This window comes from Halalkalibacter lacteus (assembly GCF_036663595.1).
Taxonomy (GTDB): Bacteria; Bacillota; Bacilli; order Bacillales; family Bacillaceae_D; genus Halalkalibacter; species Halalkalibacter lacteus.
Map to the genome: position 1 here is coordinate 1 of NZ_JAWRVL010000019.1, position 57,671 is coordinate 57,671.

Consider the following 57,671-nt stretch of genomic DNA (forward strand, 5'->3'; position numbering starts at 1 on the left):
GCACCTCCTTTAGTTGATACATGTATCGTACCAGGAGGCGCTGCGTATTTATATGCGTTGTTTGAATGGGGGCTTACAGGAGACCGGACTCGAATTTGAACGCTCATTCGTGAGCAGGTCAAGAACAACCTGTGAAGCTTTAGAGTAATAGGTTTGTTGATACCTTTTCTACAAGTTAGAATGTTGGCAAATTATCAAGGTTATTTGCTTTTATGCCGTCGGGTTCACTTCTTAAAATGTCTCGTCCGTATTTGTGGAAAACATCTACATGTGCTAATTTCCCTTGCTTGGCCTCATCTAAAGCTGTCATATAGTCTAATTCTCGCCCATTATCCGTTTTAAAAGCAATCAAATCACCATCTTCATTTTTCCGAACAGCAACAATAGATTCTTGATTCAAATTAGAAACGGGTGTGTTTTCACCTTGGTTGCGGTATTGTTCGAATACTTGCTCAAAATGATCTGATGTCATAATTTAAACCTCCTCATGAAAAGTTATAAGCTTAGTTTGTCTCTTTCTTTATATTGAATACGAAAAGAGACAGAGATTTAACAAACAGGTGGAGGATGAAGAGGCTACTGAAAAGGTGAAATTCAACCTCTTTCAGTAGCCTCGATATGAATGGCTTTTTTTTGTTTTTGCAAGACAGTCTAGAAATTCATCCTCCAGTACTGGTATAATAATTATATGGAACGAATGTTCTAGTGGCGAGCATAGAATAAACTCCCTTATTGTATAAAGATGCATAAAACTAGTTTAATACCGTATTCTAAAAGTAATCGATTAAATGTGGAGAGAGTTAACTGTTTTAAGCAATTATAGATCATTGTTACTGAACTTCTCTAATTCGAACGTGACGACAACGTATAGACCGAGCCGTTTAACCCACTTTTTAAAGCGGATGCGCACTTATACGACGAAGTAATAGCTTTATTATTGATCGAATTGATCTATAAAGCTTAAAATGAGAAGTGCAATGCTTACACTTCTCTATTTGTATTGGTGATTAAGTATACAATGTCAGATCTTTGAAGGAGCACGTTATGAATAAATTAGCTACTGTTAACCCTAAGGCGGTTGAACATACAAAAAAGAAAGTTATGGAAGATATTGATCGTTACCTTGAGGAGAAAGAAGCGTTACCTAAATATGAGCAGTACATATCCGAAAGACAAAATTATGTTGAACAAATTTGGGCCAATGTTTGGTTGAACAAAGTGACAAATGATGTTCCAAAGAGAGAGAAGAAATCCTATTTAATAGAGAAAGGGTATGAAGTTGATGGAGTTGACCGAAAAGTAATTAACCGATTATTTCGGAATGAAATACGAGGATATCAACCTTTTCATGTTGTGAGTTGGTTAGATGGGGTCTTTCTTAATAATGAAATCAAATGGCAGGAGCGGTATAGGCAAGCTAAAGTTAATTTCCAGAGACAAAAAGAGGAAAAAGAACTCTCTAAAAAAAGAGGAGAAGTACAAGAAAAAATCGAGAAAATCATTGAAATAGTAGTAGATGAAAACGAAGATCTGTTTTACTTATATATACGACACCGCGTCAGTCAGCAACTAGCATTGGATGTAGATACGAAGCCTAAGTATGAAATGATTGAAACGTACAAAATTGAAGAAACACTAAAGGAAAATGGTTCGTTTACTCCCTCAGAATATTTTACAGTGTCAAAATTTTTTGACGAACTGACAGGAGCAGTGCATAAATCACATTTTTGGGAATATGAGAAATATCTTCACTTTTATCAGCGGTTTATTAAAGAAAAGCTTACTGTATATGTCAGTAAGAAAGTACTTCAGTATTTAACCTCTGAAATTTACGATCATTATGCAGAAGTGTACGAGGGAAAGTTGACTGAAAGAAAGGTAAAAGAGTTTGTTAGCCCATTTTTATCTTATTGGGAAAAGAAATTTTTCTCTCAAATACAAGCAGAGTTACTTGCAGATCTTTTAAGACTTGCAGATGTGCCGTTTGATCCTCAATTGCATAGTGAAATCTACCGTGAGGATGTAGCAGAGCGTGAAAGAAAGAAAGCGGAAGAACAAACGGCAATTGAAAGAAAAAAAGAAGAAGATGCAAGAATTCTTGATGATATTTTTGCTCGAGAATACAGACCTTCGAGTGGTAGAAATATTCGTTACGTGTTACACATAGGTGAAACAAATACGGGAAAAACTCATCATGCTCTTGAACGGATGAAAGAAGCTAAGAGTGGTTTATATCTTGCGCCACTACGTCTTTTGGCTCTTGAGGTATACGACAAATTAAATGCTGAGGGAGTTCCTTGCACGTTAAAAACAGGTGAAGAAGAAAAGACAATTGAAGGCGCTAGCCATAATTCTTGTACAGTAGAAATGTTTCATGAGAAAGAATCTTATGATGTAATTGTCATTGATGAAGCACAAATGATTGCAGATAAGGACCGTGGGTTCTCATGGTATAAAGCAATCACGAAAGCAAATGCAAATGAAGTTCATATTATTGGGAGTCGAAATGCTGAATCAATGGTACTTCAGTTATTAGGTGATTCCGAGGATATTAAGATTCTCGATTACAGCCGTGACATTCCTCTTAAAGTGGAAAGAAAAGAATTTATGATGAGACAAACAAAAAAAGGCGATGCACTTGTTTGTTTTTCAAGACGAAGAGTTCTTGAAACAGCTTCTCAACTTCAAAAGAATGGTCACTCTGTTAGCATGATTTACGGAAGTATGCCTCCAGAAACTCGAAAAAAACAAATGCAACGGTTTATTGATGGTGAGACAACCGTTATTGTTTCTACGGATGCGATTGGTATGGGGTTGAATTTACCAATTAGGCGTATTGTTTTTTTAGAAAATGAGAAATTTGATGGAGTTAGAAGAAGGCGGTTAACTTCACAAGAAGTAAAACAAATTGCTGGGCGCGCTGGTCGAAAAGGAATTTATGATGTAGGAAAAGTAGCCTTTACTAAGGACATAAAGCTTATGAAGCATCTTTTACAACAAGATGATGAGTCGATACAAACATTTGCTATTGCGCCTACAAATGCCGTCTTTGAACGTTTTCAAAAATATTATAGAGACCTTGGTACGTTTTTTGAGCTTTGGGAGAAATTTGAAAGTCCTAAAGGAACGAAAAAAGCGACACTCTCTGAAGAGAGAGAACTATACGAAACCATTCGAGATACAGAAATTGAAGCACGTCTTTCACTAAAAGTCTTATATGGATTTTTGCATCTACCTTTTTCTTCAAAAGAACCGGGATTAACTCAACAATGGCAAGAGAAAATGATAGCAGTTATAAGAGGGGAGGAACTTCCTGAACCACAAATCATCAAAGGAACACTTGAAGAGCTCGAACTTTCTTATAAAGCGATAGGTTTGCATTTGTTATTCTTATACCGTTTAGAAAGAAGAACAGAAGCGATTTACTGGGAGAGGGTTCGTCAAGAAATTAGTGAGGGTGTACATGACTTCTTGAAAAATGGTGTTAGAAATCTTTCAAAACAGTGCAAGTACTGTGGGAAAAAATTGTCTTGGGAGCATGAATTTTCGATGTGTGATGATTGTCATGCTTTACGGTATCGTCAAAGGGATAAAGGTCACTATCGAAATCGGAAAGCGTATAGGTAATTTAATGATAAAGAAAATGAGGAAAATAGTATGTCTTTACATGAGTAAAGTATTTATTAGAACAAACAAAGGATCCCTTTTAAAAAGGATCCTTCTTTCCTGCTACCTAATTTACTTATATTAAAAAAGATAGGGCAATGATAAAAATTGATAAATGATATAAGAGGTCTAATGTGTTTCTGCTTAATGATTTATTCATCATAGTAATCACAACATAACCAGAACGAATGACAATGATAATAAGAGCAACTTTTATCAATAATGATGGGATCAAATTATCCACCTCCACTGAAAATGCCATCTCTTATTCATATGTTCGTTCGATCATGATTAGGACTGTTTCATATAATGTTTCCCCTATGATAATCGTTAGTTTCTTTCGCGATTTCCGATGGCTTCAGTTATAACTAAGGCTAGATCCTCATTTCCAAAAAGAGATAAGACCCCAAGCACTGTTTCGTCAGCAATATGTCCAGATTCGTTTTTGGATACTGTTAAATCAAACGCCTGTTGAAGACTAGGGTTTTTAGCTTGCTTAGGATAAGCCTGATTGTACAAAGTACTAGGGTCTAAATCGTTATTGACGCACCATTGTGCAAACACAAGAATCATCATCTGTTCATCACGTTGAAAATTACCAACTACTTTTTCTTCCATTTCTTTATTGTCCATTGTTTATTCGTTCTCCTTCACTTCATTAATGACTGCAACGCCTGAAAAAATGTTTCGTTGTAGGATGTGATAATATGCACCCTTGCTTTCGTAAGGGGGATATCTTCTTTACAACTACGTACCTGACATGTTACTTCTGATTGATTCATTTTCACTAAATATTTATTGCGTTTTTTGCAAGTTGGACATGTTGCGCTTATTAATTGGACAGAAGCCCCTTTAGAAAAAGCCCCTTCTGTTTTATCTTTTCTTTCCTTTGATAGTTCTTGAAATAAAACAGCATTTGTCGCAGCTCGGCCTGTTCGCTTAATAAGGGTATCTAGGGAAAGAAGGGGTTTAGGATTTCTGACAGGTTTTTTTCTAACTGTAATCGTATCATATTCATCGATTTCTAATAATCCGTAGCTCTTAGGTATTTCTTCTTTTTCTAGTAATCCAACAGGTGTCATTAAATAAGCATAGTCAGCAATATGATGATATCCATATTCTGAGTGCAGCACTTCATCTCTTAGGAAATCAGCGCGAGTTGCTTTCACTTCGATAATTCGTGCTTCCCTACGTTTGAGGTTAATACCAAGAGCATCGGCCTTAAATCTTTTTCTTTTTATAAAAAGCTTCACTTCGTTTGCGCACAAGTCAGTCATTTTATCTTTTAACCAGTAAAGTGATTGTGTCTTAAGGTGTTTGTGAATAGTACTTTCCATATCTAAAATCCTTCCAATAAATGATTTATAAGAGATTTTTCAAAAAGGGAAAAACGTCCTTTTTGAATGGAGATGCAATGGCTTCTCTCTCTGCGCGCCTTATTAGAGAATCTCTATAACCAACCGATGAGATAAAAGCTATATAGTGTTGTAGTTAAAACAATTCCTACTATATAAAACGAAAAGGAGGTTTTGTTTGACGATAACACTTGTTGATTGAACATGATCTTTTAAACTACTAATACAATTTACTATTTTATTTTAAAGTAAGTGTCAAGTTGAAGTAAAGTGTGGTCATTTATACATCATACCAAAAGTGGATGAGCCGTACATAATTTTGATGATAAAAAAGAAGTCATTATGTGAAAAGGCTGGTGATTCGTAATTCTCTATAGCAAAAAGCGAAAAATACAATATGTACTGAAAAGGGATTGAGAAAAAAAGAGACCCCCCCAGAAAAAAGCAGGTATGTATGTTAGCCTTTGTAACAGCAGTGCATCTCCAGCCTTTTGTATGTTTTTGACACTTGAAAGTAAGATTATGAAAGAAGCTATAACAGACTGTACTAAAATAATACTAGATAATAGGTAAACCATTACTTCTTTTAAAAAATAAAGTTGATAATAGATAAGCAAGGTACACCCACCAAGGTATAGGAAAAGCCAAAGAACACCAAATGCATTTCGAACCCACAGCAATAAATTAATGAGAGCTATACTGAAAAAGGCGTAAAATAAGATAATAATCTGTTCAGTTGAAATAAGGTAAAATGATATAAATGAAACCATTGATGCAAACGTATAACCAGCATAGCTAATCAGAATCGAGCTAATCAATGATCTAGAACCAGTGTATGCAACGCCCTCTGTATTTGCAAATAATGATATGGAATATACCTTTCCGCTTGTTACAAGCGCTGCAATAGCATGCCCACTTTCATGAATTAATGTGTGAATGGTTCCAGCTAACGATCGAATATAGGGAAGAAAAGAAATAATTATCGAACTTACTATATAAACATACATCTGATTCACTTGAATCCCTCCCTCTATAAAGTTAAATTATCTTCTTATTGTAATAATAGCCAAAACACCTTCCTTTTTATAACTTGATAATCGTTGTTTGCGAATACGTATGGGCTTTGAATTACCCAACTTTCTTCTTTTGGTAAATTAGACAAAAGTGGGAAACATGGTATCCTTATGGTATAACATAGGAAAATTGTATATGGAGGATTTGTAATGAGCTTTACTACTGTCATTGTATCAATGATCTTTTTATTAAATACAGCTTTGGCCATCATGATTATTTTTTTAGAGAGGCGCAATGTTAATTCGATTTGGATGTGGGTTCTGGTATTAACATTGATCCCGTTAGCTGGTTTTTTTCTGTATATTATATTCGGGCGAAACTTGAGTAAATCGAAGTTATTTAGGTGGGACAAAGAGAGCTACCATTTAGTGAAGGAATTAGTGTCCACCCAATTAACTTCACTCAGGCATAATCGAATAGACATTCGTGATCCAGCAATTCAAAAGTATAAAGATTTTATCATTATGAACTTAAGCAATAATGCCGCGCTTCTTACGCAGAATAACAAAGTGAAAGTGTATACAGATGGTAGTGAGAAATTTACTGCTTTGCTTGATGATATTAAAAATGCTACGAAACATATACATATATTATATTACATCATTCGTGATGATGAACTAGGTAACAAGTTAGCAGATGCACTAGCTGAACAGGCACGAAATGGAATTGAAGTTCGAGTGTTGTATGATGACTTAGGGTCACGAAGCTTAAGCAAAGCATTTATTCATAAAATTAAATCAGCAGGAGGGGAGATTGAAGCCTTCTTCCCACCAAAAATCCCTCTGATTAACTTAACGATAAACTTTAGAAATCATCGAAAACTTGTTGTGATTGATGGGGAAGTTGGCTATATTGGCGGCTTTAATGTGGGGGATGAGTACCTAGGATTACATGAGAAATTTGGATACTGGCGCGACACGCATTTACGAATTATGGGAGAAGCAGTCAATAATATTCAAACTCGTTTTATCCAAGATTGGAATCAAGCAGCTAGAAAGGAATTAACGGTAAAAGATTATCGTGTGCCTTTTACTAAACACTATGGTCAATACGGTATTCAGATTGTGTCAAGCGGACCAGATTCACAACTAGAACAAATAAAAAAAGCTTACATAAAAATAATCCTGTCAGCTAAAGAGTATGTGTATATACAATCTCCTTATTTTATACCAGATGAAAGTTTACTGGATGCCTTAAAAATAGCTTGTTTTTCCGGATTAGATGTCAGAATTATGATTCCAAACAAACCCGATCATCCGTTTGTCTATTGGGCTACGTACTCAAATATAGGTGAGTTATTAAAAATCGGTGCAAAAGTTTACATTTATGAAAATGGTTTTCTTCATTGTAAAACGATCGTGTCAGACAATAAGATCGCTTCAGTTGGTACAGCCAATATAGATGTACGTAGTTTTCGTTTGAATTTTGAAGTGAATGCGTTTTTATATTCAGCTGAAGGAGTAACCGAGCTAAAAGACTTGTTTCATGAAGACATGACGCACTCAACTCAATTAACGTTAGAACAATATGAAAAGCGCTCTAACAAGATACGTTTTAAAGAATCAGTATCAAGATTGTTATCGCCTATTTTATAGATTGAGAACAATCTCTATTAGTGAATGGATATGAGGTGATTTCTCTGTTTTTAAAACCTTTTGAAACAAAACAAATGCTTGAGGCCATTTTAGAAAGCATAGATGAAGCAATTCATGTTGTGAATTCTGAAGGAATTACCATTTATTATAATCAAGTAGCCGCATCAAATGATGGAACTACGATTAAGGATGTCCTTGGCAAACATGTATTAGATGTATTCCCTTCTTTAAACCGCCAATCAAGCACATTATTAAAAGTAATGGAAAACGGAAAACCGATATACCAACAATCTCAAACGTATAAAAATATAAAAGGTCAACTTATTGATACAGTTAATACAACATTACCAATAATTGTCGGAAAAACAATTGTTGGGGCCGTGGAAATTGCGAAAGATTTATCAACTGTCAAGAAACTATCTCACTCTCTTCTCGAGCTTCAAGGAAAAGTACATTATCAAAAGTCCAAGCCTGTTTCTATTACAGGGGCAAAATATCATTTTGATGATATTATCACGGAATGTCCTGAAATGAAAAAAGTAAAGGAATTAGCAAGAAAAGCGGCTCAAACGTCTTCGCCAGTAATGATCTACGGGGAAACTGGAACAGGGAAAGAATTGCTTATTCAATCAATTCATAATGCCTCATCTAGAAATAAAAATCAGTTTATTGCTCAAAACTGTGCGTCACTGCCTACTTCTTTATTAGAAAGTACATTATTTGGGACAAAAAAAGGAAGTTTTACTGGTTCTGTTGATCGATCAGGCTTATTTGAACTTGCCCATAGAGGAACGCTCTTTTTGGATGAAATTAATACGATGTCTTTGGATTTTCAAACAAAAATGTTACGAGTCCTTGAAGATGGAGTCATTCGCAGAGTAGGTGGAACAGATACTTATTTAGTTAATGTTAGAATAATTGTTGCCATGAATGAACATCCAATAACGTGTATTGAAAAGGGATTACTCCGTTCGGATCTATTTTATCGCTTAAATGTTATCTTTTTAGAAGTTCCTCCACTTAGAAAACGGAAAGATGATATTGCATTATTAGTTCATCATTTTATAAAAAAATATAATTATACATTTAATAAATTAGTTCTAGATATTGAAGAAAATGTTATGAGAAAGCTTAAAGGTCATCAATGGCCTGGCAATATTCGGGAGCTTGAACATACAATTGAATATGCTATGAATATAATTGAAGGAGATACACTGATGATGGACCATCTCCCTGTTTACTTGCAAGAATTAGAAGTTGAAACAGTACAAGAAGAAATCAAATCGTATTCACTAAGGTCAACACTAGAGAAAACAGAAAGGACACTTATTAAACAAGCTTTGGAACATTCAAATTATAATATTCTTCATGCAGCAAAGTTGTTAGAGATTCCAAGACAAACACTGCAGTATAAAATGAAAAAATATAATATAACTCTTTGAAACATTGAAATAAGGTTGAAAGGAGATTACACATGAAAGAGACCGAAATCAAAATAGTGAAAGCACGACAGTACACGGCTCAATTGATCTATGATTTTTTTAATGAACGTCTTCGTATCGATTATTATAGAGGGAATGTTGCCAGCTTAGTAGAGGATATTGAAGAGATAAACAAGAAACAGCAATTTACGAAAGTGATCATCCATGCGAAGCCTGAGCATTTTGAACAATTAATTTCATATGGATATCAACTCGAGGCAATTTTTAAGGGCTTTAGTAATGGTTCAGATTGTTATGCAATGGCATTATACAAAAACAATGATCGTCGTATAAGTACTGAGTGGGTGAAAGAAGATGAGATACTTACATCCGTTTATAAGAAAGGGCGCAATAGCAAACAAAAGACGATTCCCGAAACGTATGAATTTAGAAGAGCAACAGGAAAAGATGTTACTAAACTAGCAGCTCTTTATGATAGCGTTTTTGAAGTATATCCTACGCCAATGAATGAACCTGATTATATAAAAAAAGTGATGAAGAATGGCTCAATTTTTCATATAGTTGAATACAACAAAGAAATTGTTAGCGCAGCATCAGCAGATATAAACAAAACGTTTCATCATGCTGAACTTACGGATTGTGCCACTTTACCTGAACATAGAAAATATGGATTCATGAAAAAATTGCTTTCTGAACTTGAGAATGAATTAAAAAACGAACAAATCTTTTGTGCGTTTTCAATCGCCCGATCCTTATCATTTGCAATGAATGCAGCGTTTTATCAACTTGGTTATGAGTATAGAGGGAGAATGACGAACAATTGTTATATATTTGATAAATTAGAGGATATGAATGTTTGGGCTAAAGACCTATCACAATAAGCTGCCAGTTATTAGGCATTGGGCTAAAAGTAAAATACAGAAAACCTTGAAGGAAAGAATTATCCTTTTGAATTAAAAATAGAATCCTCTTTAATAATGAGGAATTTTATATGTTATTTTATATGCCGAATTTTTTTGAAAAGTGAAAAAATAATAAAGGTTTACCACTTCGGCTTATCGAATTTAATAGAAAAATGAGGAGGGATGTCGATGGATTTTGAGCCGTATAACGAATGGTTTGAATCATTGAGTTATGAAGAACAATTAGAAGTGATGCAAGAAAATTTTAATGATGCTGTAGAAGGTTCAATTGAAGAGTTTGAACGTGAGAATGCGGTTAGGATGCTTCCAGCTCACTTAAGGCAAGTTTATGAAGAGAATATAAGAGTAGAGATTATCCAATTAGAAAATGGGTATTCCGATTCAAGGCAGACGTTTGACATAGTTTCAGAGAATTTGAATATACCTAGGAAGCTAGTTATTGTGCTTCTACAGAAAACAAATGCTTTAATTGATGATATGCTAGCAGATTATGATAAGAAGGAGTAGGCTCTTTCAATAAACAAAGAAATGTATTGAAAAAGTGTGACTTTTGAATAGGTTATTCACGGGAAAGGCCATCTAGCATCACACACAATCTATATTTACTCATTGCATTTCCCCGAACACAATTAAAAAGAAATCCAATTACATGTCAGAATCTCTTGTTACTTTGTTATAAAGTTTGCAGGATGGAGATATTCTTGTATTAGCTGGAAGTATTCCAGGTTCATTGCCAGGCAATTTATATAAAACACTTTCGAAAAGTTATTTAGTAATTAGTAAGAAAAGGTATTCAACCTAATTGAATCTCAGAAAATTAGATTTGAAAACTTTTTGTAATATAAACAGGAAATGGAATTTTAGGTATTGCCGCTTCAAAGCGGCATTGCCATTGCTAAAGCTTTTCACTTGGAAAATCCGAAGTTGTTGCATAATTTATCAAATAATACAACTTATTATGCTGTTTCAAAAAACGAGGGTGACTAAAAGGTCGTTAAATAACGACCTTTTAAGCACCCTTTTTATTTTGCTTTGCACGAAGCCCCAAAAGTGGGATTTGCAATTTAGAAAAAGGTCTATCCAAATGTACAGTGTAAAGATGACTTTTTTGACATTGCATCCTTTATTCCATAAATGTTACATATTAAGACTAAAAAAGGAAAACAATATCATAAATCAACTTCTTCTAAAGCTTCAAGATGTAAAGAGGAGGAAGGAACAATATGACGAATAAACGAGGAATATAATGAAGCGTCTTTTAAATAAAAGAAAAACTCACATGCGCGATAGGAATAGGACACAACTAGAACAAGGGGAAGCAATCAAAGATGTTGATCCCATAGAAAGTTCCTTAGAGAACAATCTTAAACGAATTAAAGCAGATATGGAGAACAGTGCAGATTTAGTCGTGAGGGAAGTTGTCTTAAAAAAAGACACTGAGTTACAACTTGGGATTATTTATTTGGATGGTTTAGTAGATGATCAAAAGATTAATGATTGTATCAGTCTTATAATGGAGCATTCATATTTAGAAAATGTAATTGAAGGCGACGGTTTTCAGTCTGTTTTTCAAAAAGCCTCCATGCTAGGAAAACAGCAAATTCTTAAAAAATATTCTGAGGTTACAAAAGAAATTTTGTCAGGTAGTTCAATTATCATTGTTAATGGCTTTCCTAAAGCAATAAGTGGGTCTTCAAAAGGAGAAAAGCAACGAGGAATAGAGGAACCTTCTTCTCAAGTTGTCATACGTGGACCAAAAGATGGATTTACAGAGTCTTTAAGTACGAATATTGCCCTTATTCGAAAGCGGTTAAAAAATCCAAAATTATGCGTGGGCATGTATACAATAGGGGATGTTACAAACACAGATGTTGCCCTTCTTTATATGGAAGGGAGAGTAAATGAAGAAGTACTTGAAAAAGTAAAACACCGAATTTCTCACATTCAAACAGAAGGCATTTTTGAATCAGGGAATATTGAAGAATTCATAGAAGACCGATCGTTTACACTCTTTCCAACAATTAATAACACGGAACGTCCAGATAGTGCGGCTGCAAATTTATTAGAGGGGAGGATTGTGATTCTTGTAGATGGAACACCATTTTGCTTAATTGCTCCTTTTACTTTTTTTCAATCATTCCAATCTCCGGAAGACTATTATCATCGTTATGACATTGCGACGATTTTCCGTTTTCTACGCTTTTTTAGCTTTCTTGCATCCTTATTAGGAACGTCTGTCTATGTTGCTGCGACGACCTACCACCCGGAAATGATTCCAACACCATTACTACTAAGTTTAGCCGCTCAGCGAGAAGGGATGCCTTTTCCAATCGTCATAGAAGCATTATTGATGGAGTTAAGTATTGAAATATTAAGGGAAGCAGGGATCCGCATGCCAAGAGCCGTTGGACAAGCCGTCTCTATTGTCGGTGCTCTTATTCTCGGAGAAGCGGCCGTACAAGCGGGAATTGTTTCACCTGGGATGGTTATTATCGTTGCGTTTACGGCTATTACAAGCTTTATAACACCAGCCTATAATATGGCTATTTCTATTCGAATGCTTCGCTTTGTTTTGGTCTTTTTTTCAGCAGCAATTGGCTTATATGGAATTGCGATTATTCTTATTTTCGTGATTGCTCATCTCTGTAGCATGCAGTCTTTAGGTGTTCCATATATGACACCTATAGCCCCTTTTTGTGTTGCTGCTCAGAAAGATACATTATTCAGATTTCCGATTTGGTCATTTCAATCGCAAGTTAATAAGAATAGGATGAAGGTTGATGAAGAAAATCAAGGTCATTCTTAAAAAAAGGTTTTTCAAAAAAGGAAAAAACAATCTTTTTGAAAAACCTCGTAAGGAGCGTGTTCGAAATGGGTGCTACAATGGCTTCACTCGTTGCGCGTTCGCTATGAGGAACCCACTCATAACGAGCTTAAATACAGGCAACGGTTACGTACATTGCTTCAAGGGATGTTCAAAAAGGTCAAAACCAGACTTTTTTGAACGCCATCTTAAAAGATTAATTGCGCTTTTATTCCTCTCTCTTTTTTTATTAAGTGGCTGTTGGAATATTGTTGAATTAGAGAATTTAGCAATTGTTTCAGCAATCGGTATCGATGCTGTTCCAGAAAGTGAGGAATATCAGGTCACTTTACAAGTGCTGAACCCAGCGACAATTGCCAAAGGACCGATGGGAGCCGGTGGGGAACGCTTACCAACAACCAATTTTCAAAGTGTAGGAAATAGTGTGGTAGAGGCAATAAGAAGTGCAGCTAAAAAGGTACCAAGGGAAATTTTCTTAGGGCATGTTCAACATGTGATTATAAGTGAAGAGGTTGCACGTGAGGATTTGCAGAAAGTAATTAATTTTATCCGAAGAGATCCAGACATACGGTTAACAACGAGAATATTTATCGCAAAAGGTCATTCAGCTCAAACGGTTGTCAATACAGTTCAGTCACTTGTATTAATTCCAGCAAATGCTGTAATGGGTAAATTAACAACGAATCAGTCTCTTTGGTCAAGTAATATTGAAGTAAACATAATGGATGTTTATTCTGCTCTTGATAGTAAAGGGAGAGAACCGCTTATCAACGGAATCTTAATTGAAGGGGAGGTTGAAAAGGGCAAAGGGAAGCCGAATTATCAATACAGCCAAATGTTGGCAACAATTGTTATTGAGGAAATGGCTTTGTTTAGGGATGGGAAACTGCAGCGGTGGATCACTAAAGATATTACTAGAGGAATTTCACAAATATTGAATGAGATTGAAAATGCAATTGTTGCGGTTGATTATAGTGAGAAAAAAGAACATATTCCAATAGAGTTAATTCAATCCAAAACGACGATTCAAACAAAGTTTGATGGTAGCAAGCCAATTATTGATTTACATGTGAATCAAATTGGCAATATTGCTGATGCTTCCGAAGACATAGATTTAAGCAAAAAAGAAGTAATAAACGAGATAGAAGGGCTTTGGTCAGAAAAAACAAAAGAAGAGTTGTTAGCAGTTATCGATATCGCTCAAAAAGCGGGAAGTGATGTTTTTGGCTTTGGTGACAAGTTGGACATACAGCATCCAAAAGAATGGAAAAAGGTACAAGATAACTGGTCAGAAGTCTTCCCAGAATGTGATATAAACGTTCATGTTGAAACGATTATTCGGCGTAGTGGGATGGTGTTCTAGTAGCGGTCTAAAAGGTCGGTTATTATCTTTTCGAGCAATTTCGAAGCAATGAGCGTAGCCATTGCCTTATTAAATATACACTAGTGATAATGTGAAAAAGGAGAGCCTTTAATGGAAAAAGTGAAAATATCGAGTTATCAATTTTTTTCCCTAATGATGCTATTTCAACTTGGTACCGCTGTCGTTGTAGGCTTTGGTGTTAATGCGAAAAAAGATGCGTGGCTTGCAATCTTTCTAGGGATGATTATAGGGCTTGTTTTATATTATATATATTATTATTTATTCATGCTCTATTTGAAGCCGTTAACAAGCTATGTTCAAGATATTTTAGGGAAATATCTTGGTTTGCTAATAGGTATACTGTATATTACGTACTTTCTTTATGGTGCAGCAAGGGATTTAAGGGATGTTGGCGGGCTATTAGTTACATCGGTTTATAATCAAACACCAATGATCGTTATTATGATGTTGATGGTGTTAGCGATTGCTTATGTTTTGTATAAAGGAATGCTCATTTTAGGAAGATTATCAGAAATATATTTTATTGTTATGATTTTACTAGGGATGTTTGGGAATGCGTTCGTTCTTTTATCTGGCATTGTGGATGTTACAAAGTTACTACCGGTTTTAGGAGAAGGTTGGAAGCCTGTTTTGAAAACCGTATTCCCACTTACTTCCGTTTTTCCGTGGGGGGAGGTCATATGCTTTTCATTTATCCTGCCATATTTGCAGTATAAAGAGAAGGCACTAAAGCTTGGAGCGAGCTCGATTGTGTTAAGTAGCTTCATATTAATGTATACGACCTCTTTAAATGTTACTGTCCTTGGTGCAGGATTAGTTGAGACATCAACGTTTCCTTTGTTTATAACAGTAAGTCTTGTTAATATTTATGAGTTTATTCAACGAATTGATGCGATTGTCGTGTTAACGTTATTTATCGGTGCTTTTTTTAAAACGGCTATCTTTTATTATGCGGCTATTATTGGGGCCGCAGATCTTTTTCGAGTTGATTATAAAAAGTTAGTTTTACCATTTGGGATTATTGTGTTGTTTTTAGCCGTGATTATTGCGAAAGATTACTCTGAGCATATTGAGGAAGGGCAAGCTTCGTTGTTGACCATTCATGGGTTATTTGCAGTCTATATTCCAGTCGCCCTCCTTCTAATTGTATTCTTGAAAAAACTATTTAAAAAAGAGAATTCTGAAATCAATCAGACAACCTAATGCTTGTTGTTTTTAGCCACTACTTGTTTGAACAGTAAAAAAAGCGGTCGATAGAGGACAAGAAGCAGAAAAAAAACTATAAATCCATATTCAGGTGTACTCATGACTTTAAAGGTAACAAAGACATTTTTCAGAAAAGAGGAATAGAAGTCTATACCGATTGTTTCATTCATGATCAGTACGCATAAGACTCCTAAAATAAAGAACGTGAAAAACAATATTGTGATTTTCATTATGCAACTCCTCAGTATTTTTACTATTAATTAATATGTGTTATTTGTAGCTTTTAAATCATTATTATTTGACTCAGTTTATTACCGTATGGATTCCTCTGTGCAATGGATAAAGCGACGGCTAATAAGTGGACATGCAGAGTGAGTAGCCAAAGACTAGATGACGCTGACCAGCATACATACTATAAAATAAAATTGGAGGTGGATTATTATGGGAAAGAAGATAGGGCTTTATGAAAATCGGAATAGGGCCTGATACAAATGAAGTTTTACATATGGTTATTTTCAAGAAAAGATATTTCAATGATAACCAGAAATCATGATGAAGCTGCTTTAGCTTTAGTTAAAGGTGAAGAGTATCCAAATAGCCATGCTCGCGTAAGAGAACATGATCAATGGATTGGAAAAAGGTTGGACAAGTCTTTTATTGGGTTGTAACGATCAACCTCTTGTTACCTTTGGGTGAGAATAGAGATTTAAAAATGTTAAGTTGTGATATTACAGCTAGAGAATTAGAATTTTATCAAACTCTTAATAGAACGCTTTCATTATTCCCAGAAATGTCAACTACTTATTTTTTATGTCCTTTAGGATATTTCGCAAATAAGGAACTGGCTGAATTATCGACTTCTCTAATTGAAGAATGGAATGATAAACTTTTACAAAACACGAGTGGACAAACGATAACGTTTACGAGTAATAGTCTTTATGGCTTTACGAGTATGGAAACCTTTTTTTAAAAAGATGTGACTAAGAATTGGAACCCGCGGTGCCAATAGCAGTATGTATAAGAAAAAATAAGCAGATCTACTCCTTAGGAAAAAGCATTCTAATTCGTTGAATGAGAAATTTCTAAAAGGAATTCTACTGTATATGATTTAAAAGTTTGCCCCTTTTATAGCCATGAAAAATCCCCTCCAAGTAGACTGTTAAGAACATAATATCATGCTGTCTTTTTTTACTATCTCTACCTGTAGAGGATAATACCAGTTTAAAGAGATGTCTTTTCTTCTTTTTTAAGTTCTTCTATTCGGTTTTTCCCCCACTCATACATCATTTCAACAATTGGCAGAAGAGTTAGTCCCAGTTCAGTCATAGAGTATTCAACTTTTGGGGGAACTTCAGGATAAACTTCTCTATGTATAATTCCATCTTCTTCAAGTTCACGCAGTTGATTCGTTAATACTTTGTGGGATATCTTGGAAAATAGTCTTTGGAGATCACTGAAACGATGTGTTCCTTCCACACCTAAATGCCATAAAATCACGACTTTCCATTTTCCGCTAATTAATGATAATGTAAGTTCCTTTTCACAATGGTAATCTCCATTTACTATTTTTTTTTTGATTTCTTCTCTTAATTTATCAGCCATAAACATTAGCTCCTTCTTAATAGTAACTATTAGGTAACCTCCGCACATAAAAGTGCCTTCTTCACAGTCATTAAAGCTCACGCTACAATTACTTAAGTGTTAGGCAAATATAAAATCGTAGGAGGAAATTAAAGATGAATAAAAAAGCTTTACTTATTATACCACCAGATCGATTTAATGAAGATGAATTATTCCACCCAAAAGAAGCGCTAGAAAATGCAGGGGTTAACGTTACTGTTGCAAGTACAACAGTTGGGGAAGTTACAGGAGACAATGAGGGCAAGGTAAACGCAGAGGTTATTTTCTCCTCAGTTTCACCTAATGAGTATGATATTGTTAGTGTAATAGGGGGCTCTGGTACGATCGATCATTTATGGGGCAATCAAGAATTAATAAGTTTCTTAAAAACAGCATATGATGAAAAAGTTCTTGTAACAGGAATTTGTGCAGGGTCTGTTGCTGTGGCAAAGACAGGATTGTTATCTGGACGTAATGCGACATGCTACCCAGTTGATTTGATGATTAACGAATTGAAGGCAAATGACGTAGAATATGTTGTACAAAACGTCGTTGCTCATGAAGATATTATTACAAGCAATGGTCCAGATGGAGCTAAAGATTTTGGAGAAAGCTTGGTCAATGCATTACGTTAATCGTTAAATGCAACCAAAAGCCTTTGGAAGTTATTTCTGAAGGCTTTTTTCTAATCATTTTTTGTGTTACTGTTTTCGTCATTGAAAATAATAATCTTCTATTTATAGCCATGGCTTTTAAAGTAACGGCGCTTTCCTTTTAGAAGGAAGAAGCACTTTTTTTGTTGAATATTTTAGTGGAAGTAGAACGGAGTATTTCCTTTTTTATTTTATATAGTGATACCGTTCATCAGACATTGATAATTCTTTCATCTTTGGTGTAATTGAATGGGTTATAAAATTTATTTTCCCTTGGGTAGCTTTGTATTGGTTAATAAATGCGGTAAAACCTTTAGAGAAAAAGTTAAAAACTCTTTTAATAAAATAAAGGGTGCCTTTCAACAATAACCAATTAAAAAAATAACCTCGAAAAAATCGAGGTTATTTTTTATTTACTTGACGCCCACTTTTTTTTTGGCTCTGTGAACTTGTGTTTCCAATTTGAAATTCATTGCCTAATTCAACATCATTTCTTTTATCTTGTTTCTCAATTTGCTCTCTCGTTTGATCCTTTTTTTGCATCCCTTGTTTAGACATTACGTATCCCACCTCGCTTTCAAATGTTATTGTCTTTAATATGCGCAAGTAAAAGGAAAATACGTATTATTCATTTCAAAAAAATAATTCTTTTCCATTAGTAACTTCCTAATGGTCCTTTTTATAAGTAATTATCTCTTTCTTACTTAACTAACGGCTGCTCGATAGCTGAACAAGGTAATATCTTTTTTAATTAAACAAAAGAAGAAAAATGGGAATGAAACCATGGTTTGTATTCATTTAATTAGGAACTCTTTACTTTTATTTCACGAGAAAAACTGTATAATTTTAACTTTTTTGCAATACTCTCTTGACCTTTTATTATCCATATTTTACAATGAACCCAATATAAAAGTGCGATGATGAAGAAGAGTAAGCTTTAAGAACGCTTCAGAGAGCTGATGGTTGGTGAAAATCAGTGCGGGATTATTGTTGAATGGGCTTCTGAGCTACTAGACTGAAATGGGTAATAGGTCTGGCGGAGTGTCTTACCGTTAAAAGGGACTAAGTATTGAAACATAGTTAGTGTTTCTGTACGGAATAAGTGCGTTTACATTTGTAAACGAATGAAGGTGGCACCACGGGTTACTCGTCCTTTTTAGGCATGAGTGACCCTTTTTTGTGTTTCTAAGTTTATCTGGAGGTTATTATGGCCTCAACGCAAAAGTGACAAACTTTTGTAAGAGTCCGATGAGGATGATGAATTTAATTCTAGTATAAGAGGTGAGTTGAGATGAGCAGAGTTGAGGAAGGAAAAAAGTTAGATTTAGAAAGGATTATTTTTATAGGGAGAACGTTTGAAGAATATCTCGATATGTTTTCTCTTTCAGTTCAAGAATTAAAGGGCAAAAAGATTCTGGATTGTCCAGCCGGAGCGTGTTCATTTACAGCAATGGCGAATACGTTAGGCATGGATGTTACGGCATGTGATATAGCTTATTATCATTCCATTGACAACCTGGAGAAGAAAGGTTATCAAGATATTGAGCATGCGATGGAACAGATGGAACATGTTAAAAATAAGTTTGTTTGGGACTATTTTAAAAATATTGAAGGTCTCAGAATGCATCGTGTTAGTGCCTTGAAATCTTGCGCAAACAGTATGAGGGAATCGAGTGAACGATACGTTCCTGTTACGTTACCTACGTTACCATTTCAAGATGAAGAGTTTGATATATTACTATCTGCCCATTTTCTTTTTACGTATGCTGACCGATTAGATTACGACTTCCATAAAAATACAATACATGAGTTAGTAAGGGTGTCTAAAGAAGAAATTCGGATTTTTCCTTTGGTTGATTTAGCAGGAAACCGTTATCAGCATTTAGATAGATTAAAACAGGACCTTATGGACATTGGCTGCATAGTTGAAGAAATGAAAGTTCCATATGAATTTCAGGCAAATGCCCATACAATGTTAAAAATAACGAAAAATCAAAACTGAGTTATCATCTTGTTATTGGAAAAGGAATTACTGTCAATATACTGAATTCAAAAAGTTGGTCAATTAGCGTTTATTTACGAATATGCTCCACATATCTAAACTTTAATAAATATGGTGAAGTAAGAGAAACGAGTCAAGAAGTGATTCAAAAACTGCATGACTTAGGGATTAAAAAAACGATCATGCTTACAGGTGATAATAAGCGAACGGCTAACGCAATTGGTGACCATCAGGGGTGCAACCTTGTTGGTTACGTTAAATGGGTTAAGACTTTTACGAGTGAAAGATAAATAAAGACAGCTAAGAGAGTTAGGGGAGCTTCCTTAGCTCTCTTTTTTTGAGAGGGGAAATATGGAATGGATTATGACGTCCTTGTAATATGTGGTGGGCAAGCAGGTTTAGCAATAGGGTATTATCTAAAAAAAGTAAACATACATTTTGCCATTTTAGACGAACAGGATAAAACAGGTGACTCATGGCGCAACCGTTATGATTCATTAACCCTGTTTACACCAAGATTTTATAGTTCTTTGCCAGGTCTTCCTTTACCAGGTGATTCAAATGGATATCCGACAAGAACCCAGCTCAAATATCAGAAGGGAATGTTCTTGTAGTGTGAGCAGGAAAAACAGGTGTGCAGATTGCTACTGAGTTAAGTGAGAAACATCAAGTCACTTTGTCCCATGGCAAAAGGATACATACTCTTCCCCAAACATGGGGTGAGGAAGAATGCGAAGTTTATAGTTAAGAATATAATTGAAAAATTAGCCTAGGGCAGCTTTTAAAGTTCTAAAATGCCGATAAAGTCAGTTCAGAATAACGCAACTATTTAAAAATGAATTAAGGAAAGGACACCTCTTTTGAGTAAATAGAGTTGTCCTTTATAAAAGAAACATGACACATATGTGAAATAAGTAATCTTCATACTTTTTTCATAAACTAGTGATAATATACAGGAGGTAAATAGCCGATTAAGGAAATTGAGAGGATTGATGTTCTTTGAAGACAATAGTTGTAAACAAACGCTTTTTATTAATTAGCTTTCTTGTGTTCAGTTTATTTCTGACTGCATGTTCCCCAGATGAGTCAGACAACACAGATGAAGTTGACCACGGAATGAATCATGGAGATGAAATGTCAGAAGAAATGACGGAAAAAATGGATGAGGAAGATCCTCATGGAGGCCATGGATCAGATGGGATGGAAATGGATGAGGAAGATAGTAGAGCAAATTTAGAACAGATTGCTGCTACTCCACCTGAAACGATTAACGATAATGCAACAAACGGGTTAAAGGTAGTAAATACAAAAAATACAACTCGGTTAAATGAGGACGATCCTGTTCAAATGTCTATTCTAGCTTCTCAAACGATATGGCCTGCGACGCATGAAGAAAATCAACCAGGAACAGTCATTCTTGCTCCTTTAAATCAATGGCAATATGCATTGGCTTCCTTAACGTTAGTGCACCATCCGAATGATGGTCCAATGCTTTATTGGGATGAGGAGATTTCAGAGGATGTCTTGAATGAACTTAACCGTCTTCAACCAAAAGGAAATAGTGAGGGCGTTCAAGTTCTTGTTGTAGGTGATGTAGAGGACAAAGAATTGAACAAACTAGATGATTATAACGTGGAACAAATAAAGGGTGAAAATTCAGCAGATTTCGCTAAAAAGGTTGAAGAGAGGTTCTCGGAGACAATTGCAGAGGTACATCCAAATGTCATCATCGGTTCATCAGAGGAAAGTGCAAAAGAATATACGACTACTGTTGCAAACTGGATCACCCATATGAATGAATCATTATTATATGTGAATAATGAAGGAATTCCACAAGAAACAATTGATGCTCTTAAAAGTAGAGAAGATGGGGTAACGATTTATATTGCTGGTCCAAAAACCATTATTTCTGAAAAGGTTGCCGAGGAACTAAAAACTTATGGAACGGTACATCGTATTGAAGGTGAAAATCCAGTGGCTCAATCAATTGAGTTTGCCTCATACAAAGACACCGAAACAGGCTTCGGTTGGGGGATTACGAATCCCGCACACGGCTTCGTATTTTCTTCTACAGAAACACCAGAACTTGCCGTCGCAGCTGCTCCTTTCGCTCATTTAGGGAAGCATGCACCGTTACTTTGGCTGGATCAAGGAGAAATAACAAGTGAACTATACGAATACATGGCTCGCGTAAAGCCAGCATTCATAGAAGAACCAACAGAAGGTCCGTATAACCACGGGTATGTAGTAGGATCTTTCAAAAATGTGTCATTCACAACGCAAGGCATTCTTGATGAAAAGATGGAAATTGTTTCACTTGGTGGAGAAGACCACGGTGGACATTAAACAAGTGAAGAAGGTTGGCTTATTAGCTAACCTTTTTTCTTTTACAGTAAGGTATAAAAAATTCAATCCAAAATGAAAACTTTTTCGAGGTGTTTTATTATGTTTGAGGTAGTTATTAATGAAGAAAAGAAAAAACAGCTCTCAGTTTCTAAATCAACTTGTAATCTTAATCAAAGGCAGTCGATCATCATCCCTAATTTAATTAGAAAGAGATTAAATATTCACTCCGGAGATGAAGTGACGGTTAGTTTATCAGAAAAGACAAATGGTTTAGTCATACGGAAATCTTTTGGTGATACATTAGAAAACAAAATGATTATCGGTCAAAGGGGCTCAATTCGAATCCCATCCGAGTTAATGAGAGTGTTACGACTTGAAGTAGGAGATATATTTGACATCCATTCTCCAGATAACGATAGCTTTATTTTTCTTGAAAAGATTAATTAAACATAGGCTCCAAATATAGGAGCCACTTAACAAACCTACTCTGTAACCTGTATGGTTGCAACCATCCCCGCTTCCTTATGGCCAGGAATTGTACAAATAGCTTCATAAGTTCCAGCTTCGGTAAAGGTGATCGATTCTTTGTTAGTAGAACCAGGCATAGTATGAAGATGATAATCTAATTCTTGAATGACAAAATCATGCTCCTCTGAACTATTATTGACTAACGTTACAACCAATGAGATGGAAGCATACACCCATTCTTCCACCTTAAGAGCTCTAAAGTTTGTTCAACTTTTTCGAGTGTACTTACACATAATTAGCTGGTTAAGTTAATGGGCATCTAGTTTTTTCTTTTTGAGTTAGTACTGAATTAATAAAACGAAGAGAACTTCATTTTTTTCTTCATACTTTTAAGATAAAATAATTCGAGATACATTTTAAGAAACAAGTAATGGATGTAAAAGAGGTGCGAGCAATCATGAAGAAAATACTTATTGTAGATGATGAGATACAGATGCAAACGCTAATCTCATTTTGTATAAAATCTCCGAATTTTGATGGGAAAGCCGTATCATCAGGTCAGGAGGCGATCAACTTACTTGAGGAGAATCACTTTGATCTAATGTTACTTGATATTATGATGCCTGGAATCGATGGGTTCCAAGTCCTGAAAATCTTAAATCAGAGAAATATGGTTGTCCCAGTCATTATACTTTCAGCAATTGGAGAAACAGATCTGATTGTTGAAGGGTTGAATCTTGGTGCATATGATTACATCACAAAACCATTTGAACCAAAGGAGTTAGTTGCAAGAGTTAACTCTGTTTTGAGAAGGGTCCAACCTTCAGTTGAAAAAAAGGACAATAGGAGTATGTACGGCTTAACTTTAGATCAAATACAAAACACGGTTACATACAATCAAAAAGCAATTCCTTTTACGAAAAAAGAGTATCAAATATTCTCACGCCTCTTTTCTCAACCGGGAAGAGTGTATACGAGAGAGCTTCTTTTTTCTTTAGAATGGGATGGGGCTGATGACAAAGACTATCGAAACGTCGATGCCCATGTTAAGAATATTCGGGAGAAGTTGAAACAGGCAGGTGTTGAGAAAATAATGATTGAAACGGTTTGGGGTGTTGGATACCGAACACCCCAGCATGAGGAAGTAAAAGAATGAAATTATCAACTAAATTAGCAACTCTGTTTTTCCTGTCAACGACTTTAATTATTATCGCCATGGGGACAGCGTTTTACTTTGTTTCAAAATCTTTTTATAAAGATCAACTTCAAAAAGACATTGAATATCGACTTGAAGCTCATCGGGAAGTCATTGAGGCGCACAAAAGTTCAGAAACGTTTGAGCACGTTGTCATAATGGAGCAGAGAGAACTAGAGAATTCATTTATTATTTATGACAAAGAGTTCAATGTACAAGCAAGTAGTCATCAGATAGCAGACGATTTGCTTGAAAGGTATCGAAAGTGGGTATTAGAAGCTATACATTTAGAATCTGGAAGAACTGAATATGTGGACACAATGGTTCATCATATCCCTCATATCTGGTCGTTTGAACCGTTCAGTAGAAATGGTGAAGTAGAAGGATATTTGTTTATTGACCAAGATACTGGAAGTTTTGAGGAAGCCAGACGGAAACTTTTGATCATTACAACGATTATGGGAATGATCACTTTGTTATTTTCAGGGATTCTTATTATTGCTTTTTCAAGAAAGATCACATTGCCTCTTACGAATGCTCAGAATTTAACTAAGAGAATAGCAAAAGGAGATTTTGACGTTGAACTAACAAGCAAAGGAAAAGATGAATTGGCAGATTTATTGAAAGATATTACCTCAATGGCAAGGCAGCTAAGGGAATACAGGGATACAAGACAACAGTTTTTAACAAACATTTCCCATGATCTTCGCACTCCGTTGACGTATATCAAAGCGTATTCTGCTCTATTAAAGGACAAGGACGTAGATCCTGAACTTGTCAAAGATCAATCAACTGTCATTTATCAAGAAGCGACGAGAATGGAAAGACTAGTGAAAGACCTCTTTCAACTAATGAAACTGGAAGAAGGAAGAATCTTAATAAATAGGCAGGAAATCGAACTGGTTGACTTGATTCGGAATAGCAGTAAAAAAGTAAAACCAGAATTAGATGAAAAAAAAATAGGTTTGACTTTTTCTTCGTCACAATCTCACATAGTAGCAAATATTGATATCGATCTGATTGAGCGAGCTTTGTTAAATTTATTGAATAATGCGATCCGTCATACACAACCATCCGGAGAGGTTCAGATCAGAGTAAATAAACAGCTAAACAAACTAAAGATCGAGATTGAGGACAATGGAGAAGGAATCCCAAAGGAAGATCTTCCTTATATATGGGATCGTTTTTATCGAGTTGATAAATCCCGCTCCTCAAAGAGCGGAGGTAGTGGGTTAGGATTAGCTATTACGAAGCAAATCATAGAACACCATGGTGGTTCTATTCATTTAGAGAGCACTGAAAAAGTAGGGACAACTTTTACCATCCTATTACCATCTGACTCTTTTGATTAACTGTCCTAAACATATTAATTTAATTGCTGGCAAAGTGGTACCTATTGTTACATTAATAGTACAAAGATGTTCTCACTTTGATGAAGGGGGTTAATGACCATGGATATACTCACGTTCGTACTCATTGGTGTACTTGTCCTTTTAAGCCTATCGTGTTATATGGGGACGGGTAAAAAGAAAGGAGGTTTGTGCTGTACTTCTATCACTAATAAAGAAACGAAAATGAAGAAAAGTCATCAGTGACACATCAATCGAAAGAGCTGCAGAATATTTATACTCAAATGGATCAAGTGGAGAAAGTGAATCAAAATCTGTTAAAGGAAATGGAGAGATTAAATGATATATGGAGGACGTAAAATGAAACAATTACTATACAGCTTTGGTGTACTATTAACCTTGTTAAGCATTCCTGCTACTGTTTTCGCGCACGGTACAGAAGAAGAACAGCAGCAAGAACTTCTAGTGAATACGATTCTGAAAAATGGATTTATTGTATCATTAGTCTTATTCGTCGGCCTTATCGCCGTGTGGTACTTTTTGAAAAAGAAAATGAATACCTTAAACATGAAAAAGAAAGAAGAAAGTATTAAAAGAAGCAAATTAAGTAAATTGTCAAAAACAGTTCTTTTCATTAGTGTGATTCCTCTGTTAGCAGCCATTATTCTTGGATTTATCCAGAATAGCCAGGGTGATGATGAATCCGTAACATTTATGCACATCCATGGATTAGACTACACGGGTGATGGGCAAGAGATTTACGTTCCTGCTCATGATGGGTTAAAGATCTATTCTGATGGTATGTGGTCTGATCAAACAGAAGGAGAACTTCACGACTACATGGGCTTTTCGATGGTGGAAGATGGCTTTTATAGTAGTGGACATCCGGCTCCTGGTTCAAAAATGGCTGATCCATTTGGGATCGTAAAGAGTACTGATAAAGGAAAAACATTAGAGATTCTTGATCTATATGAAGAAATAGATTTCCATGGCATGACTGTCGGATATAATACAAAAGACATTTATGTATTTAATCCAGCACCAAACTCCAGAATGGATGAACCAGGTTTTTATTATTCAACAGATGAAACGGAGACGTGGAATCAAAGCAAATTGGAAGGGATAGTTGGACAAGCTTCAACGCTAGCTGCACACCCAACCGAAGAAGGAGTTGTTGCGATAGGAACAGATGCTGGAGTGTTTATTTCAAAGGACTATGGAGATTCCTTTGAAGCGTTACTTGAAAATGTCAATGCTACAGCTGTGTCTTTTGATCATCATAATTCACTATTGGTAAGTGTACCAGGAAAGGTATTGTCTATTAGCTTAGAAGGTACAAACCAAACGGATTTAAACATTCCTCAATTAGATAGCGGAGATGCTGTCGCTTATGTAAGACAAAATCCGCAAGACGTAAATGAATATGTTTTTGCCACTTTTAATAAGGATATTTTTATGACAAAAGATAGCGGCGAGACATGGATGGAGATTGTAGATCAGGGGACCGCAAAATAATAGAGCGACTTAACTAAATTATTATTGAAATACGCTTGGATGTAGAAATCCGAGCGTTTTCTATTAGATGAGAAGTGGATTATAGAATGTTGATAAAAAAGATTCAAACTAAAAACGTATGGCTTTGATGATTACTATTTCCAGAATAGTTTAATAAATGTTGTGTTAATGCCCAAAAACGCATCTATTCCAAAGGGCAATAGTGATATTATATAGGGGTCGGTCATAGAAAGGGTGAATTTTTGATGAGGAGATTAAAGATTGCATTATTGCACTTATTGTCTATTGCAGGGGATATTAAATATAATCAAAATCTAATAGAGGAAGCGGTTAAACTTGCAGCGGGAAAAAATGTAGACTGGATTATAACACCTGAATTAGCTGTTAGTGGGTTGCAATTTTCTCAAAAGATTGGAGTTGATTGGATTAATGAACAACCTGATGAATGGCTGAGAACATTTTCTACATTGGTGAGGTCAATAAATACGAATGTATTTCTTGGTTGTCCTGAAAAATCTGATACAGGAGAATTATATAATACTGTATTTGTATTAAGTCGTAAGGGGGAGTTAATAGGAACACAAAGAAAAATCTCTAGTATCACAGATAATTGGTCAAACTCAGGTACAGATATGGTCCCTGTTGATTTGGGAGGCATTAAAGTTGGGATATTGATATGTGCAGACGCTTTTACTAATAAGGTTGCTGATACTTTTTTATCTAAAGGAGCAGAGATCTTAGTAGGTCCATCTTCTTGGGGTCCAGGCTTACATGGGCCTAATGGTGAGTGGGAGCAGCGAACAATAGATACTGGATTACCTTTATTTGTTTGTAATCGTACGGTAGAAGATGAATCAGTTACCTTTTGGGAAGCTGAAAGTCTTGTTATTAAGAATGGGAAACGTTTACTTTCCCATAAATCTGTACATTCTGCAATTCTTACTTTTGACTGGGACTTAGAGAACATGGAATTAATCTCGTCTGATTTTGAAGTTCAATGTTTATAATGATTTCAATCGAATGGGATAAGAGCCATTAGCACGGGAAGTCGTGTCAGCTCCTAATTGAACGCCAAATTCTGATGCAATCTCATACTTCATTTGATCCAATGCTTGCTGTACACCTGGAACTAATAATTGATTTGAATTATTGTTGCTACTTGCCATGTTAAAACACCTCTTTCTTGGTTTTGAAATTAGTATTATTTGATATGTTTACTTTTATGTATGAAAGATTAAATGTCCAGGATGTTACCAGTGATTATGATTTGTATTTAGTTTTTAAACTTACAAGCTGCCAGTTTTTTATGCTACTGCCAGTTATTCAGCATCAGCTTAAAAGTGAATAGAAAGAACGTTAGCTAAAAACTGCCAGAAAATCGGCAGTTTTTTTATTTTAATTAATAATATAGCTAAAATTCTTTAACAAATGCGCCTAGTTCTGCTTATTTATATAGAGATAGTTGTTGATTTTGTTATTTTACAGGACTTATGTAGAAGTTGGCACGTATCTTGCTTTTAAATCAATGAGCAGATTATTTAGGAGGTTTTCACATGCAAATGGATTTATATCAACCAACTCGTCATTGGAAAGAAATCGAGCTTTGGAAGAACGTTACAGAGGACCAATGGAATGATTGGATTTGGCAATTAACAAATACGATTCGAACACTAGATGATTTACGAAAAGTAATTAACTTAACTCCAGAAGAAGAAGAAGGGGTTAAGATTTCTACTAAAACGATTCCGTTAAATATAACGCCATATTATGCATCACTTATGAATCCGGATGATGCAAGATGTCCAATTCGGATGCAGTCTGTTCCGATCGGGGAAGAGATTAACAAAACAAAATATGACTTAGAAGATCCATTAGAAGAAGATGAGGATTCGCCAGTGCCTGGTTTAACTCATCGTTATCCAGATCGAGTCTTGTTTCTCGTAACCAATCAATGTTCGATGTATTGTCGTTACTGTACTCGGCGCCGTTTTTCAGGTCAGATTGGGATGGGCGTGCCGAAAAAGCAATTAGACGAAGCAATTGACTATATTCGTCATACACCAAAAGTGAGAGATGTTCTTTTATCAGGTGGTGATGGATTATTAATTAATGACAAGATTCTTGAATATATATTAAAGAACTTACGCGATATTCCTCATGTGGAAATTATTCGAATAGGAACGAGAGCTCCAGTTGTATTTCCACAACGAATCACAGAAAATTTGTGCAACATTTTAAAAAAGTATCATCCAGTCTGGTTAAATACGCATTTCAATACATCTATTGAAATCACAGAGGAGTCCAAACAAGCTTGTGAAATGCTTGTGAATTCTGGTGTTCCAGTAGGAAATCAAGCGGTGATTTTAGCTGGTATTAATGACAGTCTTCCGATCATGAAAAAACTCAATCATGACTTAGTAAAAATTCGAGTTCGACCTTATTACATTTATCAATGTGATCTTTCTGAAGGAATTGGCCATTTTAGAGCTCCTATTTCAAAAGGTCTTGAAATCATTGAAGGGTTGCGTGGTCACACGTCAGGTTACAGTGTACCTGCATTTGTAGTTGATGCTCCTAGTGGCGGAGGGAAAATCACTTTGCAACCGAATTACATGATCTCTCAAAGTCCAGAGAAGGTTGTACTCCGAAACTTTGAAGGGGTCATTACTAGCTACCCTGAACCAAAAGGATATGTGGCGGGACGTGCAGATGATTATTTCAGTGAGGTTTATAAAAATTATGAGGATAAACAATCAAATACAGGAATATCGTCCTTATTAAACGATGAACAAAGAACCATTATTCCAAAATCACTAGAACGGTATAATCGTAGATCTGATTATCAACAGAATGAAGGTTATTCGACTTTAAAAGATAAACGTGAGAAACGCGACCAATTAAAAGAGAAAAAATATCAAGCTGAATTGAAAAAGTACAATAATAACTCAGATCCTGATCAAAAGAAAGGAGTGTAAAACATGAATTGTGCATGGTGCGAGGAGCTTGAAGCTGAATCGGTAACTTGTACAGTGTATTGGGAGCTTCCGGATGGTACCCGAGCAATTGAGATTACAAATACACCAGGGTTTAAATGTAATGCCTGTGGAATGGAATATCAATCAGAAGACGTAATCAATGATCTAGAAGATCATTTAATGCTAATTGATACGTCGAAAATTGGAAAAAGCATTGCTTATGACCAATTAATGGAATATCCCAAATTATTAAAAAGAAATTACTTTCGATTTAACTAGACTGACTCAAACAGTCATTCTCCGATTTGATGGGGAATGACCTTATATAGGGGACAGAGCTTTAAGCTTTAAGTTGAAGCAAGTATTAATGCCCTTCATAAGAAGAGAGGGATTAAGGTGAAACATTCATTGCTTATTAAACCAATGATCGATGAGATATACCCAGTAGCTGTGAAAGGTGCAGGAGTTTACGTTTATGATGATTCTGGAAAAAAATACTTGGATGGTTCATCTGGTGCTGTCACAGCTAGTATTGGTCATGCGATACCTGAAATCATTGACGCCATTCATAATCAGTCACAAAAGCTTTCCTTTGTTTATCGTTCACAATTTACATCTGATCCAGCTGAACAGCTTGCAATGAAATTAAATGAACTGATGAATGCAGAAACAAATTATTGGTCGTTTTTTGTGAATAGTGGATCAGAAGCAACTGAAACTGCGATGAAAATGGCCATTCAGCATTGGCAAGAACAAGGAGACTACCGGAAAAATAAAATTCTTTCACGTTGGGTGAGCTATCATGGCATTACAATTGGGGCATTGTCGATGTCAGGTCACGTTGCTAGGAGAGAACGGTTTGTTCCACTTCTAGAAGAGTATCCAAGTGTTTCGGCACCATACTGTTATCGTTGTCCGTTTCAAAGGACGTATCCAGATTGCCATTTGGCTTGTGCAGCTGAATTAGAAACAGCTATTAACCGTGTAGGTGCTGAACATATTGCTGCTTTTATTGCAGAACCAATTGTCGGAGCAGCCGGTGGAGTGATTGTTCCACCAGAAGGATATTATCAACAAATTAAAAAGATTTGCGATCAGTACAATATTTTATTTATTGCTGATGAAGTTATGACTGGAATAGGCCGGACTGGGAAAATGTTTGGAATCGATCACTGGAACGTGAAACCAGACATCATTGCACTCGGCAAAGGGATGAGTGCAGGTTATACGCCAATCGCAGCTGCTTTAGCAAGTGATAAGGTAATGAAACCGATTTTGGACGGATCAAAGTCAATTATGAGTGGTCATACGTACAGTGCCAATCCACAATCTGCAGCAGTCGCTTTAGCTGTTCTAGAATTCATTGAAATGAACAAATTAGTTGAAAAATCGCATGAAAATGGTCTCTATTTATTAAATAAGTTGAATGATCTAAAAAAACAATATCCGATAATTGGTGACATTCGTGGGAAGGGTCTAATGATTGGGGTTGAGCTTGTTGCCGACCAAGACTTAAAGCTGCCATTTTCAAAACAAATGAATATCACAAATCAAGTTGTAAGAATAGCTAGAGACAAAGGCTTGTTGATTTACCCTGCCTCAGCAGGAAAGGATGGAATTCATGGTGATGCGATTATTATTTCTCCACCGTTTATCATATCAAACAAAGAAATCAATGAATTAGTTCTTCTCTTTGAAGAAACTCTACGCGAGGTTCAAAGTGGATAGGAGGTCTTAACAGTGCAGCCAACCAAGCAACCACTCGATAAAATAAAAACGATAGAAGAAGCAGGTGCGTGTATAACAGATGGATGTTCGTTAATGTTTGGCGGGTTTGGTGGAGTGGGCAACCCACCAACAATCATTGGTCATATAATCGAAAAAGATCTAAAAGAGTTGACATTGATTGGCAACGACGCTGGTTTTCCCAATATTGGCATTGGGAAAATTGTGAGTCAAGGCAGGGCAAAGAAATTAATTGCTTCCCATATAGGCTCTAATCCGGTTGCAGGTCAACTAATGGTTGATGGAGAATTAGAAGTTGAATTTTCGCCACAAGGAACATTGGCAGAGCGAATTCGCGCTGGAGGGATCGGGTTGGCCGGGATAGTAACGGATATCGGCCTTGACAGCATAATTGAAGAAGGGAAACAAAAAGTCACAATTGAAGGCAAAACCTTTTTAGTAGAAACGGCATTGTTAGCAGATGTTTCCATCGTGTACGCCAAAAAAGCAGATCCATTTGGGAACCTGATCTATGAAACAAGTGCGCGTAATACCAACCCTTTAGTAGCAATGGCAGGGAAGATAACCATTGCAGAAGTTGAAGAGATTGTTCCTCTCGGTGAGCTAGATCCTGCTGAGATTGTCACTCCAGGAGTGTTTGTTAATATGGTTGTGAAAAGCAAAGGAGTAGATTGGAAATGGGCATGGGAATAAATGTTCGTGAACGCATTGCTAAACGAGCAGCTGAAGAAATCAACGATGGCATGATTGTTAATTTAGGAATTGGGATTCCCTCACTTGTTACTAATCACATTGCTTCAGAAATAAATGTTATGTTTCAAGCAGAGAATGGAATTCTTGGAATGGGGCCATCACCTAACCAAGGCAAAGAGGACCCAACCTTATGCAATGCAGCTGGCTTTCCCGTTACCGTGGTCCCAGGGGCTTCTTATTTTGACAGTGCTACGGCGTTTGGGATGATCCGGTCCGGGTATTTAGATATTACCATTTTAGGGGGATTAGAAGTAAGTGAACAAGGTGACCTTGCCAACTGGATCGTACCAGGTAAACGCGTCCCTGGAATTGGCGGTGCGATGGAACTTGCTAAAAAAGCAAAAAAAGTGATTGTCGTCATGAACCATTCAAGTAAAAATGGTGAGCCGAAAATTGTGAAAGAATGTTCGTTTCCACTGACAGCAAAACGATGTGTCAGCATGATTATTACAGATATGGCTGTTATGGAAATTACAGAAACAGGATTGCTTCTAAAGGAAGTGATGGCCCCATATACAATTGAAGAGGTGTCTTTAGCAACTGGAGCAGATCTTCAAATATCAAAAAAAGTAAAAATCATAAAAGATGTGTAGAAAGGAGGAAGGTAAGTGAACCATAAAGGAATTGACTTTCCAGCTCTTATAAAAGAATGGCTCGCTAGAAACCAGCAAAGCGGGATTAGTTTACTTCAAGAATTAGTAAGAGCTAAAAGTACACAGGGAAACGAAGCAACTTGTCAAAACATCATTTTTCGAACGTTAACAAATATGGGCTTACAAGTAGATGTTTGGGATCCTGATGAAGTTGAATTACAACAGAATCCTTATTTTGCTTCTTCGCGAACTGAATTTAAAGGTAGCCCGAATGTTGTTGGCTTATTAAAAGGGACAGGAGAAGGCCGCTCAATTATCTTAAATGGGCATGTTGATGTTGTACCTGATGGAGATCGTGACCAATGGGTACATGACCCGTATAGTGGAACGATTGAGAATGGAAAAATGTATGGACGAGGTGTAACAGATATGAAAGGTGGCAATGTTTCTCTTCTCCTCGCCATTCAAGTCCTGCAGGCCCTAAATGTGAAATTAAAAGGAGACGTCATCTTTGAAAGTGTTATAGAAGAAGAAAGCGGAGGATCTGGTACGTTAGCAAGTATTTTAAGAGGATACAAGGCTGATGCTGCCATTATTCCAGAACCAACTAATATGAAAATATTTCCAAAACAACAAGGATCCATGTGGTTCAGACTTTATATAAAAGGCCGCTCTGCACATGGTGGAACTCGTTACGAAGGTGTAAGTGCAATTGAAAAAAGTTTGATCGTTGTGAATCACATTCGTGATCTGGAGAACAAAAGAAACGAACGGATCACAGACCCATTATATAAAACGATTCCAATCCCGATACCGATAAATATCGGAAAAATTGAGGGTGGAGATTGGCCATCATCAGTTGCAGATCTTGTGAAAATCGAAGGTCGAATGGGCGTTTCACCAGAAGAAAAAATGGAAGAAGCGAAGAAAGAAATGGAGAATTGGCTTTTAAGAATTGGTGATGTTGATCCATGGTTTAAACATTACCCTCTGAAACTAGAATGGTTTGGGGCAAGATGGTTACCAGGATCGATCCAAACAGATCATGAATTAGTCACATCTCTGTCTAGAAATTATAAGACAGTTTTAAAGAAAGACCCAGTTGTGGAAGCATCGCCATGGGGAACAGATGGGGGTCTTTTAACAAATGTAGGAGAAACACCATCCATTGTTTTTGGACCGGGTGTAACAGAGAAAGCTCATTTTCCAAATGAATACATTGAATTAGTCAAAGTTTTTGAAGCTGCTGAAATCATCGCTTTAACGTTACTGGATTGGTGTGGTGTTGAGACGAATCGAAGTTACACAGATTAACAGAAAGGGATGGTAGATTGAAAGAGATAACATTCTCCATTCAAAAGCTGGAAAACTCGATAAAAAGCATTTCCTTCATCCAACATCGTCTATAAAACAGCAGCAGGAAAACGGACCTGCCCATATTTTTTAACGACGACCTTCTGTACATCTGAAGGTTCTGAATCCAATGATACAGCATACAAACTCGCACGCCATTATTGGATCTTAAAAGGGAAAATGGATCGAATGAAAATAATTTCACGTACCAAACTATATTAAGGAATAAATAGAAAGGAAACAAAAGCTACGGGGTTTCAGACATTTTGTGATTATACGAATACACTAGCACTAGACTTTTATTATGCTGACAATCATAGCACAAGTTCACTCAGAGAAGTTATTGGAAGAGGAAGGTGAAACAATTATTTTATTTCAATACTAAATAAAGCAATTTATAAGATTAAACAAAAGTTGGGATAACACGTCTGAAAGAGACGACCGTGGATGAACATCAAGGTATGTAAGGTAATTTAACATTTCACCTTGATGTAACCAAGATTATTTTCCATTGGGTTCGTCTCTTTTTTATGATGAAAATTTAGAGGTTGTTCAAAAAAGAAAATGTTTCCCTTTTTGAATAACCTCGAACGAGCAGAGCCAATGTAGCCTCTTATTGGACTTATAAGATATCAAAGCTGGAGATAATGGTTTTAATTTCCAAACGCGTGGTCTAACTCCACCGTCTTTAGACGGTATACGCTTTTAGCCTTATCCTTCGATGTCCATACTTAAGGTGTGAGGTGAAAGTATGGACGGATATAAGAAGAATAGTCATGCAGTCTTTGACATCAAGTTTCATGTAATCTGGGTTACAAAATATAGATATAAGGTGTTACGTGGTCCGATTGCCGTAAGAACACGAGAATTAATCAGGCAAGGATGTGAAGCAAGAGGAATTACAATCTTGCAAGGAAGTGTTGGGAAAGATCACATCCACTTAGTTATCATGTCCACCGAGCCTGGCGCCAAGTAAAATCATGCAGTACCTAAAAGGGAGATCATCAAGGCTTCTCCAGGATCAATTTCCCGAATTGAAAAAGAAATATTTGGGCCAGCACTTATGGGCAAGGGGCTATTTTTGTGCCACAGTAGGAACAGTAGATGAAGAGACAATAAGAAATTATATTGCAAACCAATTCAATGAAGAAAAGAACGACATATTCACGATAGAAGAGTGAGTTTAGTCAAATTTTAGTGTGGTTAAGCATATAGGCCTTTAAGAGGACTTCAGTCTTAAGAAGCGACTTTAGTCGTAGACATTTTATGTCCAAATCCACCTGCTTTAGCAGGTGGTCGTTTAAGGAAGCGTTTTATATGGTTGCAACAGAAAAAAGTCGTCATATTTTCTAACATAATTGATATAGAATTTCAAAACCTCTGATAAAACTGAATTATTGGCTAATATTTCAAATCAGTTTGTATTAGCTGATTTATTTTTATACATAATAACTAATTTTATTTTACTTATTTATCTTGTTTGACTAATGATGTTTTCGTAATAATCTTCTACACTCATTACTAATTAGTAAATGAAGAACAGAGAGGGGCTTGTGTATGTTTGATATCGTTGTCAGATTTGGGACAATTGTAACGGAAAAAGATGTTTTTCAAGCAGATATAGGAATTCGCGAGGGGAAAGTTGCTGCTATATGTACACCGGGAAGTATTCAGTCTACCGATCACAAAGTAATTGATGCAAATGGTTTGCATATTTTTCCGGGATTAATTGATATACATGTACATTTTAACGAACCAGGTAGAGACAATTGGGAAGGACTTGAAACAGGAAGCAAAAGCTTAGCAGCAGGGGGAGTAACAACTTTCTTTGATATGCCTCTAAATAGCAATCCGCCAACGACTACAAGGGAACAATTTTTAATAAAACAACAATTGTCCAATGATAAAGCAATTATAAATTACCGTTTATGGGGTGGGTTAGTACCTGATAATATAGATCACCTTACTGATTTACATGAAGAAGGTGCAATAGGATTTAAAGCATTTATGTCAGAATGCGGAACGGACGATTTTCAGTATGCTGATAACGGGACTTTACTGAAAGGGATGGAGAAGATTGCTGAATTAGATTCTATATTAGCCTTACATGCTGAATCGAATGAAATGATTAATTATCTAACAGAGAAAGCAATCAATGAAAAGCGGTTTTCTATCCGAGATTATTGTCAATCCCGACCTATCATATCTGAGGTTGAGGCTGTAGAGAGAGTACTAAACTATGCGGAATTAACCGGATGTAAAATACACATTGTTCATGTAAGTAGCAAACGTGTGATTGACCGAATTATAGAGGCGAAGACAAAAGGTGTGAATGTATCTGTTGAAACGTGTCCACACTACTTAGCTTTCTCAATAAATGACTTCGAGCAAATTGGTGCTACTGCTAAATGTGCACCACCCTTAAGAGAAAGAGAAGAGGTGGAAATGCTTTGGAAGTCAATTAAAAATGGCGATATCGATATGGTTAGTTCCGACCATTCCCCTTCCCCACCTGAATTAAAAGATCAGGGAGAAACCATTTTTGATGTGTGGGGTGGCATTGCGGGGTGTCAAAGTACATTATCAGTCCTTTTAACAGAAGGGTTTTATAAGCGACGAATATCACTTTCAAAGATTGCTGAATTAACAGCCTATCAACCCGCGAAACGATTTGGATTATACCCTACAAAGGGCTCTATACAAATTGGGTCAGACGCTGACTTAACTTTAGTAGATCTAAATGAGGAGTTTACCTTAAAAAAAGAAGATCTTTACTATCGACATAAAATTAGTCCTTACATTGGAAAGAAATTTATCGGGAAAACAAAATACACCATTTCTAGAGGCCAATTCGTATATGAAAATATGAATGACAGCTCAGTTACAAGAGTGAGTAACTCAATTTTATAATATTTCGAAAGTAGAACACAAACATATAGATAGCTTTATAGAGAAAAAAGGAGTGGGCACCATGAAAACAGAGACTTCGATTACAACAAAAGTTAATCAAAAGAAAAGAAAGTTCGAATTTCCACATATCTATGTTATTTTGATATTATTTGTTGCTGTCATGAGTATTGCTTCCTATTTTATTCCTGCTGGTGAATATGAGCGAGTAGAAGGTCCGATGGGAAGAATGATGATAAATCCAGATGTGTTTACGTTTATAGATTCAACTCCTATTGGGATTATGGAATTTCTTACTGCCATTCCTCAAGGTATGGTTAGTGCAAGTTCTGTTGTCTTTTTCACGTTTATGATTGGTGGAGCATTTATGGTACTAAAAGATACCGGAATAATCCATTTCGGTGTTGATCGACTTACTAGAACTTTTATAACGAGAAAGATATTGATCATTCCTGTATTATTAGTCACTTTTTCCATTATCACTGCCTTTATCGGAACACCTGAGTTAGCTTTAGTCTACGTACCGATATTAATTCCGTTAATGATAAAACTTGGTTATGATAAAATGATGGCAGCAGGGGTGGCATTGATTTCAACAACTGGAGGATTTTTAGCTGCACTGACGAATCCAGGTACTGTTGGTCTATCTCATCAAATCGCGGAGCTGCCTGTTTATTCAGGTGCAGGATATCGATTCCTTTTATTACTGGCAATTATTCTCTCAGGTATTTTGTTTCTAATTCGTTATGCGAAAAGGTTGGAGAAAAATCCTGAAATGGTTGCTGAAAGCTTAAAAGAAACGACTTCACAACATATTTATGAAGAAAAAAATTACGCGATTTCAACAAGACAAAAATTTGCTGGAATTGTCGTTATTCTAATGTTTGTTGGGATGATTTATGGGGTGTTAACGCATCAGTGGGACTTCATAAAGTTAGCGGGCTATTTCTTAGCAATGGGTGTAATTGTTGGGCTCGTTTCGGGAATGTCAGGCAACCAAATAAGTGATTCATTTAATAAAGGGTTTCGTGATGTAATGCTTGGTGCAATGATAATTGGAGTTGCTCGTGGGGTTGCTGTAGTCATGGAACAGAGCCAAATCATAGATACAATTATTTATGGATTATCCCATGTTGTAAGTAGTTTGCCTTCATCTATTACGGTTTTAGGAATGTTAGCAACACAAGGCTTATTTAATTTCTTTGTTCCATCAGGAAGTGGACAAGCTTTAATTACAATGCCGATTATGATTCCATTAGCGGATATCGTTGGGACAACTAGACAAACAGCCATTTTAGCTTTCCAAGTCGGAGACGGGTTATCAAATATATTTTTTCCAACTTCTGGTTACTTTATGGCAACCATCGCAGCTGCAGGAATTTCTTATGGGAAATGGGCTAAATTTATTTTTCCACTTTTAATTGTTTGGTTCTTAATTGGTTGTGTGTTTTTATTAATTGCTCATGCCATTAACTGGGGACCATTTTAAATCAAGTAAAAAAAAAGCCGTGCGGAATCTGTAAACTTCGTACGGCTTTTCAAGTTAAATTACGCTTTGTTTTTCCATAAGTCAAACATTGCGTGTGTGAATTCGATTCCTTGATATAAAAAGATGCTAAATGCACTTGCTGAAAATATCGCGATGGCAATTAAACGAATCCAAAGCATTCTGTTTCCTCCTTTCAAAAAAGGTTATGAGGAATAGGAATAACTTTGAAAATAATTCGATTGATAAAAGACAGCAAGCAAAAAATATTTTGATTTTACAAGATTGAGTTTTTCATTGAATACTATAAATAAGGAGAAGAAAAGTAATAACAAATGTTGTTTGTACTAACTGTGCATTAGGCTCTTTAGGATTTGTCGTTTCAGAAATCTGAAGCTCTTTAAAAACTGATACAAGTTCGTAATCTAATCCACTAGCTTGATAGGCTTGAAAATGAGAGGTGTACAAAAACAAATATGCAATACTCGTAATCAGTAAGATAATATTCATTTTTTCACCCTCTTCTTAAGTAGAAATAACATGTTCTTAGCGCGTTGAATATAAGAAAAAAGTAAAAAAATAGAGGGTAAAATCAATTATTCTGGTATGTTTTAGACACTTTTTCATATAGTTGAAATGGACAATCATTGAAAAAGGAGATACAAATCATGTCAGACTTTCTGAAAATAGTTGTATTTTCATTATTTCTTAGTATTTTATGGGTCATTCCTCGGTTCGATTTAATCATTCAGTGGGCTACACATCATTTTTCGCTAGCAATAGGTATTGCTGTTAGTATGGTTGGGAGTATATTCCTCTTTAATTGGTCAAAAAGACTCGTTCAAAAGAGAATGAAAGTTTAAAACGGAACCCCTAAATTAATAAGGGGGTTTATGCATGATTAAAAAACAGAAAATTCTAACTCGATCTTGACTTTCAAAAGAAGGAAGGTATGATAAATAAAGTGGGATGTACTTTGGATCGAAAAGAGTGAATAAGATAAAGAAAATACATGTTCTTCATGTGGATGTTCCAGTAGAACAAATTAAAGAAAAAGGGCATCTAGTATCAGTCCTGTTAATTCAGGTAAATCCTAAAGTAAAAGAAACACTAGCTACTCTTATGAACTTTTCAATAGAAGATATTGATGTACCCTAACCAATGCTACTTGGGTACACTGGAAATTGGCATTTATTAATACCTGTTAAAACGAAAAAGGCAATCGGTCAAGCTGCTTCCAAGCTAGATAGTATAGAAGTACATAAATAGGAATTACAATATATGTACGACCCAATCATTTACGTTAGATAGCCAAGAGGGAGACTGATTACCTTCCTCCCCTTTTTGTATATCGATTAGCATAGCTTGAAGCAACAAATGCATTTGGTTTTATTTTTGGTTCAACACCCATTGATTCTAACCTCGTCACCATTTCTTGAACAAACTCTCTTGTTTTATTTCGTTGACCCGAACCAATATCGATATGCCCTTCGATTGAAAAGGTAGCTCCTTGATACAAATATGGCAATACAATTTCAATCATGTCGTTTTTTTTACGTTCTGTGAACATCGAAACAATTTCTTCTGTTAAGGATGTTTCTAGTGAGATTCGTTCATGTAAATGCAACATTTTTCTCGGAACTGTTACTTTTCGAATACAAGCCCAAGCACCTTTACCAGTGTTTTGAATGACAACCCCGGTAATGAAAACTGTACACTTTGCATGAACCTGAGAATCTGTTCCAACCATTAATCGATAATTGCCACATGGTTTAATTTTCATGAATTTAATTATTCTGCTGAATACTTGTTCAAAAGACATGTTTTTTTCTTGTAAGTTTTGAAACTTATGTTGTATTAAGTCAAGTCGATTCAAATGATCACCTACAGTTTTTAGATGTACTACCATCATATGCATGAAATCTGTAAATAGTAGTACGATCATATTTCTTTGGTTTTACAGGATCTAATTTACATTTAAACGTGACCTTCATTTTATTTTATTATAATTGCAAATGTACGTAAAAGGGTTGATTTAGTTGGTATGATATTAGTTTTACATAATGACATTCGGACTTAATTAGGAAGTTATTATGTGAAAATATTTGCGAGATGTTAATAGTGATAGTAATATAAATGAAGTGTTCTAAAAAAACTCTACCCGATAAATAATTGTTGTGAGAAAATAATAATGTATTGGGTAAAGTCCGAGCAAACTAAAGACAGTCTTAAATAGGAGTGGTAGAAGATGAGCAAACAACAAGTTGGGGTAATTGGACTTGCAGTTATGGGTCGAAACCTTGCGCTAAACATTGAAAGCAGAGGGTATGGTGTTTCTGTTTATAACAGATCTTCTGAGAAAACAGAAGAAATGTTAAAAGAAGCAGAAGGTAAGAATGTGGTTGGTACATATAGTATTGAAGAATTTGTATCTTCTCTAGAAACACCTAGAAAAATATTGTTAATGGTAAAAGCGGGATTTGCAACGGATGCAACAATTGAACAATTATTACCACATCTAGAAAAAGGCGATATCTTAATTGATGGCGGAAATACATTCTTTGAGGACACTCGTCGTAGAAACAAAGATCTTGCTGAGTCTGGGGTTCATTTCATTGGTACGGGTGTATCAGGTGGTGAAGAAGGAGCTCTTAAAGGACCTTCTATTATGCCAGGCGGGCAAAAAGAAGCATATGATCTTGTTGAGCCAATTTTAAAAGATATTTCAGCTAAAGTAAGCGGAGACTCATGTTGTACATATATTGGTCCTGATGGTGCTGGTCATTATGTGAAAATGGTCCATAACGGTATCGAATATGGTGATATGCAATTGATTTGTGAGTCATATCATTTAATGAAGGATGTATTAGGTTTAAGTGCACCTGAGTTGCATGAAATCTTTAAAGACTGGAACGAAGGTGAACTTGATAGCTACTTAATTGAAATCACAAAGGACATCTTTACAAAGGTTGACGATGAAACAGGAAAGCCTATGGTTGATGTGATTTTAGATACTGCTGGACAAAAAGGAACTGGTAAGTGGACAAGCCAAAGTTCTCTTGATCTTGGTGTACCATTATCAATCATTACTGAATCAGTTTTCTCACGTTTTATCTCTGCAATGAAAGAAGAACGAGTGAAAGCTAGCAAAATTCTTCGTGGCCCTAATGCAGTTTTTGAAGGCGATAAAAAAGAATTTGTTGAAAAGATTCGTAAAGCACTTTATTTAAGCAAAATATGTTCATACGCTCAAGGTTTCGCACAAATGAAAGTTGCTTCTGAAGAATATGACTGGAATTTGAACTTAGGGAATATTTCCATGATCTTCAGAGGCGGTTGTATCATTCGTGCACGTTTCTTACAAAATATTAAAGAAGCATACGACCGTGATGCAAAATTAACAAACTTATTGCTTGATCCATACTTCCAGGACATCGTTGAAAACTATCAAGAAGCTGCACGTGATGTTGTAGCGACAGCTGTGAAATTAGGAATTCCTGTACCGGGTCTTGCTAGCGCATTAGCTTATTATGACAGCTATCGTACAGAGACACTTCCTGCAAACCTTCTGCAAGCTCAAAGAGATTATTTTGGAGCTCATACGTATCAGCGTATTGATAAAGAAGGAGTATTCCATACAAATTGGATGGAAAAATAGGCAACAATCAAAAAGTGATTCGACTCGTTCGAATCACTTTTTTGAATTATTTGTTATTTATTAACATCTAAATATTTGATACGATAAGCTTATATGTAGAGGAGGTTGTAAGATGTCTAAGTTTTATATTGAAACGTTTAATTTTCAAGAACCAGAAGTTCTTGAAAAAGCTCTCAAGACATTATTAAATCAATCAATTGATACAGTTAATGAGTTAGAAGCATGGTTGAAACAACAATCAGAACTTTTTGATGCAATAGAAGAAGCAATGTCTGGACATTATATCGATTTTCAATGTCAAAATAATTCAAACGAAGCAAAAAAAACGTTTGAACACGATCAGAGTGTTATTGACCCTCTTTTTAAAAAATATGTCTCATTTTTCGATGAGAAATTCTTAGAGTTGAAAGTGAGAGACCAATTCCCCCCTTCCTTTTACAAACAATTAATTAAAAGTAAAAAAAATGCTAAAGAAATATTCCGATTAGAAAATATTGATCTTGAAGTAAAAGAAGATAGCTATGCGACAAATTACTTTGAGCTTATCGGGGCATTGACGGTTCATTGGGAGGAAAAAGAGCTAACATTAAGCGAATTAGCGCCGTACATACAAGATCCTGATCGTGAAACGAGGAAAAAAGCTTTTACATTAATCTCAGATGCAATCCTCTCTAAAGAATCCATCCTTCAACAAATTATGAATGAATTAATCGTTATACGTCATCAAAAAGCAAAAAACGCAGGACTTGTTAATTATCGTGATTATATGTTTAAGAAATATGAGCGTTTTGACTATACACCTCGGGATTGTAGGGAGCTTGCAGATTCAATTCGTAAGTATGTAAAACCATTAAAAGAAAAATTACAGAAAGAACACATGTTAGAATTAGAAGTTGAGAGGTACCAACCTTGGGATCGACAAGCGGTTCTTAAAGGTCAAAAGCCACTACAGCCTTTCTCAAACACAAATGAGCTTATTAAACATTCGACTACTATTTTACATAACTTAGATCGCAGGTTTGCTGAGCTTTTAACAACAATGAATGAAAGAGGTATGCTTGATTTAAACAGCAGGAAAGGAAAATCTCCAGGAGGATTTTGTTCTCCGCTGCCATTATCCGAACTTTCATTTATTTTTATGAATGCATCTAAAACACACGATGATATGATTACATTGCTACATGAAATGGGACATTGCATTCATAATAACCTTATGAGTTGTCAACCTATTCGTGATTACAGAGAAACACCAATGGAATCAGCTGAATTAGCAAGCATGTCAATGGAACTTCTGACAATGGACCAATGGAATTTGTTTTATGAAAATGAACAGGATTTTAAACGAGCGAAGAAAGAACAATTGAAAGGAATTATCGATTTTCTTCCTCAAGGGATGATTATTGATCAATTTCAGCATTGGATGTATGAAAACCCTAATCATACTGCATCTGAACGTAATGAGAAATATCAAGAACTTATGATCGAGTTAGATTCAGGAGTTGTTGACTGGAGCGGTTTTGAAAAATGGCAGCAAGCTTCTTGGCTTAGAATTCTTCACATATTCGAAGTACCGTTTTACTATATTGAGTACGTTATTGCTCAACTAGGTGCTGTTCAAATGTACAAACAATATCGAGAAAACCCAAAGCGAGCACTTGAATACTATAAGCAAGCTCTCGCCCTTGGATCGTCAAAATCATTACCTGAAGTATATGAAGCTGCTAGTATTCGTTTTGATTTCTCGGAAACAATGGTCAAAGACTTGATGAATTTTATTGAAGCCGAATTGGAACTGTTATAAGTAAGAAAAGAGTTGTTTTACAAGACAACTCTTTTTAGTAGTTATAGCTAAGAACCTTAATTAGCAAGATGCAATAAATTTTCCAGTTGAAAAGTCAAAGAAGGTCAAATGTAATAGAAATAGCTCCACGATATATTACAGCCTTTAATGGCTTTTTCTTTTATACAAAAGGTCAAAATTGGTCAAATTCAAGAGGAGGTATAACCGTGATTTTATGTGAAAAATGTCAAAGTAAACAAGCGAATGTAAAAATGAATATTATGATCAATCAGTCTAAAAAACAGATTACGTTGTGTTCAGATTGTTACGCTCAAACACAAAATGGATATAGAATGTCATCATTGCATTTTGACGACTTTTTTAAAGAGTTGTTACAAGCCAATACACATAACGTGACTAACGAATTTATACAACAAGTAAAAGAAGCAACTCCTAATCAAGGTGGGGATGGATTCCTTGATAAACATGGCCGTAACTTATCTAAAGAGGCTAGACAAGGTCGTATTGATGCTGTGATTGGCCGAGAAAAGGAAATTGATCGTGTAATTGAAGTATTAAATCGCCGTTCAAAGAATAATCCCGTTCTAATTGGTGAAGCAGGGGTTGGTAAAACAGCAATCGCTGAAGGATTCGCACTAAAGATTGTAAAAGGCGAAGTTCCTACTAAGCTTCTTAATAAGGAAGTGTATGTTTTAGACATTAATTCACTTGTTGCTGGTACAAGCTATAGAGGACAATTTGAGGAAAAAATGCAACAACTTGTTAGAGAACTAGGGCAACGTCAAGATGTTATTCTTTTTATTGATGAACTTCATATGATGGTTGGGGCTGGTGGTACTTCTGAAGGATCTATGGATGCAGGGAATATTTTAAAACCCGCTTTGGCAAGAGGAGAATTACAAATAATCGGTGCGACAACATTAAAAGAGTACCGAATGATTGAAAAGGATCCAGCACTAGAGCGTCGCTTCCAATCAGTTCATGTTAAAGAGCCAACAACGGATGAAGCTTTTGAAATTCTAAAAGGAATTCGCCCTATTTATGAATACTACCACAATGTAAAATACTCTGATGAAGTGTTAAAAGCCTGTGTAACGTTATCAGATCGGTACATTCAAGGTCGATTTTTACCAGATAAAGCAATCGACTTACTTGATGAAGCTGGATCGAAATTAAATTTAACACAAGGTATCACAGACAAAAGGAAATTACAAAAACGTCTAGATGACCTTATTCGCGAAAAAAATAAAGCGACTAAGCAGGAGGATTATGAAAAAGCTGCAAAGCTACGTGATGAAGAAGTGAGCATTAAGAATAAGTTAGCTACCGAAGTAGTAGAGCCTGTAACAGAAGTAACCATTGAACACATCCAAGATATTATAGAGAAAAGTTCAGGTATTCCTGTTAAGAAACTACAAAAGTCAGAGCAATCAAAAATGAAAAATTTACAGTCTAATTTAGCGAACAAAGTGATAGGACAAGAAAAAGCGATTGAAAAAGTTGCAAAAGCAATCCTACGTGCTCGTGTAGGACTAAAACCAAAAGCGCGTCCAACGGCTTCCTTCCTATTTGTTGGTTCAACAGGAACAGGGAAAACAGAGTTAACAAAAACACTTGCAGCAGAATTATTCGGAAGCAAGGATTCCATGATTCGTCTTGATATGAGTGAATACATGGAAAAGCACTCAGTTTCGAAACTAATTGGGTCCCCTCCTGGATATGTAGGTCACGACGAAGCTGGCCAATTAACTGAGCAAGTACGCAGAAATCCGTACTCAATTATTCTTTTAGATGAGGTCGAAAAAGCACATCCTGATGTCTTAAATATGTTCCTGCAAATTATGGAAGATGGACGCTTAACCGATAACCAAGGAAGAGTAGTAAACTTCAATGAAACGGTTATTATCATGACATCAAATGCAGGCGTGAATGAGAGCAAATTAGCTGCAATCGGTTTTAATGAAACAGAAGGTGAAAGTGTACTTGCTACACAGGGTGTTCTTGAAAGTTTAAGAGATTACTTTAAACCTGAATTTCTAAACCGCATTGATTCGATTATTGAGTTCAATTATTTAGAAAAAGCTGATTTAATCAAGATTATCGATATTATGCTTGAAGATTTACGAAGTACGTTAAAAGAACAAGGTTTATCAATGGAAATAACAGTAGAGGCAAAAGAAAAGCTTGCTGAACTGGGGTACCACCAAGCATTCGGTGCATGTCCATTACGCCGTGCTATTCAAGAACATATCGAAGATCAAATTACAACATTGATCATAAACAATAAAGAAAAAGTAGATTCCATCAACGTATCTGTTGAAGGTCATAATATTAAAGTTAAATAAAGAAATATAGCAAGAGGCTGTTTAACGAAAGGTTATTCTGTAAAAACACGGACAAGACGTGAAGTTAAAGAGAAAACCTTCGTGAGGCAGCCTCTTTACATATGCGGAGCTAAAAAAGGATTTTCTATATTAGTTACTCAACTTTCGCACCAAAAAAAGTTCAATAAGCTCAACCAACAGTAGTTGCTGACGTCATTGAAATACTTTCATTGACACGAAAAATTTGCATAAAAAACACCCATCCGTTTGGTATAGTTGATTTGTCGAGAATCAAACATTCCATACAGAAGAGGTGTCCTCTATATGATAGCGAATAATGACCAAACTAAGCAACTACCAAATGAATTAAAATCTACATTTAAAGAACTAAAAGTTTTGAAACATCTTAGGAAAGCTGGAATTACCAAATCTTTTGGCTTTACCTGTGCTTATTTATTTCAACTCATTTTTTGTTTGATCTTTGAAAACAAAAACTGGTTTCGTACACTTGAAAGCAAGAAATCTACGGATATTCCAGCTAAAGACGCGGTCTACCGTTTCTTAAACCGTTCTACTTATTCATGGAGAAGATTTCTACATTTATTAAGCGCACACTCGATTGAAAAAGTGAGTAAACTTACGAATCATGAGCGTATCAAAGTACTGATTGTTGACGATTCTTCCTATGATAAAAATCGGAGTAAATCGGTTGAACTCCTTGCGCGTTGTTTTGACCATGCTTCTCAAAAAATGCGTTTTTACAAAGGCTTTCGCATGCTTACTCTTGGTTGGTCAGATGGTACAACATTTATGCCTGTAGACTTTTCTTTATTAAGCTCTAAAAACAGTGTCATCAATGGAATATCAGATAAAATTGATAAACGCAGTTCTGGTTATAAGCGACGTGTCGAAGCATTACAATCTGCACCTGAACAAATTCCATCGATGGTCCAGCGTGCCATGAACTCGGGAATTGAAGCCTCTTATGTTCTGATGGATACTTGGTTTACACATCAGCCGCTTATTAAAGAGATCAAGGATCAAGGTCTTGATGTCATTGGCATGGTGAAAAACTTAAAGCAACGTTATCTTATCCAAGGAAAGAAGTTCGGTCTAAAAGAACTGTATCACTTAGCCACTCCTATCCAGGGTAAGAAGGAATTCTTCGTTCGATTCATACCACACAAGCGAATGGGGTTCCTGTCAAAATTGTCTTTGTCCGCAATCGTAATAAAAAGAGCGAATGGTTGGCTATTTTAAGTACAGATTGTTGTTTAAGTGAACAAGAAATCATTCGTATCTATGGAATTCGCTGGGACATTGAAGTCTTTTTCAAAACAACAAAGTCATTATTAAAGCTACAAAAGGAGTTTCAAGGTCGTTCTTATGACTCCTTGATTTGTCATACCACGATTGTGTTTACTAGATACATTGTACTCTCTTGGCAGAACCGTTGTAGCACAGACCAAAGAACATTAGGCGGTCTATTCTATGAATTATGTGATGAAATCAGTGATCTTGATTGGGCTGTTGCACTTGGGCAGCTAATCGAGCTTCTTCAAGATGTCCTAAAAGAAAGTAACAAAAAGATTCAAAAGTTAATTCAATGTCAACTACAACAATGGATTGCAGGCTTACCTAACTACATCAAGGTCTACCTGCCTATTTCAGTGTGCGAAAGTTGAGTTAGTTAGAAATGTTACCATATGTAAAATAATGAAAAAATTATAAAAAGATGGTTGCCAGTTGATGCAAGCGCCATGTTTGTTTCCATTATAAAAGTTATTATTATTCCGATTGCACTTGGAATTACGGTCAAAAAATTACTTCCGGCTTATGTTGATAAAGGAACAACCGTTATGGTTCATCAGGGCCAGCGATCGTGACATTGTGGGCGAGGATTGATTCTAAACGAACTAAGGATGAAGCAAAGGATGATACAACATCTGCTCGTTTCTAAGGAAGGATGAAGGATTAAATGCAAAAACGCTTGGGAAAATTGAATCCTGAGCGTTTTCAATTTTTTATTGATGAATATTGAATGAACATTAGACAAAGCCTACTATATGAGGTGATTCTAATGAAAAAAGAGCGTAAAAGTCAGTTTGTTATGCCAACAAAAGCAAATACAGCAGGTGAGCTGGAGGGGCGTACGGAGTTAGATCGAACACCCTCTTCTCATACAGTTGATCGTTATGCAGGTGACTCAGTAGATAAACATAGGGAGATAGAGAAAGCTAACGAGCATTTTGCTAATGAGGAAATATCACAAGTGATTGATAATTCATGAAGCAAAAGGCTGCTACTAGCGGCCTTTTGCTTTTTTAGAGGATGACAAAAAAAAGATATCTCTATACCAATAGACCGTAAGAAATACTCGTTTTTGATTGTTAGTGTTCAATCAGACTAGATAAATTGACTTCTTTTTCATCCTGTGGATTTGATAATGGAAAGATTCTAGCTGTTTCATGTTCCTCACTAACTGATTGAATGTACACAGGGTCTTGATTATAGGTGACATTTGCCATTACTGGTGATGTTGCAATTTCTTGAGCTCTTTGTTTAATCATTGGTAACCCTCCATTGATGAATTTCAAGTTTACTTTACACAAAAAATGTTAGGTTTATACATCGTATTACGCCTAGTCACAGGGTTGCTGCTCTAGTCTGTCACACAGATCCCAATAAAAGGAAAAAAGTTATACTGATTTCTTAGTTATCTTGATGGTTCTCTATGTTTGAAATTATACTATTTAAAAAGAGGGAGAACCAATGAAGAAAAATTGGACTGAAGACGAGATTTTAGCAAACTTTATGTTAATGCCAAATGAACTACATTTATCTATGGGGAATAAAACAGAAGTGAATCGTTTGGGCTTTGCTGTGTTACTAAAATATTTCCAACAGGAAGCTAAATTTCCGAGTAAGAAACAAGATATTCCTAAAACAATGATCGAATACATAGCTAAACAATTAGGCACTTCGCCTGATCGATTTGACGAATATAGTTGGGATGGAAAAGAAAAGACTTATACTCGACATCGAAAAAATATAAGGGGTTTTTTTAGTTTCCAAGAACTTACACTTACAGATAATGAGCGTTTTGGACAATGGTTAGAAGAACAAGTTCAGTTTACACATGATACATACTATTTAAAAAATCAAGCATACAGTCTCTTTCGTAAATGGAAAGTTGAACCTCCTTCTATTGGGAGCTTGAATCGATTGATTGACTCTGCCATTGATACTTTTGAAAAGAACTTGTATCAAACAACATATCAGCTATTATCTGCTAAGACATTTGCTCGATTAGATGCCTTACTTGAATCCCAATCTGATGAAGAATCTAAAGAAGATAAAGAAAAAGAAGTAAACGATATTTTAACTTTTCGTCAACTATTAACTTCTCCTCGTAAACCAAGTGTAAAAACGATGGAAACGGAAGTCAAAAAACTGTTAGCTATACGACACCTTCAAATTCCTGATCATTTGTTTCATCATATGACTCCAAAATTAATAAAGAAATATCGACTTCGTGCAGCTACTGAGACAGTAACGGAATTACGTGCACATCCAACCCACATTCGCTATACCCTACTTGCCACCTTATTTTGGCATCGCCAAGCTGAAGTTATCGACTATTTAGCTGATCTTTTAGATGAAATTACTCTCAAGTTCGGAAATAAAGCCAAGAATACAACCCGCAAAGAAGCAGTTGAAGAATTGGAAAGAGTTCAGGGGAAGATTCAACATATTGTCAACTTATTAAAAGCCATGGTTGATCATCCAGATGGAATCATTCAAGATACCCTATATCCGATTGTTAGCTCTTCAACAATTAGGAAGATTATTAAAGACAGCCTTTAAGCCGGTATTCGTTCCTAATCCCAATAAACTGAGAAGGAGTCGATGTTGAACGGTTTCCCACTTTGGATCTTATGATCAAAACCTTCTCACCGAGTGGCATCCTCGTTATAAGAGACATGGGGTTATGATCTATTGGCATACGGATCGAAAATCAGCTTGTAGCTATTCGCAACTTAAGAAAAGCTACCCGTTACTTACTTATTAAACAGTAGCGTGAGTTACATGATAGTATTGCTCAGTCGCTTTTTCTATTGTCTGTTAAGATTAATAAATTGGAGAAAAATGAAAGTCACCTGAAGAATTTCGACTTATTTCAAAATGTCAAAAAAACAGTAAAACATGTTCATGAAGATGTAAGACATGCCATCTTTAAGCTTAGGAACTCTCCTATGGAACAAAAGTTTCTTTGGACTAATTCATTGGATGCTTTATTTAACAATTTTAAGGAAGAAACGAGTAACAAGGTACATGTTGAATGGAGGTTAAAAGATACTTCCTTAACACCAAAAGAAGATGGGCTGGATCTTAGGAGAAACTTTTTACAAAACCACCCTTTTGTTGGTGACGTACGTGGCGGCAAAGGTCTACTTATTGGAATAGAACTTGTAGCCGATAAAGAAACGGAGGTCCCAATTGATGTAAGCATTGTAAATCAAGTGATTGCTTCATGTAAACAAAAGGGAGTTATTATTGGGAAGAATGGGGCTACTGTTGCGGGCTATAATAACGTATTAACGTTAGCTCCGCCTTTAACTATTGAAGAGGAAGATCTAACCTTTCTAATTCAGACGTTAAAAGATGCACTTTATGAAGTAAATAATGATTAGTAATGAATGAAACACGATTTCGGGTGTGATCACAGACTTAAATAAACTTGAATTTCGAGCCAGTGGATAATGTATAATATCCACTGGCTCTTTTTAAAATGTTCGATATTCTTTACATTTTCGAATGTGAGTTTTTGTTACTTTCCTGTGATTTTGCAAAGAGAGTAATTGCTAGTATGGTTGCCTCTATTGTTGCCGCAATTCGTTCAACACCCCTTTTTGAACAGGAGCTTTCAGCCAGGTGATATGGTTTTTTTCGATACTTATAAGCGAGATGGCATCATTCGTCAAGATGGTTGTTGAGCATATTGTGAAGCCTTTTCAGAGTAATAAAAACTGAAAAACACTGATGATAGTTTCTTTTATCATATCAAAAAAATTAAAATTTCTTCCTCTTAGGCGGAAGCACAACAGACTGATTGGAAAGGAAGAACAGTCTATTGTACGACTTACAGAAGGTATCTCTGTTAACCTCTATATCCCATTTTAGCAGAAATTTCTTTTGCAGTATTTTTAATTGTTTCCGCTAGTTCCCCATTCAATCTTTCTTCAGGGAGCCTAAAGGCAGGACCAGAAATACTTATGGATGCAAAAGCCTCCCCATTAGAATTCCTAACAGGTGTAGCAACACAAACTATATTTTCCTCATGTTCCATATTGTCAATAGAATATCCTCTATGTCGAATGCTAGCCAATTCTTTTAACATAAGCTCACGCGTTGTAATGGTCTGGGCCGTTTTTTTCTGTAGTCCCTTTTTATTTATAATTCGGTCAATTTCTTGCTCGGGAAGAAAGGCCATCATAGCTTTTCCTACCCCTGTACAATGCAGAGGGGCTTGAACCCCAATAACTGAGTGGGTTCGAAGTCGTTGTTGTGACTCAATACAATCAACATACATAACAGCATCTTTACTAATTATACCAAGGTGTATTGTTTCATTAGTGAGTTCATTTAATCCTTTTAAATATGGACTAGCAATCCGACAAAGATCTAATTCTAATTGTGCTAGATTGCCTAGCTCAATAAGTTTAATACCTAAAGTGAATTTTTTTGTTAAATTATCCCTCTTCACCAGTTGATAATGGTGAAGGGTTTTTAAAATGAGATGTGTACTACTTCTAGGGATATTCATTTTTTCAGAAATTTCAGCGCTACTAATATTAGGGTTTTCTGAGAGTAGCTCTAACATCATAATTGCTTTAGACAACGTATTATTCATAATAATTCACCTTTTCAGTTAAATTTTTGTTTTGTTTTATATTCAAGAATATTAAATTTCATTTATAGAAAAATTTGAAAATAACAATTGACAGATTATTCAAATGAAGTTAACATGTAAATTATAATCCATATATATACATTAAGTTCATATATATGGATTATAACACGGAATACCATAATAAGAAAGACAAGAGTTTTTGCTTGGATCCTTTTCTTCATTCAAAGTTCTTTTCACAGATGACCTTAGTTTTTTATTTATTTTGAAAGCGCATACATTATATTTAACAATATTGAAATGAAGGTGATAAGTAGAAAAACAGAGCTATTGTTTCAACTAATGAATTGGCTGGTTGATCAAAAGAAGACATATACAGGTACTCGAGGCGGAGAAAATATCGTGAAGCAATCATTGTAGTAATAATAGAGGAGAGATATGATGTCGAAATTAATTCCTAATGGTGTGTGGCCCACATTAATCACTCCATTTACAGAGACAAATGAAATTGATTATGCTGGTGTTGAAAATTTAATTAAATGGTATTTAGAAAGAGGAGTCGATGGATTATTTGCGGTTTGTCAATCTAGTGAATCCTTTCAATTATCGGTGAAGGAAAGAGTGCAATTAGCAGAGTTTATCTGCAAGAAAGTAAATGGAAACGTTCCTGTCATTGCTGGAGGTAACTTTTCTGATTCATTAACTGGTCAAGTAGAAGAAATAAAGGCAATGTCTCAAACAGGGGTCACTACTGTCGTATTATTAGCTAATCGTTTGGCTCATCAAGCTGAATCAGAAACAGTATGGAAGCAAAATCTAGAATATGTTCTTAGTCAAGTACCGGATATAGAATTTGGTTTATATGAATGTCCATCTCCTTATCATCGTTTAATACCTGCTGATACGTTAAAATGGGTAGCTTCTACGAATCGCTTTCATTTTATTAAGGAGACTAGCTGTAATATTGAAAAGATCAAGGAAAAACTAAACGCTGTTCAACAAACAGATCTTAAAATTTACAACGCGAATTCGACGACACTATTGGAATCTCTTAAGTTGGGTGTTGCGGGCTATAGCGGGATAATGGCTAATTTTCACCCTGACCTATATGTATGGCTAATGAAACATTGGTCTGATGAACCCGAAAAGGCTAGAAAACTTCAAGACTTTCTAGGAGTGGCGTCTGTGTTTGAACAGCAAATGTATCCAACAAATGCGAAGTACTATATTCATTTAGATGGTGTGAACATTAACTATAATAGTCGTGTTCAGAATAAAGCTAATTTAACGTTAAATTACAAGTTAGAATTACAGCAATTACATGCCTTATCAAAACAATATTCTAAAGAATATATTTTTCAATGTTGTAAGGAGCAATAATATTTTCAAGAAATTAAAATTGAAAAGGGGAGATTTAAATGTTAAAAAGCAAAAAAATGTTTCTGTTTTTAGCACTATTACTTACTTTCTGCATAGTTCTAGCAGGTTGTAGTGGGGGATCATCTGAATCATCAACAAATGCCAAAAACGAAACGGAAGAAAACAATGACAACAGTAATAATGAGGTGGAGGCTGAACCTGAAGATAAAACCTTTGAGTTGAATTTTTCTACAGCTAGTGTCCCTAATGATGCACATACAGAAGGACTATATGTACTTAAAAATTCTATAGAAGAAAAGACCGATGGTCAAGTTACTGTGAATATACACCATTCAGGTTCTTTATATACTCAGGAAAATGAAAGCAATGCTCTTAGGAGAGGTCATCTGGAAATGGCTTATACGGGTGCCGAATGGTTGGCTGAGGAGTTATCATTTCTCTCCATGTTTACATCTGCTTACTTGTATGAGGATTACGATCATATGACAAGTGTATTAAATGGTGAAATTGGTGAAGATGTATTTGATCAAATTGCTGAGGAGTTGGGTATTCGTCCATTAGGTGCATTTTATCTTGGTGCAAGACATATTAACTATCGGGATATTGGGAAAGAAATAAGAACTCCGGAAGATATGAAAGGTGTTACTCTAAGAATGCCAGGAAGTCCAACTTGGTTGTTTGTAGGCAAGGCAATGGGTGCTACTGCTACTCCTGTTGACTTTTCTGAACTATATATGGCCTTAAATACAGGGACAGTTGATGCTCAAGATAATCCACTTCCCACTGTTAAAAATGCTTCTTTTTATGAAGTAACGGATTATGTTTCCTTAACGAATCATATCGTGGCTTCCGTTTGGCCTACAATTAATGAAGATGTATGGGTGGAAATGGGAGAGGAATTACAGGGTAAAATGATGGAAGCAGTTGAAGAAGCTAGAGAATTCGTAGATCAAACGAACTTAACAGCTGAACAAGAAGTTATTGACTTTCTTAAAGGAGAAGGTCTAGAGATTATTGAACCAGATGTTCAAGCATTTAGTGAGCATGTTCAACAACAGTATTTAGATAGCGAAGAAATGTCTTCAACGTGGGACATGGATTTATTTGATCGAATAAAAGAAATGGCTGAGTAATTTATGTTATTGGGAAGCCTTTTTTAAAAAGGCTTCCCAGTCATAAAAGGAGGTATCAAGATCTAGATGAGAAACCTTAAAAGTAGTGCGAATTTCCTTCGTAATTTAATAGAAGTGTATATTCCAACTATTACTCTATCGATTATGCTTATCGCTTTCATTATTCAAATATTTAGCAGATATATATTGAAAGACCCCGTTACATGGACATATGAAGTCACAACAATAGCATTTATATGGACAGTCTTACTTGGGTCTTCTTATGCGAAAAGAACTTCCGATCACGTAGACTTTGGTGTGATCTATGATTTGTTTAACGATAAATGGAAACGATATTCTAGAATTGTAGTAAATATCCTGTTAATTATATTGTTAACGTTCTTAATCGTTCCAGTTTATGAATATCTTGATTTTCTGTCCACACAAAATTCTCATGTGTTAAGAATTCCGATGAACTTTGCTTATGCCCCATTTTTAATATTAATTATTTCCTTAGTCATATATTCTGTAACCCAAATGATAAAAGATATTAGTAATATCATTAATCAGTTTAAAGGGAATCACGTAGAGTAGGAGGGTAGTTATATGGATGGAATATTTATAGTAACTATAGTTATCTTTATAGTGAGTTTTATTCTTAAAATGCCTGTATCTATAGGAATGATCATTAGCTCTGTCTTCTACTTTTTAGCAAATGGTCGAGATGTCAGCCAAGTATCAGAAATAATGCTAACAAATTTAGAAAGCTCCTATGTTATTTTAGTAGTTCCACTATTTATTTTAGCTGCAAACGTTATGAACTCAGGCATGGTGACGGACCGAATATTTACTTTTGCAAATTCATTAGTAGGAAGATACAAGGGTGGGTTGGGACATGTTAATGTAGTAGCTTCTTGTATATTCTCTGGTATGACTGGGTCTGCCATTGCAGATGCAGCTGGCCTTGGGAAAATGGAAATAGAAGCCATGAGGAAAAAAGGGTATGATGATGGATTTAGTGCTGCGATAACGGCTGCTTCATCCACGATTGGTCCAATATTCCCTCCGAGTATCCCATTAGTAATCTATGCGATGTTATCTGGTGCTTCAATTGGTGCATTATTTCTAGCGGGAATCATACCAGGGCTACTAATTGGGGTAGCACTTATGGTTTATATTGTAGTCATTGCTAGAGTAAGAAATTACCCAGCAGGAGATCGGCCTAAAATGAAAGAGTTTTTAATTTATTCATTTAGAGCTATACCTGCATTGTTTACCCCTGTCATTATTTTATTGGGTATTTACAGTGGCATTATGACACCTACTGAAGCAGGAGCGGTGGCGGTATTATATGCAATTCTAATTTCTCTTTTTGTATATCGCTCCTTTGGATTTAAACAGCTAGTTGAAGTACTTGCTGATACTGCAAAAACATCTGGTAGTATTGGATTAATAGCCGGGGCCGCATTTTGTTTTTCTTATATATTTGCTTACGAACAAGTGCCAGCAATGATTTCAGGTTTAATCCTTGGTTTTACAGATAACGTAATTATTTTCTTGTTGATTATAAATCTATTTTTCCTAATAATGGGTATGTTTATAGATACGATGATCATGACTTTGGTATTTATCCCAGTAGTATTACCATTAGTTCAGGAAATGGGGGTTGATCCTGTTCATTTTGGAGTCCTAATTGTATTAAACATGATGATTGGGCTATCGACACCGCCATTCGGAATGTTATTATTTGTGGTTTCTGGAATATCTGGTATTGCATTAAATAAAATTATGAAGGAAATTATTCCAATGATTCTTGTAATGTTGGTAGTGCTCGGAATCGTTACATATGTACCGGCAGTCTCAACATTTTTACCGAAATTGTTCGGATATTAAACGACCACCTGCTAAAGCAGGCGGATTTGGACATAAAATGTCTACGACTAAAGTCGTTTCTTAAGACTGAAGTCATCTTAAAGGCCTATATGCTTAACCACACTAAAATTTGACTAAACTCACTCTTCTATCGTGAATATGTCGTTCTTTTCTTCATTGAATTGGTTTGCAATATAATTTCTTATTGTCTCTTCATCTACTGTTCCTACTGTGGCACAAAAATAGCCCCTTTCCCATAAGTGCTGGCCCCAATATTTTTTTCAATTCGGGAAATTGATACTGGAGAAGCCTTGATGATCTCCCTTTTAGGTACTGCATGATTTTACTTGGAGCAAGACTCGGTGGACATGATAGCAATAAGTGGATGTGATCTTTTCCAACACTTCCTTGCAAGATTGTGATGCCTCTTGCTTCGCATCCTTGCCTGATTAATTCTCGCGTTCTTACGGCAATCGGACCACGTAACACCTTATATCTATATTTTGTAACCCAGATTACATGAAACTTGATGTCAAAAACTGCATGACTATTCTTCTTATATCCGTCCATACTTTCACCTCACACCTTAAGTATGGACATCGAAGTATAAGGCTAAAAGCGTATACCGTCTAAAGACGGTGGAATTAGACCACGCGTTTGGAAATTAAAACAAAACGAGAGATTCATAGTTGGACAATGTAATTTCTAACGAAATTTGCACAACTATGGTCATTCCATTCACAAAAGAAAAAGAAGTAGATTATCAAGGGGTTGAACGATTAATAGAATGGTATATACAACGAAAGGTTAATAGATTCGTAATCTCATCCTAGTTGTTAACCCCTTTATACTTATTACTCGTTATTTACAAATGAAAATGTTCAGTTTCTTATCACCGTATCCGTACCATAGGGAGATGAAATGTATAAAGCAGAAAATTATCTCCTAAAAACTGCTCGCTATTATTTCTGAATATTCTAAATATTTTGAATTACGATTATCTCCCCTTTACTTTAGGGTTAACCATACAAGATTTATTCAGAGATCCTTAGGGCTAAGAAGACTACTCTGTGACAAATAAAAGGAGGTGTAAAGGGGTTTAGGAGCATTCATATTCTAGTGAAAAATTGAAGGGAGTTAGAAATGTGATGGGAAAAACTATTCGATTTGTACCCACTATTTT

Annotated in this window: 51 protein-coding genes, 10 pseudogenes and 1 other annotated feature (1 of these 62 running past the window's edge); of the genes and pseudogenes, 46 read left to right on the plus strand and 15 right to left on the minus strand. The window is 35.7% G+C overall.

Annotation, left to right across the window (positions count from 1 at the left end):
* Positions 1 to 175: 175 nt before the first annotated feature.
* Entirely contained in the window at positions 176 to 472 is a 297-nt protein-coding gene (locus SAZ04_RS14065; protein WP_332696174.1) for a DUF3892 domain-containing protein, read from the minus strand.
* A 572-nt stretch (positions 473 to 1,044) separates the two neighbouring features.
* Here SAZ04_RS14065 and SAZ04_RS14070 point away from each other — a divergent pair.
* Positions 1,045 to 3,627 carry a DEAD/DEAH box helicase gene (locus SAZ04_RS14070; protein ID WP_332696176.1) on the plus strand — a complete coding sequence of 861 codons (2,583 nt, stop codon included), beginning with the start codon at positions 1,045 to 1,047 and terminating at the stop codon, positions 3,625 to 3,627.
* A 115-nt stretch (positions 3,628 to 3,742) separates the two neighbouring features.
* Here the strand turns inward: SAZ04_RS14070 and SAZ04_RS14075 are convergent, their stop codons facing one another.
* From SAZ04_RS14075 to SAZ04_RS14090, 4 genes are all read right to left on the minus strand, one after another.
* Positions 3,743 to 3,901: a hypothetical protein gene (locus SAZ04_RS14075; protein WP_332696177.1), complete on the minus strand. Its 159-nt coding sequence runs from the start codon at positions 3,899 to 3,901 to the stop codon at positions 3,743 to 3,745.
* Positions 3,902 to 3,996: 95 nt separating this feature from the next.
* Positions 3,997 to 4,299: a hypothetical protein gene (locus SAZ04_RS14080; RefSeq protein WP_332696179.1), complete on the minus strand. Its 303-nt coding sequence runs from the start codon at positions 4,297 to 4,299 to the stop codon at positions 3,997 to 3,999.
* Positions 4,300 to 4,316: 17 nt separating this feature from the next.
* Positions 4,317 to 5,003: a hypothetical protein gene (locus tag SAZ04_RS14085; protein WP_332696181.1), complete on the minus strand. Its 687-nt coding sequence runs from the start codon at positions 5,001 to 5,003 to the stop codon at positions 4,317 to 4,319.
* A gap of 389 nt (positions 5,004 to 5,392) precedes the next feature.
* A complete protein-coding gene (locus tag SAZ04_RS14090; protein WP_332696296.1) occupies positions 5,393 to 6,028 on the minus strand; it encodes a M50 family metallopeptidase in 636 nt (211 codons plus the stop codon).
* Positions 6,029 to 6,244: 216 nt separating this feature from the next.
* Here SAZ04_RS14090 and cls point away from each other — a divergent pair, with 216 nt between their 5' ends.
* The 7 genes from cls to SAZ04_RS14125 all read left to right on the plus strand — a co-directional run bounded on the left by cls (position 6,245) and on the right by SAZ04_RS14125 (position 15,466).
* Positions 6,245 to 7,690, plus strand: coding sequence for a cardiolipin synthase (gene cls / locus SAZ04_RS14095; RefSeq protein ID WP_332696183.1), 1,446 nt, complete (start codon positions 6,245 to 6,247; stop codon positions 7,688 to 7,690).
* A 74-nt stretch (positions 7,691 to 7,764) separates the two neighbouring features.
* A complete protein-coding gene (locus SAZ04_RS14100; protein ID WP_332696299.1) occupies positions 7,765 to 9,132 on the plus strand; it encodes a sigma-54 interaction domain-containing protein in 1,368 nt (455 codons plus the stop codon).
* A gap of 32 nt (positions 9,133 to 9,164) precedes the next feature.
* On the plus strand, positions 9,165 to 10,013 hold the full coding sequence (gene ablB / locus SAZ04_RS14105; RefSeq protein ID WP_332696185.1) for a putative beta-lysine N-acetyltransferase: 849 nt from the start codon (positions 9,165 to 9,167) through the stop codon (positions 10,011 to 10,013).
* A 210-nt stretch (positions 10,014 to 10,223) separates the two neighbouring features.
* Positions 10,224 to 10,562, plus strand: coding sequence for a hypothetical protein (locus SAZ04_RS14110; RefSeq protein WP_332696187.1), 339 nt, complete (start codon positions 10,224 to 10,226; stop codon positions 10,560 to 10,562).
* 739 nt (positions 10,563 to 11,301) lie between these two features.
* On the plus strand, positions 11,302 to 12,861 hold the full coding sequence (locus SAZ04_RS14115; protein WP_332696189.1) for a spore germination protein: 1,560 nt from the start codon (positions 11,302 to 11,304) through the stop codon (positions 12,859 to 12,861).
* Positions 12,836 to 14,242, plus strand: a complete 1,407-nt coding sequence (locus tag SAZ04_RS14120; protein ID WP_332696191.1) for a Ger(x)C family spore germination protein — start codon at positions 12,836 to 12,838, stop codon at positions 14,240 to 14,242. Before SAZ04_RS14115 ends, SAZ04_RS14120 begins: the two co-directional genes overlap by 26 nt.
* A gap of 111 nt (positions 14,243 to 14,353) precedes the next feature.
* Positions 14,354 to 15,466 (plus strand): GerAB/ArcD/ProY family transporter, encoded by a 1,113-nt coding sequence (locus SAZ04_RS14125; protein WP_332696193.1) that lies wholly within the window; start codon positions 14,354 to 14,356, stop codon positions 15,464 to 15,466.
* On the opposite strand, the gene SAZ04_RS14130 is transcribed toward SAZ04_RS14125, so the two are convergent.
* Complete coding sequence (locus tag SAZ04_RS14130) at positions 15,463 to 15,699, minus strand: YczF family membrane protein (RefSeq protein WP_332696195.1); 237 nt, start codon at positions 15,697 to 15,699, stop codon at positions 15,463 to 15,465. The genes SAZ04_RS14125 and SAZ04_RS14130 overlap by 4 nt on opposite strands.
* Positions 15,700 to 15,960: 261 nt before the next feature.
* Between SAZ04_RS14130 and SAZ04_RS14135 the strand changes: the two genes are divergently transcribed.
* Together SAZ04_RS14135 and SAZ04_RS14140 are read left to right on the plus strand one after the other, a co-directional pair.
* Positions 15,961 to 16,137 carry a hypothetical protein gene (locus tag SAZ04_RS14135; protein WP_332696197.1) on the plus strand — a complete coding sequence of 59 codons (177 nt, stop codon included), beginning with the start codon at positions 15,961 to 15,963 and terminating at the stop codon, positions 16,135 to 16,137.
* Positions 16,095 to 16,439, plus strand: coding sequence for a hypothetical protein (locus SAZ04_RS14140; protein WP_332696198.1), 345 nt, complete (start codon positions 16,095 to 16,097; stop codon positions 16,437 to 16,439). The genes SAZ04_RS14135 and SAZ04_RS14140 overlap by 43 nt, the downstream gene beginning before the upstream one ends.
* Before the next feature lie 251 nt (positions 16,440 to 16,690).
* Here SAZ04_RS14140 and SAZ04_RS14145 read toward each other — a convergent pair whose 3' ends face one another.
* Complete coding sequence (locus tag SAZ04_RS14145) at positions 16,691 to 17,071, minus strand: winged helix-turn-helix transcriptional regulator (RefSeq protein WP_332696200.1); 381 nt, start codon at positions 17,069 to 17,071, stop codon at positions 16,691 to 16,693.
* A 134-nt stretch (positions 17,072 to 17,205) separates the two neighbouring features.
* On the opposite strand from SAZ04_RS14145, the gene SAZ04_RS14150 reads away from it, so the two are divergent.
* On the plus strand, positions 17,206 to 17,724 hold the full coding sequence (locus SAZ04_RS14150) for a DJ-1/PfpI family protein (RefSeq protein WP_332696202.1): 519 nt from the start codon (positions 17,206 to 17,208) through the stop codon (positions 17,722 to 17,724).
* 420 nt (positions 17,725 to 18,144) lie between these two features.
* Here SAZ04_RS14150 and SAZ04_RS14155 read toward each other — a convergent pair whose 3' ends face one another.
* The gene (locus SAZ04_RS14155) at positions 18,145 to 18,300 is read right to left on the minus strand and encodes a hypothetical protein (protein ID WP_332696204.1); all 156 of its coding nucleotides are present in this window, start codon (positions 18,298 to 18,300) and stop codon (positions 18,145 to 18,147) included.
* A 350-nt stretch (positions 18,301 to 18,650) separates the two neighbouring features.
* Positions 18,651 to 18,900, plus strand: a binding site (T-box leader).
* Between the two features lie 133 nt (positions 18,901 to 19,033).
* On the opposite strand from SAZ04_RS14155, the gene SAZ04_RS14160 reads away from it, so the two are divergent.
* The 5 genes and pseudogenes from SAZ04_RS14160 to SAZ04_RS14180 all read left to right on the plus strand — a co-directional run bounded on the left by SAZ04_RS14160 (position 19,034) and on the right by SAZ04_RS14180 (position 22,537).
* Positions 19,034 to 19,744, plus strand: a complete 711-nt coding sequence (locus tag SAZ04_RS14160) for an SAM-dependent methyltransferase (RefSeq protein WP_332696206.1) — start codon at positions 19,034 to 19,036, stop codon at positions 19,742 to 19,744.
* Positions 19,745 to 19,860: 116 nt separating this feature from the next.
* Positions 19,861 to 19,980, plus strand: a pseudogene (locus tag SAZ04_RS14165) (HAD family hydrolase); the annotation flags it as partial.
* 120 nt (positions 19,981 to 20,100) lie between these two features.
* Positions 20,101 to 20,331, plus strand: a pseudogene (locus tag SAZ04_RS14170) (oxidoreductase); the annotation flags it as partial.
* 412 nt (positions 20,332 to 20,743) lie between these two features.
* On the plus strand, positions 20,744 to 22,090 hold the full coding sequence (locus SAZ04_RS14175) for a cell wall-binding repeat-containing protein (protein ID WP_332696208.1): 1,347 nt from the start codon (positions 20,744 to 20,746) through the stop codon (positions 22,088 to 22,090).
* Positions 22,091 to 22,189: 99 nt separating this feature from the next.
* On the plus strand, positions 22,190 to 22,537 hold the full coding sequence (locus tag SAZ04_RS14180) for an AbrB/MazE/SpoVT family DNA-binding domain-containing protein (protein ID WP_332696210.1): 348 nt from the start codon (positions 22,190 to 22,192) through the stop codon (positions 22,535 to 22,537).
* 35 nt (positions 22,538 to 22,572) lie between these two features.
* On the opposite strand, the gene SAZ04_RS14185 is transcribed toward SAZ04_RS14180, so the two are convergent.
* Positions 22,573 to 22,791: a plastocyanin/azurin family copper-binding protein gene (locus SAZ04_RS14185; protein WP_332696212.1), complete on the minus strand. Its 219-nt coding sequence runs from the start codon at positions 22,789 to 22,791 to the stop codon at positions 22,573 to 22,575.
* 224 nt (positions 22,792 to 23,015) lie between these two features.
* Between SAZ04_RS14185 and SAZ04_RS14190 the strand changes: the two genes are divergently transcribed.
* The 4 genes from SAZ04_RS14190 (at position 23,016) to SAZ04_RS14205 (ending at position 27,624) form a co-directional block, all read left to right on the plus strand.
* Positions 23,016 to 23,714 carry a response regulator transcription factor gene (locus tag SAZ04_RS14190; protein ID WP_332696214.1) on the plus strand — a complete coding sequence of 233 codons (699 nt, stop codon included), beginning with the start codon at positions 23,016 to 23,018 and terminating at the stop codon, positions 23,712 to 23,714.
* The gene (locus tag SAZ04_RS14195; RefSeq protein ID WP_332696216.1) at positions 23,711 to 25,105 is read left to right on the plus strand and encodes a sensor histidine kinase; all 1,395 of its coding nucleotides are present in this window, start codon (positions 23,711 to 23,713) and stop codon (positions 25,103 to 25,105) included. Before SAZ04_RS14190 ends, SAZ04_RS14195 begins: the two co-directional genes overlap by 4 nt.
* Positions 25,106 to 25,462: 357 nt before the next feature.
* A complete protein-coding gene (locus tag SAZ04_RS14200; protein WP_332696218.1) occupies positions 25,463 to 26,617 on the plus strand; it encodes a F510_1955 family glycosylhydrolase in 1,155 nt (384 codons plus the stop codon).
* Positions 26,618 to 26,862: 245 nt separating this feature from the next.
* A complete protein-coding gene (locus SAZ04_RS14205; protein ID WP_332696220.1) occupies positions 26,863 to 27,624 on the plus strand; it encodes a carbon-nitrogen hydrolase family protein in 762 nt (253 codons plus the stop codon).
* Positions 27,625 to 27,645: 21 nt separating this feature from the next.
* Here SAZ04_RS14205 and SAZ04_RS14210 read toward each other — a convergent pair.
* Positions 27,646 to 27,783, minus strand: a pseudogene (locus SAZ04_RS14210) (alpha/beta-type small acid-soluble spore protein); the annotation flags it as partial.
* Between the two features lie 387 nt (positions 27,784 to 28,170).
* Between SAZ04_RS14210 and kamA the strand changes: the two are divergent.
* The 9 genes and pseudogenes from kamA to SAZ04_RS14255 all read left to right on the plus strand — a co-directional run bounded on the left by kamA (position 28,171) and on the right by SAZ04_RS14255 (position 38,433).
* Positions 28,171 to 29,592, plus strand: coding sequence for a lysine 2,3-aminomutase (gene kamA, locus SAZ04_RS14215; protein ID WP_332696222.1), 1,422 nt, complete (start codon positions 28,171 to 28,173; stop codon positions 29,590 to 29,592).
* A gap of 3 nt (positions 29,593 to 29,595) precedes the next feature.
* Positions 29,596 to 29,871 (plus strand): YokU family protein, encoded by a 276-nt coding sequence (locus SAZ04_RS14220; RefSeq protein WP_332696224.1) that lies wholly within the window; start codon positions 29,596 to 29,598, stop codon positions 29,869 to 29,871.
* A gap of 117 nt (positions 29,872 to 29,988) precedes the next feature.
* Positions 29,989 to 31,320 carry an aspartate aminotransferase family protein gene (locus SAZ04_RS14225; protein WP_332696226.1) on the plus strand — a complete coding sequence of 444 codons (1,332 nt, stop codon included), beginning with the start codon at positions 29,989 to 29,991 and terminating at the stop codon, positions 31,318 to 31,320.
* 93 nt (positions 31,321 to 31,413) lie between these two features.
* Complete coding sequence (locus tag SAZ04_RS14230; protein ID WP_431309011.1) at positions 31,414 to 32,031, plus strand: CoA transferase subunit A; 618 nt, start codon at positions 31,414 to 31,416, stop codon at positions 32,029 to 32,031.
* Positions 32,016 to 32,684 (plus strand): 3-oxoacid CoA-transferase subunit B, encoded by a 669-nt coding sequence (locus tag SAZ04_RS14235; RefSeq protein ID WP_332696230.1) that lies wholly within the window; start codon positions 32,016 to 32,018, stop codon positions 32,682 to 32,684. Before SAZ04_RS14230 ends, SAZ04_RS14235 begins: the two co-directional genes overlap by 16 nt.
* A gap of 15 nt (positions 32,685 to 32,699) precedes the next feature.
* Complete coding sequence (locus SAZ04_RS14240) at positions 32,700 to 33,998, plus strand: peptidase (protein ID WP_332696232.1); 1,299 nt, start codon at positions 32,700 to 32,702, stop codon at positions 33,996 to 33,998.
* A gap of 790 nt (positions 33,999 to 34,788) precedes the next feature.
* Positions 34,789 to 35,218 (plus strand): annotated as a pseudogene (gene tnpA, locus SAZ04_RS14245) (IS200/IS605 family transposase).
* Positions 35,219 to 35,594: 376 nt separating this feature from the next.
* On the plus strand, positions 35,595 to 36,947 hold the full coding sequence (locus tag SAZ04_RS14250) for an allantoinase (protein WP_332696234.1): 1,353 nt from the start codon (positions 35,595 to 35,597) through the stop codon (positions 36,945 to 36,947).
* A 61-nt stretch (positions 36,948 to 37,008) separates the two neighbouring features.
* Positions 37,009 to 38,433, plus strand: coding sequence for a YfcC family protein (locus SAZ04_RS14255; RefSeq protein WP_332696236.1), 1,425 nt, complete (start codon positions 37,009 to 37,011; stop codon positions 38,431 to 38,433).
* Between the two features lie 291 nt (positions 38,434 to 38,724).
* Here the strand turns inward: SAZ04_RS14255 and SAZ04_RS14260 are convergent, their stop codons facing one another.
* The gene (locus SAZ04_RS14260; RefSeq protein WP_332696238.1) at positions 38,725 to 38,940 is read right to left on the minus strand and encodes a hypothetical protein; all 216 of its coding nucleotides are present in this window, start codon (positions 38,938 to 38,940) and stop codon (positions 38,725 to 38,727) included.
* Between the two features lie 158 nt (positions 38,941 to 39,098).
* On the opposite strand from SAZ04_RS14260, the gene SAZ04_RS14265 reads away from it, so the two are divergent.
* Both SAZ04_RS14265 and SAZ04_RS14270 read left to right on the plus strand, forming a co-directional pair.
* Positions 39,099 to 39,293, plus strand: a complete 195-nt coding sequence (locus SAZ04_RS14265; RefSeq protein ID WP_332696240.1) for a hypothetical protein — start codon at positions 39,099 to 39,101, stop codon at positions 39,291 to 39,293.
* A 127-nt stretch (positions 39,294 to 39,420) separates the two neighbouring features.
* Positions 39,421 to 39,588: a hypothetical protein gene (locus SAZ04_RS14270; protein WP_332696242.1), complete on the plus strand. Its 168-nt coding sequence runs from the start codon at positions 39,421 to 39,423 to the stop codon at positions 39,586 to 39,588.
* Positions 39,589 to 39,757: 169 nt separating this feature from the next.
* Here SAZ04_RS14270 and SAZ04_RS14275 read toward each other — a convergent pair whose 3' ends face one another.
* Complete coding sequence (locus SAZ04_RS14275) at positions 39,758 to 40,252, minus strand: ribonuclease H-like YkuK family protein (protein WP_332696301.1); 495 nt, start codon at positions 40,250 to 40,252, stop codon at positions 39,758 to 39,760.
* 426 nt (positions 40,253 to 40,678) lie between these two features.
* On the opposite strand from SAZ04_RS14275, the gene gndA reads away from it, so the two are divergent.
* The 6 genes and pseudogenes from gndA to SAZ04_RS14305 all read left to right on the plus strand — a co-directional run bounded on the left by gndA (position 40,679) and on the right by SAZ04_RS14305 (position 48,503).
* On the plus strand, positions 40,679 to 42,088 hold the full coding sequence (gene gndA, locus SAZ04_RS14280; RefSeq protein WP_332696244.1) for an NADP-dependent phosphogluconate dehydrogenase: 1,410 nt from the start codon (positions 40,679 to 40,681) through the stop codon (positions 42,086 to 42,088).
* Positions 42,089 to 42,200: 112 nt separating this feature from the next.
* Positions 42,201 to 43,889 (plus strand): M3 family oligoendopeptidase, encoded by a 1,689-nt coding sequence (locus SAZ04_RS14285; RefSeq protein WP_332696246.1) that lies wholly within the window; start codon positions 42,201 to 42,203, stop codon positions 43,887 to 43,889.
* Positions 43,890 to 44,098: 209 nt separating this feature from the next.
* Positions 44,099 to 46,234, plus strand: a complete 2,136-nt coding sequence (locus SAZ04_RS14290) for an ATP-dependent Clp protease ATP-binding subunit (RefSeq protein WP_332696304.1) — start codon at positions 44,099 to 44,101, stop codon at positions 46,232 to 46,234.
* 303 nt (positions 46,235 to 46,537) lie between these two features.
* Positions 46,538 to 47,898, plus strand: a pseudogene (locus SAZ04_RS14295) (IS4 family transposase).
* Between the two features lie 75 nt (positions 47,899 to 47,973).
* Positions 47,974 to 48,099 (plus strand): hypothetical protein, encoded by a 126-nt coding sequence (locus SAZ04_RS14300; protein ID WP_332696248.1) that lies wholly within the window; start codon positions 47,974 to 47,976, stop codon positions 48,097 to 48,099.
* Positions 48,100 to 48,293: 194 nt separating this feature from the next.
* Complete coding sequence (locus SAZ04_RS14305) at positions 48,294 to 48,503, plus strand: hypothetical protein (RefSeq protein WP_332696250.1); 210 nt, start codon at positions 48,294 to 48,296, stop codon at positions 48,501 to 48,503.
* 100 nt (positions 48,504 to 48,603) lie between these two features.
* On the opposite strand, the gene SAZ04_RS14310 is transcribed toward SAZ04_RS14305, so the two are convergent.
* On the minus strand, positions 48,604 to 48,783 hold the full coding sequence (locus SAZ04_RS14310; protein WP_332696252.1) for an H-type small acid-soluble spore protein: 180 nt from the start codon (positions 48,781 to 48,783) through the stop codon (positions 48,604 to 48,606).
* Positions 48,784 to 48,985: 202 nt separating this feature from the next.
* On the opposite strand from SAZ04_RS14310, the pseudogene SAZ04_RS14315 reads away from it, so the two are divergent.
* The 4 pseudogenes from SAZ04_RS14315 to SAZ04_RS14320 form a co-directional block, all read left to right on the plus strand.
* A pseudogene (locus tag SAZ04_RS14315) lies at positions 48,986 to 50,071 on the plus strand (DUF4158 domain-containing protein); the annotation flags it as partial.
* Between the two features lie 70 nt (positions 50,072 to 50,141).
* Positions 50,142 to 50,261 (plus strand): annotated as a pseudogene (locus SAZ04_RS23490) (Tn3 family transposase); the annotation flags it as partial.
* A 43-nt stretch (positions 50,262 to 50,304) separates the two neighbouring features.
* A pseudogene (locus SAZ04_RS23495) lies at positions 50,305 to 50,451 on the plus strand (sensor histidine kinase); the annotation flags it as partial.
* Positions 50,452 to 50,610: 159 nt separating this feature from the next.
* Positions 50,611 to 50,907 (plus strand): annotated as a pseudogene (locus SAZ04_RS14320) (aminotransferase class III-fold pyridoxal phosphate-dependent enzyme); the annotation flags it as partial.
* A gap of 467 nt (positions 50,908 to 51,374) precedes the next feature.
* Here SAZ04_RS14320 and SAZ04_RS14325 read toward each other — a convergent pair.
* Positions 51,375 to 52,127, minus strand: a complete 753-nt coding sequence (locus tag SAZ04_RS14325) for an IclR family transcriptional regulator (protein WP_332696256.1) — start codon at positions 52,125 to 52,127, stop codon at positions 51,375 to 51,377.
* Positions 52,128 to 52,562: 435 nt separating this feature from the next.
* Here SAZ04_RS14325 and SAZ04_RS14330 point away from each other — a divergent pair, with 435 nt between their 5' ends.
* The 4 genes from SAZ04_RS14330 (at position 52,563) to SAZ04_RS14345 (ending at position 56,509) form a co-directional block, all read left to right on the plus strand.
* The gene (locus SAZ04_RS14330; RefSeq protein WP_332696258.1) at positions 52,563 to 53,504 is read left to right on the plus strand and encodes a dihydrodipicolinate synthase family protein; all 942 of its coding nucleotides are present in this window, start codon (positions 52,563 to 52,565) and stop codon (positions 53,502 to 53,504) included.
* Between the two features lie 38 nt (positions 53,505 to 53,542).
* A complete protein-coding gene (locus tag SAZ04_RS14335) occupies positions 53,543 to 54,637 on the plus strand; it encodes a sialic acid TRAP transporter substrate-binding protein SiaP (protein ID WP_332696260.1) in 1,095 nt (364 codons plus the stop codon).
* A gap of 66 nt (positions 54,638 to 54,703) precedes the next feature.
* Positions 54,704 to 55,210, plus strand: coding sequence for a TRAP transporter small permease (locus tag SAZ04_RS14340; protein WP_332696262.1), 507 nt, complete (start codon positions 54,704 to 54,706; stop codon positions 55,208 to 55,210).
* Positions 55,211 to 55,222: 12 nt separating this feature from the next.
* Positions 55,223 to 56,509 carry a TRAP transporter large permease gene (locus SAZ04_RS14345; protein ID WP_332696264.1) on the plus strand — a complete coding sequence of 429 codons (1,287 nt, stop codon included), beginning with the start codon at positions 55,223 to 55,225 and terminating at the stop codon, positions 56,507 to 56,509.
* Positions 56,510 to 56,628: 119 nt separating this feature from the next.
* On the opposite strand, the pseudogene tnpA (SAZ04_RS14350) reads toward SAZ04_RS14345, so the two are convergent.
* Positions 56,629 to 57,058, minus strand: a pseudogene (gene tnpA / locus SAZ04_RS14350) (IS200/IS605 family transposase).
* Between the two features lie 578 nt (positions 57,059 to 57,636).
* On the opposite strand from tnpA (SAZ04_RS14350), the gene SAZ04_RS14355 reads away from it, so the two are divergent.
* Positions 57,637 to 57,671: the start of a LamG-like jellyroll fold domain-containing protein gene (locus tag SAZ04_RS14355; RefSeq protein ID WP_332696306.1), read on the plus strand. Its footprint extends 3,922 nt past the window's final position; the window shows 35 of its 3,957 coding nt (coding positions 1-35); the start codon lies at positions 57,637 to 57,639; its stop codon lies off the right edge, out of view.

Coding starts and splice junctions, on each gene's coding strand:
- SAZ04_RS14065 (WP_332696174.1), bottom strand. CDS start 472: ATGACATCAGATCATTTTGAGCAAGTATTCGAACAATACCGCAACCAA.
- SAZ04_RS14070 (WP_332696176.1), top strand. CDS start 1,045: ATGAATAAATTAGCTACTGTTAACCCTAAGGCGGTTGAACATACAAAA.
- SAZ04_RS14080 (WP_332696179.1), bottom strand. CDS start 4,299: ATGGACAATAAAGAAATGGAAGAAAAAGTAGTTGGTAATTTTCAACGT.
- SAZ04_RS14085 (WP_332696181.1), bottom strand. CDS start 5,003: ATGGAAAGTACTATTCACAAACACCTTAAGACACAATCACTTTACTGG.
- SAZ04_RS14090 (WP_332696296.1), bottom strand. CDS start 6,028: ATGTATGTTTATATAGTAAGTTCGATAATTATTTCTTTTCTTCCCTAT.
- cls (WP_332696183.1), top strand. CDS start 6,245: ATGAGCTTTACTACTGTCATTGTATCAATGATCTTTTTATTAAATACA.
- SAZ04_RS14100 (WP_332696299.1), top strand. CDS start 7,765: ATGCTTGAGGCCATTTTAGAAAGCATAGATGAAGCAATTCATGTTGTG.
- ablB (WP_332696185.1), top strand. CDS start 9,165: ATGAAAGAGACCGAAATCAAAATAGTGAAAGCACGACAGTACACGGCT.
- SAZ04_RS14110 (WP_332696187.1), top strand. CDS start 10,224: ATGGATTTTGAGCCGTATAACGAATGGTTTGAATCATTGAGTTATGAA.
- SAZ04_RS14115 (WP_332696189.1), top strand. CDS start 11,302: ATGAAGCGTCTTTTAAATAAAAGAAAAACTCACATGCGCGATAGGAAT.
- SAZ04_RS14120 (WP_332696191.1), top strand. CDS start 12,836: ATGAAGAAAATCAAGGTCATTCTTAAAAAAAGGTTTTTCAAAAAAGGA.
- SAZ04_RS14125 (WP_332696193.1), top strand. CDS start 14,354: ATGGAAAAAGTGAAAATATCGAGTTATCAATTTTTTTCCCTAATGATG.
- SAZ04_RS14130 (WP_332696195.1), bottom strand. CDS start 15,699: ATGAAAATCACAATATTGTTTTTCACGTTCTTTATTTTAGGAGTCTTA.
- SAZ04_RS14135 (WP_332696197.1), top strand. CDS start 15,961: ATGAAGTTTTACATATGGTTATTTTCAAGAAAAGATATTTCAATGATA.
- SAZ04_RS14140 (WP_332696198.1), top strand. CDS start 16,095: ATGGATTGGAAAAAGGTTGGACAAGTCTTTTATTGGGTTGTAACGATC.
- SAZ04_RS14145 (WP_332696200.1), bottom strand. CDS start 17,071: ATGGCTGATAAATTAAGAGAAGAAATCAAAAAAAAAATAGTAAATGGA.
- SAZ04_RS14150 (WP_332696202.1), top strand. CDS start 17,206: ATGAATAAAAAAGCTTTACTTATTATACCACCAGATCGATTTAATGAA.
- SAZ04_RS14155 (WP_332696204.1), bottom strand. CDS start 18,300: ATGTCTAAACAAGGGATGCAAAAAAAGGATCAAACGAGAGAGCAAATT.
- SAZ04_RS14160 (WP_332696206.1), top strand. CDS start 19,034: ATGAGCAGAGTTGAGGAAGGAAAAAAGTTAGATTTAGAAAGGATTATT.
- SAZ04_RS14180 (WP_332696210.1), top strand. CDS start 22,190: ATGTTTGAGGTAGTTATTAATGAAGAAAAGAAAAAACAGCTCTCAGTT.
- SAZ04_RS14190 (WP_332696214.1), top strand. CDS start 23,016: ATGAAGAAAATACTTATTGTAGATGATGAGATACAGATGCAAACGCTA.
- SAZ04_RS14195 (WP_332696216.1), top strand. CDS start 23,711: ATGAAATTATCAACTAAATTAGCAACTCTGTTTTTCCTGTCAACGACT.
- SAZ04_RS14200 (WP_332696218.1), top strand. CDS start 25,463: ATGAAACAATTACTATACAGCTTTGGTGTACTATTAACCTTGTTAAGC.
- SAZ04_RS14205 (WP_332696220.1), top strand. CDS start 26,863: ATGAGGAGATTAAAGATTGCATTATTGCACTTATTGTCTATTGCAGGG.
- kamA (WP_332696222.1), top strand. CDS start 28,171: ATGCAAATGGATTTATATCAACCAACTCGTCATTGGAAAGAAATCGAG.
- SAZ04_RS14220 (WP_332696224.1), top strand. CDS start 29,596: ATGAATTGTGCATGGTGCGAGGAGCTTGAAGCTGAATCGGTAACTTGT.
- SAZ04_RS14230 (WP_431309011.1), top strand. CDS start 31,414: ATGTTTGGCGGGTTTGGTGGAGTGGGCAACCCACCAACAATCATTGGT.
- SAZ04_RS14235 (WP_332696230.1), top strand. CDS start 32,016: ATGGGCATGGGAATAAATGTTCGTGAACGCATTGCTAAACGAGCAGCT.
- SAZ04_RS14250 (WP_332696234.1), top strand. CDS start 35,595: ATGTTTGATATCGTTGTCAGATTTGGGACAATTGTAACGGAAAAAGAT.
- SAZ04_RS14255 (WP_332696236.1), top strand. CDS start 37,009: ATGAAAACAGAGACTTCGATTACAACAAAAGTTAATCAAAAGAAAAGA.
- SAZ04_RS14260 (WP_332696238.1), bottom strand. CDS start 38,940: ATGAATATTATCTTACTGATTACGAGTATTGCATATTTGTTTTTGTAC.
- SAZ04_RS14265 (WP_332696240.1), top strand. CDS start 39,099: ATGTCAGACTTTCTGAAAATAGTTGTATTTTCATTATTTCTTAGTATT.
- SAZ04_RS14275 (WP_332696301.1), bottom strand. CDS start 40,252: ATGTCTTTTGAACAAGTATTCAGCAGAATAATTAAATTCATGAAAATT.
- gndA (WP_332696244.1), top strand. CDS start 40,679: ATGAGCAAACAACAAGTTGGGGTAATTGGACTTGCAGTTATGGGTCGA.
- SAZ04_RS14285 (WP_332696246.1), top strand. CDS start 42,201: ATGTCTAAGTTTTATATTGAAACGTTTAATTTTCAAGAACCAGAAGTT.
- SAZ04_RS14300 (WP_332696248.1), top strand. CDS start 47,974: ATGTTTGTTTCCATTATAAAAGTTATTATTATTCCGATTGCACTTGGA.
- SAZ04_RS14305 (WP_332696250.1), top strand. CDS start 48,294: ATGAAAAAAGAGCGTAAAAGTCAGTTTGTTATGCCAACAAAAGCAAAT.
- SAZ04_RS14310 (WP_332696252.1), bottom strand. CDS start 48,783: ATGATTAAACAAAGAGCTCAAGAAATTGCAACATCACCAGTAATGGCA.
- SAZ04_RS14325 (WP_332696256.1), bottom strand. CDS start 52,127: ATGAATAATACGTTGTCTAAAGCAATTATGATGTTAGAGCTACTCTCA.
- SAZ04_RS14330 (WP_332696258.1), top strand. CDS start 52,563: ATGATGTCGAAATTAATTCCTAATGGTGTGTGGCCCACATTAATCACT.
- SAZ04_RS14335 (WP_332696260.1), top strand. CDS start 53,543: ATGTTAAAAAGCAAAAAAATGTTTCTGTTTTTAGCACTATTACTTACT.
- SAZ04_RS14340 (WP_332696262.1), top strand. CDS start 54,704: ATGAGAAACCTTAAAAGTAGTGCGAATTTCCTTCGTAATTTAATAGAA.
- SAZ04_RS14345 (WP_332696264.1), top strand. CDS start 55,223: ATGGATGGAATATTTATAGTAACTATAGTTATCTTTATAGTGAGTTTT.